Source organism: Corallococcus sp. AB011P, from assembly GCF_003611605.1.
GTDB classification, from domain to species: domain Bacteria; phylum Myxococcota; class Myxococcia; order Myxococcales; family Myxococcaceae; genus Corallococcus; species Corallococcus coralloides.
The window spans coordinates 170,087-221,749 of the sequence record NZ_RAVX01000014.1 but is presented as its reverse complement, the minus strand read 5'-3'; the positions used below and the strand labels follow the sequence as shown (position 1 = coordinate 221,749).

The 51,663-nt window shown below is 68.6% G+C and carries 40 protein-coding genes (1 of these 40 running past the window's edge); 19 read left to right on the top strand and 21 right to left on the bottom strand.

The annotated features are described in order from the left end of the window. Positions 1-357 precede the first annotated feature (357 nt). The gene (locus tag D7X30_RS29085; RefSeq protein WP_120566223.1) at positions 358-591 is read right to left on the bottom strand and encodes a hypothetical protein; all 234 of its coding nucleotides are present in this window, start codon (positions 589-591) and stop codon (positions 358-360) included. Between the two features lie 139 nt (positions 592-730). Here D7X30_RS29085 and D7X30_RS29080 point away from each other — a divergent pair, with 139 nt between their 5' ends. Together D7X30_RS29080 and D7X30_RS29075 are read left to right on the top strand one after the other, a co-directional pair. After that, complete coding sequence (locus tag D7X30_RS29080) at positions 731-1,282, top strand: GNAT family N-acetyltransferase (RefSeq protein WP_158619415.1); 552 nt, start codon at positions 731-733, stop codon at positions 1,280-1,282. Between the two features lie 3 nt (positions 1,283-1,285). Continuing rightward, positions 1,286-3,154, top strand: a complete 1,869-nt coding sequence (locus tag D7X30_RS29075; RefSeq protein WP_120566221.1) for a hypothetical protein — start codon at positions 1,286-1,288, stop codon at positions 3,152-3,154. A 96-nt stretch (positions 3,155-3,250) separates the two neighbouring features. Here D7X30_RS29075 and D7X30_RS29070 read toward each other — a convergent pair whose 3' ends face one another. Next, positions 3,251-4,267 carry an MBL fold metallo-hydrolase gene (locus D7X30_RS29070; protein ID WP_233591842.1) on the bottom strand — a complete coding sequence of 339 codons (1,017 nt, stop codon included), beginning with the start codon at positions 4,265-4,267 and terminating at the stop codon, positions 3,251-3,253. Between the two features lie 89 nt (positions 4,268-4,356). Between D7X30_RS29070 and D7X30_RS29065 the strand changes: the two genes are divergently transcribed. Then, entirely contained in the window at positions 4,357-5,286 is a 930-nt protein-coding gene (locus D7X30_RS29065) for a LysR family transcriptional regulator (RefSeq protein WP_120566219.1), read from the top strand. Here D7X30_RS29065 and D7X30_RS29060 read toward each other — a convergent pair. After that, entirely contained in the window at positions 5,283-5,621 is a 339-nt protein-coding gene (locus D7X30_RS29060) for a UBP-type zinc finger domain-containing protein (protein WP_120566218.1), read from the bottom strand. The genes D7X30_RS29065 and D7X30_RS29060 overlap by 4 nt on opposite strands. A 37-nt stretch (positions 5,622-5,658) precedes the next feature. After that, positions 5,659-7,404 carry an FAD-dependent oxidoreductase gene (locus D7X30_RS43685; protein WP_120566217.1) on the bottom strand — a complete coding sequence of 582 codons (1,746 nt, stop codon included), beginning with the start codon at positions 7,402-7,404 and terminating at the stop codon, positions 5,659-5,661. Between the two features lie 461 nt (positions 7,405-7,865). Between D7X30_RS43685 and D7X30_RS29050 the strand changes: the two genes are divergently transcribed. Both D7X30_RS29050 and D7X30_RS29045 read left to right on the top strand, forming a co-directional pair. Next, a complete protein-coding gene (locus D7X30_RS29050; RefSeq protein ID WP_120566216.1) occupies positions 7,866-8,870 on the top strand; it encodes a hypothetical protein in 1,005 nt (334 codons plus the stop codon). 228 nt (positions 8,871-9,098) lie between these two features. Further along, entirely contained in the window at positions 9,099-10,367 is a 1,269-nt protein-coding gene (locus tag D7X30_RS29045) for a DEAD/DEAH box helicase (RefSeq protein ID WP_120566215.1), read from the top strand. Positions 10,368-10,421: 54 nt separating this feature from the next. Here D7X30_RS29045 and D7X30_RS29040 read toward each other — a convergent pair whose 3' ends face one another. Beyond that, positions 10,422-11,699: an APC family permease gene (locus D7X30_RS29040; RefSeq protein WP_120566214.1), complete on the bottom strand. Its 1,278-nt coding sequence runs from the start codon at positions 11,697-11,699 to the stop codon at positions 10,422-10,424. A 309-nt stretch (positions 11,700-12,008) separates the two neighbouring features. Between D7X30_RS29040 and D7X30_RS29035 the strand changes: the two genes are divergently transcribed. The 3 genes from D7X30_RS29035 to D7X30_RS29025 are packed head-to-tail and all read left to right on the top strand — an operon-like array spanning position 12,009 to position 20,001. Beyond that, positions 12,009-13,124, top strand: coding sequence for a peptidylprolyl isomerase (locus D7X30_RS29035; RefSeq protein ID WP_120566213.1), 1,116 nt, complete (start codon positions 12,009-12,011; stop codon positions 13,122-13,124). A 2-nt stretch (positions 13,125-13,126) separates the two neighbouring features. Then, positions 13,127-18,706, top strand: coding sequence for a FlgD immunoglobulin-like domain containing protein (locus D7X30_RS29030; protein ID WP_147443349.1), 5,580 nt, complete (start codon positions 13,127-13,129; stop codon positions 18,704-18,706). Continuing rightward, on the top strand, positions 18,706-20,001 hold the full coding sequence (locus D7X30_RS29025) for a hypothetical protein (RefSeq protein ID WP_147443348.1): 1,296 nt from the start codon (positions 18,706-18,708) through the stop codon (positions 19,999-20,001). Before D7X30_RS29030 ends, D7X30_RS29025 begins: the two co-directional genes overlap by 1 nt. Positions 20,002-20,095: 94 nt before the next feature. Here the strand turns inward: D7X30_RS29025 and D7X30_RS29020 are convergent, their stop codons facing one another. Continuing rightward, positions 20,096-20,803: a glutathione S-transferase family protein gene (locus D7X30_RS29020; RefSeq protein ID WP_120566210.1), complete on the bottom strand. Its 708-nt coding sequence runs from the start codon at positions 20,801-20,803 to the stop codon at positions 20,096-20,098. A 128-nt stretch (positions 20,804-20,931) separates the two neighbouring features. Here D7X30_RS29020 and D7X30_RS29015 point away from each other — a divergent pair, with 128 nt between their 5' ends. After that, positions 20,932-21,819: a LysR substrate-binding domain-containing protein gene (locus tag D7X30_RS29015; protein WP_233591841.1), complete on the top strand. Its 888-nt coding sequence runs from the start codon at positions 20,932-20,934 to the stop codon at positions 21,817-21,819. Positions 21,820-21,912: 93 nt separating this feature from the next. On the opposite strand, the gene D7X30_RS41740 is transcribed toward D7X30_RS29015, so the two are convergent. The 3 genes from D7X30_RS41740 to D7X30_RS29005 all read right to left on the bottom strand — a co-directional run bounded on the left by D7X30_RS41740 (position 21,913) and on the right by D7X30_RS29005 (position 24,259). After that, positions 21,913-22,104: a hypothetical protein gene (locus D7X30_RS41740; RefSeq protein ID WP_147443347.1), complete on the bottom strand. Its 192-nt coding sequence runs from the start codon at positions 22,102-22,104 to the stop codon at positions 21,913-21,915. A gap of 279 nt (positions 22,105-22,383) precedes the next feature. Next, on the bottom strand, positions 22,384-23,601 hold the full coding sequence (locus tag D7X30_RS29010; RefSeq protein ID WP_199724571.1) for a HAMP domain-containing sensor histidine kinase: 1,218 nt from the start codon (positions 23,599-23,601) through the stop codon (positions 22,384-22,386). After that, the gene (locus tag D7X30_RS29005; protein ID WP_120566208.1) at positions 23,591-24,259 is read right to left on the bottom strand and encodes a response regulator transcription factor; all 669 of its coding nucleotides are present in this window, start codon (positions 24,257-24,259) and stop codon (positions 23,591-23,593) included. Before D7X30_RS29005 ends, D7X30_RS29010 begins: the two co-directional genes overlap by 11 nt. Before the next feature lie 117 nt (positions 24,260-24,376). On the opposite strand from D7X30_RS29005, the gene D7X30_RS29000 reads away from it, so the two are divergent. The 4 genes from D7X30_RS29000 (at position 24,377) to D7X30_RS28985 (ending at position 34,014) form a co-directional block, all read left to right on the top strand. Further along, positions 24,377-25,162, top strand: coding sequence for an alpha/beta hydrolase (locus tag D7X30_RS29000; protein WP_120566207.1), 786 nt, complete (start codon positions 24,377-24,379; stop codon positions 25,160-25,162). A 143-nt stretch (positions 25,163-25,305) separates the two neighbouring features. Further along, positions 25,306-26,826: a hypothetical protein gene (locus D7X30_RS28995; protein ID WP_120566206.1), complete on the top strand. Its 1,521-nt coding sequence runs from the start codon at positions 25,306-25,308 to the stop codon at positions 26,824-26,826. A gap of 69 nt (positions 26,827-26,895) precedes the next feature. Further along, entirely contained in the window at positions 26,896-27,441 is a 546-nt protein-coding gene (locus D7X30_RS28990) for an AAA family ATPase (RefSeq protein WP_120566205.1), read from the top strand. Positions 27,442-27,639: 198 nt separating this feature from the next. Next, a complete protein-coding gene (locus D7X30_RS28985) occupies positions 27,640-34,014 on the top strand; it encodes an FG-GAP-like repeat-containing protein (RefSeq protein ID WP_158619414.1) in 6,375 nt (2,124 codons plus the stop codon). 164 nt (positions 34,015-34,178) lie between these two features. Here the strand turns inward: D7X30_RS28985 and D7X30_RS28980 are convergent, their stop codons facing one another. The 4 genes from D7X30_RS28980 to D7X30_RS28965 all read right to left on the bottom strand — a co-directional run bounded on the left by D7X30_RS28980 (position 34,179) and on the right by D7X30_RS28965 (position 37,279). Beyond that, positions 34,179-34,637 (bottom strand): SMI1/KNR4 family protein, encoded by a 459-nt coding sequence (locus tag D7X30_RS28980; protein WP_120566203.1) that lies wholly within the window; start codon positions 34,635-34,637, stop codon positions 34,179-34,181. 10 nt (positions 34,638-34,647) lie between these two features. Continuing rightward, the gene (locus tag D7X30_RS43125; protein ID WP_233591838.1) at positions 34,648-35,046 is read right to left on the bottom strand and encodes a hypothetical protein; all 399 of its coding nucleotides are present in this window, start codon (positions 35,044-35,046) and stop codon (positions 34,648-34,650) included. A gap of 307 nt (positions 35,047-35,353) precedes the next feature. Then, the gene (locus tag D7X30_RS28970; RefSeq protein WP_147443346.1) at positions 35,354-35,761 is read right to left on the bottom strand and encodes a hypothetical protein; all 408 of its coding nucleotides are present in this window, start codon (positions 35,759-35,761) and stop codon (positions 35,354-35,356) included. Positions 35,762-36,019: 258 nt separating this feature from the next. Further along, complete coding sequence (locus D7X30_RS28965; RefSeq protein WP_120566201.1) at positions 36,020-37,279, bottom strand: hypothetical protein; 1,260 nt, start codon at positions 37,277-37,279, stop codon at positions 36,020-36,022. Positions 37,280-37,485: 206 nt separating this feature from the next. Here D7X30_RS28965 and D7X30_RS28960 point away from each other — a divergent pair, with 206 nt between their 5' ends. After that, a complete protein-coding gene (locus D7X30_RS28960) occupies positions 37,486-38,250 on the top strand; it encodes a hypothetical protein (RefSeq protein WP_120566200.1) in 765 nt (254 codons plus the stop codon). Continuing rightward, a complete protein-coding gene (locus D7X30_RS28955; protein WP_120566199.1) occupies positions 38,247-39,707 on the top strand; it encodes a putative metal-binding motif-containing protein in 1,461 nt (486 codons plus the stop codon). The genes D7X30_RS28960 and D7X30_RS28955 overlap by 4 nt, the downstream gene beginning before the upstream one ends. Before the next feature lie 38 nt (positions 39,708-39,745). On the opposite strand, the gene D7X30_RS28950 is transcribed toward D7X30_RS28955, so the two are convergent. Continuing rightward, positions 39,746-40,159 carry a nuclear transport factor 2 family protein gene (locus D7X30_RS28950; protein WP_120566234.1) on the bottom strand — a complete coding sequence of 138 codons (414 nt, stop codon included), beginning with the start codon at positions 40,157-40,159 and terminating at the stop codon, positions 39,746-39,748. 131 nt (positions 40,160-40,290) lie between these two features. Between D7X30_RS28950 and D7X30_RS28945 the strand changes: the two genes are divergently transcribed. Continuing rightward, on the top strand, positions 40,291-40,893 hold the full coding sequence (locus D7X30_RS28945; RefSeq protein ID WP_120566198.1) for a TetR/AcrR family transcriptional regulator: 603 nt from the start codon (positions 40,291-40,293) through the stop codon (positions 40,891-40,893). Positions 40,894-41,122: 229 nt separating this feature from the next. Here the strand turns inward: D7X30_RS28945 and D7X30_RS28940 are convergent, their stop codons facing one another. Both D7X30_RS28940 and D7X30_RS28935 read right to left on the bottom strand, forming a co-directional pair. Then, positions 41,123-41,824, bottom strand: coding sequence for a hypothetical protein (locus tag D7X30_RS28940; RefSeq protein WP_120566197.1), 702 nt, complete (start codon positions 41,822-41,824; stop codon positions 41,123-41,125). A 41-nt stretch (positions 41,825-41,865) separates the two neighbouring features. Beyond that, on the bottom strand, positions 41,866-42,294 hold the full coding sequence (locus tag D7X30_RS28935) for a DUF3592 domain-containing protein (RefSeq protein ID WP_147443345.1): 429 nt from the start codon (positions 42,292-42,294) through the stop codon (positions 41,866-41,868). A 119-nt stretch (positions 42,295-42,413) separates the two neighbouring features. On the opposite strand from D7X30_RS28935, the gene D7X30_RS28930 reads away from it, so the two are divergent. Next, on the top strand, positions 42,414-43,505 hold the full coding sequence (locus D7X30_RS28930; RefSeq protein WP_120566195.1) for a saccharopine dehydrogenase family protein: 1,092 nt from the start codon (positions 42,414-42,416) through the stop codon (positions 43,503-43,505). A gap of 68 nt (positions 43,506-43,573) precedes the next feature. Next, positions 43,574-44,179, top strand: coding sequence for a TetR/AcrR family transcriptional regulator (locus tag D7X30_RS28925; RefSeq protein ID WP_233591836.1), 606 nt, complete (start codon positions 43,574-43,576; stop codon positions 44,177-44,179). On the opposite strand, the gene D7X30_RS28920 is transcribed toward D7X30_RS28925, so the two are convergent. From D7X30_RS28920 to D7X30_RS28905, 4 genes are all read right to left on the bottom strand, one after another. Next, positions 44,159-44,935 (bottom strand): SDR family NAD(P)-dependent oxidoreductase, encoded by a 777-nt coding sequence (locus D7X30_RS28920; protein ID WP_120566193.1) that lies wholly within the window; start codon positions 44,933-44,935, stop codon positions 44,159-44,161. The genes D7X30_RS28925 and D7X30_RS28920 overlap by 21 nt on opposite strands. Beyond that, positions 44,935-45,606, bottom strand: coding sequence for an SDR family oxidoreductase (locus D7X30_RS28915; protein ID WP_120566192.1), 672 nt, complete (start codon positions 45,604-45,606; stop codon positions 44,935-44,937). Before D7X30_RS28915 ends, D7X30_RS28920 begins: the two co-directional genes overlap by 1 nt. Before the next feature lie 102 nt (positions 45,607-45,708). Then, complete coding sequence (locus D7X30_RS28910) at positions 45,709-46,959, bottom strand: cytochrome c (protein WP_120566191.1); 1,251 nt, start codon at positions 46,957-46,959, stop codon at positions 45,709-45,711. Positions 46,960-46,970: 11 nt separating this feature from the next. After that, entirely contained in the window at positions 46,971-47,543 is a 573-nt protein-coding gene (locus D7X30_RS28905) for a hypothetical protein (protein ID WP_120566190.1), read from the bottom strand. 171 nt (positions 47,544-47,714) lie between these two features. Here D7X30_RS28905 and D7X30_RS28900 point away from each other — a divergent pair, with 171 nt between their 5' ends. Next, on the top strand, positions 47,715-49,427 hold the full coding sequence (locus D7X30_RS28900; protein WP_120566189.1) for an alpha/beta-hydrolase family protein: 1,713 nt from the start codon (positions 47,715-47,717) through the stop codon (positions 49,425-49,427). Positions 49,428-49,448: 21 nt separating this feature from the next. Here D7X30_RS28900 and D7X30_RS28895 read toward each other — a convergent pair whose 3' ends face one another. Further along, positions 49,449-51,663, bottom strand: partial view of a hypothetical protein gene (locus tag D7X30_RS28895; RefSeq protein ID WP_120566188.1) — the 3' portion only. The gene runs 1,298 nt beyond the window's last position; only the last 2,215 of its 3,513 coding nucleotides appear in the window; its start codon lies off the right edge, out of view — the gene reads right to left on this strand; it ends in the stop codon at positions 49,449-49,451.

Genomic DNA, 51,663 nt, shown 5'->3' with positions numbered 1-51,663 from the left:
AACTGCTCTGGGTACGCACCTTCTCCACCGTGGAGGCACTCCGACAGGCGCTGCTGGAGTGGGCCCACCGGTACAACGAGCACTGGCTGCTGGAGCGCCACCATTTCCGCTCGCCGAGTCAGGCCCGGCGAGCGCTGATGCAGTCGAAGCAGGCGGCCTGATTACAACCAACCTGGTGTCTCAACAATCCGGTGCGGTACAGGATCCGCATCGCATCTGGACGAGGCTAGGCGAGGGAGGCTCGCTGGGAGAAGGACAGGTTCCTTCGATGAGCGCCCACGGGCGGCTCCCAGCGGCGCTTCCACGGGGTGATGCTGGTGCACTCCCGGAACTGGGCCGGGCCGGTGTCCTTCAACGTCAGTAGCCGGTGCCGCCGCAGTGATTGTTCATGCCGTCCTCGGTGCCGTACGGGATGCCGTCCTCGCAGATCTGGTGGCTGGGCGCGTAGATGTCCTGCCAGATCATGCCTCCGGGGGAGGGGACCAGGGTGAATGCGGAGCCGGCGAAGTTTGACGTCCAGAAGCCCATGACGTCGGGGCTGCCCTGCACGGTCTCGAGCAACTCGGAGATGTTCCTTCGCGTGTAACGCATGGCGGGGTTCCTTGAGAGGAGGGGAGGCGGCGAAGGTCGAAATCCTAGGAAGCGGCGGGGAAGGGAGCAATCCGGGGGCTGGAGCTGGCTTCGGATGGATGCGGCAGCGCCACCTCCGGTATTCTCCGAGCCCTCCGCAATGCCCGCCCATGCCCCCCTTGTGCGGCTCGTGCTGCTCACGCAGCGCCACGCCGAAGACCTTCAGCGACTGGTCAGCGATCCGGAGGTCGCGTTTCCCGCGGGCCTCCCGATGCCAGCGCCGGAGAACTTCGGCAGCCACTTCATCGAGGTCCGCTCGCGGGCCCACCGGGCCGGGACAGCCCATTCGTTCGCGGTCCACCCGGAGGACTCCGAACAACTGCTGGGCGTGTGCAGCCTGTTCCATGTCGAGGCGTCACGGCGCCACGCCGAGCTCGCCTTCTTCATCGACCGCGCCTGGTGGAGCCGGGGCTACGGACGGGCGGCGGCCGAGGAGGCCGTGCGCCGGGCCTTTGAGGGCCTGGAGCTGAGCAGGCTGTACGCTCGCTGCCAGCACGACAATGAGCGGGCGCTCCGACTCCTGAAGGGCCGCGGCTTCCGGCCCACCCTGGATTGCGACCTTCCTCTCGGGAACGGGCGAAGGGAAGCAGCGACGATGCTCTGCCTGGACCGCGACCACCGCGCGGCGGAGCCGACACTAGGAACGAGGTGAGACATGGAAGAGGCATGGGGCGAGGACGTCGTTTCGAAGCAGTCGTTCCGGGCGCAGCTTTTCAAAATCATCCGCCAGGCCGCCGAGGACGAGGACCTCTGCACCAACACCCTGCTGGGAACCCTGGTGGACCTCTGGCTGACGGACATCATGGATGGCAACAGCCTGGACCAGATGGAGTGGTGGGCCGAGCTGGAGTCCTGGGGCACCCGGAGGGATGCGCGCCGCCAGATCGCGAGCGACTTCGTGCGCGACCTGCTCCGCATCTTCGAGCTCAAGCTCGAGGAGCACGACACCGATTCGTTCCTGTCCCGGATGCTGGCGCAGTTCGAAGAGGACTCGGACCTGCGGTTCCGGGCGATCGAGGGCTACTACCGGTTCATCCAGGACGTCCAGCACACCATCTGGGCCCAACTGCCGGTGACGTGCGTCATTGGAGGACACGCCAGCGGCGACATGTTTGGCATCGGGGCCAGCGCGCTCCTCAAGCAGAACATGAACGTCGTCGTCCACTTCAAGGACGACAAGCCGGAGCAGGACCACAGCGCGGGGATGTACAGCTTCTTCAGCGAGCTGCTGGGCAGGGAGCGGGTCCGGCTCGCGGAGACCGCCAGGGGATGCTTCGACCGGACGGCCTTCAGCAACAGCGTCTATGAGCTCATGAGGAGCCAGCGGCTCTTCTGCTGGCTCGCGCCCTACAACATGGGCACCTACTTCCTGAGCGACCGGTTCCAGAAGGAAGGAGGAACGAACAGCTCCGAATTGGACAACCGCGACACCATCCGCCGGGGGTTTGCCGTCGAGAAGCTCCGCAAGCAGGGCGCCATCCTCGACTTCCTGCACCGCCGGGTGGGCTCGCTCGACTCCCTGAAGAAGCGCAGGGTGCTGATCCTCTGGAGCCGCTTCACCGGGAAGAAGGGGGAGTACCACCCCGAGCACGACACGAGCTTCAAGGGAATGGCGCAGATGGCGTGGCTGGCCGCGGAGCTGGGCTTTTGCGTCATCATCGCGGGCGACAAACCCATCCTGCATGAAGGCGTCAAGGACACGTTCAGCCGCAAGTATCAATACGGTGATATCTGCCGCAGCCTGGAGTCCTACTACGGGGAGCCGCGCTGCTTCGACCTGACCGAGTTCTGGACGGAGCCTGCCTGGAAGGAGCTCTCCGGCGGGAAGCGCGTGGCGCAATACCAGCTCTACGAGCTGCTTCATCGCGTGTGCGACGTCCGGCACCTGGGGATGCGGAGCGGAAACATGGAGGCGCTGGCGTTGCTCGGCTACTTCGTGCGGTACATGGAGGAGGACCGCAGCTACGGCGGCGAGCGCATGGTGGCCTGGCACGAGACCGGCATCGGCTATGAGCGCATCCTCCTCATCGAGCCGCCGACGCGCGTGGGGAAGTACATCCATTACGACCGGAAGCTGAAGGTGGGCGTCAGCCAGGCCTCCATGCCTCCCTACATCACGGCCCGCAACAACGGCTTCCCCAATACGGCCTCACGCAACAAACCCAGGTTCTCCGAACAGCTCCAGCAATTCCAGGCCCGGCAAACCGAAACCTTCAACAGCATGCACGCCATGGATTCGAGAAGGGCCACCTTCCAGTCGGATACGCAGCAAGAGCTCACGAGGCTCACGCAGGAGCTGAAGGAGAAAATGACCAAGCCGTCCGATGTCTCGAAATACGAGAGCGGCTTCACTCCCGAGGACCTGCTTCAAATCCGCGAGTTCCTTTGCCTGACGAACCCGCGCGCCGAGAACCCGCTGGAGGAGCCGCCCACGCCCAACCCGGTGGAAGGCCGGCTGGGCAAGCTGAACCTCCGGCAGTACAAGATCCTGAGCGCCATCAGGACCCTGCTCCAGCGCAAGTAGCGTCCCCCTCCTCACTCCGTGGCATGGATTCCACCGGACAAGCCCAGTCATCCCAGCGGGTGGCTGGGCTTGTCCTTGCCTCGTTACGGAACCCGCTCACTCCGCCTTGGCCTTCGCGCCCTCCCAGCGCTGGCCGGAGCTGTAGTTGAACGGGATCCACCGGTAGCCCTTGCCCTCCGCGCTCAGCCGGCCCAGACCGGGAAAGGGCACGTGCGCGAAGCCGATCAGGTCGCCGCGCTTCGCCGCTTCCGTGAACGCACGCGCCCGCTGCGCCGAGGCCGCGCGCTCATCGACGTCGTAGGCGACCGTCACCGAAGGCTCGCGCAGCTGCACCGAGCCGAAGTGCATCAGGTCGCCCCACAGGACCAACCGCGCTCCACGGCTCTCCACGACGTAGACGCTGTGCCCCGGCGTATGTCCCGGGGTCGGCATGGCCCGGATGCCTGGAACGATGGCGTCCCCATCTCCGAACGTCTTCAGCTTCCCCGCGTCCAGGTACGGCCCCACCATCGCCCGCGCCTCCTCGAAGTACTTCGGGTCCACCGCTCCCTTCGTCTGGCCATCGCGACCCAGCCAGAAGCCCGCTTCTCGCGCGTGCACCCGGAGGATGGCGTTGGGGAACGCCCGGCTCGTCTTGGACATGAGCCCACCCGAATGGTCGGAATGGATGTGCGTCAGCAACACCACGTCGATCTGCTCGGGGCGATAGCCCGCCGCCTTGAGGCTTTGCTGGAGCTGGCCTCCCACGCCAGGGCCGAAGAAGCTCCCCACGCCCGTATCCACGAGCACCAACGCGGTGCCGGTGTTGATGAGGAAGGCGTTGATGGACAGCTCGACCGGATCCTCCAGGTGGTCGCGCGAGAGCAGCTCCTTCACCCGCCATGGCGTCGTGCCCGTCGCCACCTCGCTCACGGTCTGGGGAACGGTGCCGTCGGACAGCGCGGTGACCTCGAAGTCGCCGAGCACCATCCGATGGAACCCGGGGGCCTGGGTCCGGACCTGGGGCGCGGCGGCGTGGACGGAGGACGAAAGCAGGGGAGCACCGCTCAGCATCAGCAGGGTGAGGGCACGAGAGACAGCGAGGAAGGCACCGCGAGCAGGGGTCGTTTGCATGCACGAGGAGATACGCCCCGCCTCCGCTGGGATAAACGGGAGCACTTCGCACACTGCGTTTCACCGCTGAAACAATCGGAAGGTGGAAGATGGACACGTTCACGGCGATGGAAGCCTTCGTCCGCGTGGTGGAGACCGGCACCTTCACCAAGGCAGCGGACGCGCTGGGCCGCCCGAAGGCGGCGGTGACCCGGCTGATCCAACAGCTGGAGGCGCATCTGCGCGTGAAGCTGCTGCACCGCACCACGCGCCGCGTGACGGTCACCCCGGAGGGCATGACCTACTACCAGCAGGCCCTGCGGCTGTTGGGCGAGGTGCGGGAGCTCGAAGCCACGCTGTCCCAGTCACGGCGCGGTCCCCGGGGGCGCCTGCGGGTGGAGTCGAGTGGGACGATCGCCCGGCTGCTGCTCGTCCCCGCGCTGCCGTCGTTCTACGCGCGCTACCCCCAGCTGCACATCGAGCTGGGCGTGAGCGACCGCGTCGTGGACCTCCTCGCGGACAACGTCGACTGCGCCATTCGCGGAGGAACGGTGACGGACGAGTCCCTGGTGGCACGACACCTGGGCGACCTCTGCTATTGGCTGTGCGCATCCCCCCGCTACCTGGAGCGCCACGGCGCGCCCCTCCACCCGCTGGAGCTGGCGGGTCCGGTGCACGCGGTGGTCAGCTACTTCTCGTCGCTGAGCGGCAAGGAGCTCCCCTTCGTCTTCGTTCGCGAGGGCGAGCGGTTGGAGGTCCAGGGTCGAAGCCTGCTCACGCTCAACGAAACCAATGCGTACCTGGCCGCGGGGCTCGCCGGCCTGGGTGTCATGTTCGCTCCGCGTTTCGTGTTGGAGCCCTACCTCGCGTCCGGGGAGCTGGTGCGGGTGCTGGACGGCTGGCGGCCCGAACCCCGGCCCCTCTTCCTGGTCTACCCACCCACACGTCAGCTGGGCGCCGGGGCGCGCGTCTTCATCGACTGGTTGACGGAGCTGTTCGCGAGCCGGCCCAACCTGTGGCGCGATGAGGGAGGTGCCTAGGGCGCGCTCATGGGGGCTGAGTAGTGCACCGGCGGTGACTCGCCTGGGAAGGTGGGGATCCGGTCCAGGAACTGCTCGTCCACGTAGCACCAGGCCCAGTTCTCTTCAGGCTCGAACGATTTGATGACCGGATGGGCGCTGGCGTGGAAGTGCTGGGTCGCGTGGCGTGACGGCGAGTCGTCGCAGCAGCCCACGTGCCCACAGGTCAGGCACATCCGGAGATGGACCCAGTCCCCTCCGTCCTTCAGACACTCCATGCATCCGTGGCCGCTGGGGTGGACGGGAGCCGTCCGGTGCTGCTGGGTGTCTTCCAGGTGGGGACATGCCTTCTTCATGGCTCGCGCTCCGTGTTGGGGCCTCCGACCGATGGCCTCATCGTGTCGAACATGGGGATGCGAGGGGGCCTGTCGCAACGCGTGTGGCGGCGGAGGCCAGGCAGGCATGCAGCTGCGCCACCACGGCCGCACCCTCTCCAATCGCCGCCCCCACACGCTTGACGGAGTCCGAGCGCGCATCGCCGATGGCGAACACTCCTGGCAGGCTCGTCTCGAACCCCAACGGCGCCCGCCCGGCGGCCTCCCAGGCTTCCGCCTGGAGCGGCTCCTCGCCGAGCACCAAGCCCGTGCGCACGAATCCCTTCGCGTCCAGTGTCACACCGCAGCCCGTGAGCCACTCCGTGGCCGGATCCGCCCCGATGAAGAGGAAGAGGTGACGCACGTCGTCCGCCTCTTCCCGCCCGCTGGGTCGGTGCCGCCAGCGCACGCGCCGCAGGCCGCGCTCGTCCGAGCCCGCCAGCTCCACCACCTCCGTCTCCATCACCAGCTCGATGCGAGGGGACGCGGCCAGGCGCTCGACGAGGTAGCTGGACATGCTCGCCGCGAGCTCCCGGCCACGCACGAGCACGCGGACCCGACGCGCGTGGCCCGCGAGGAACACGGCCGCCTGGCCCGCGGAATTGCCACCGCCGACGAGCATGACCTCCTCGTCGGCGCACATGCGCGCCTCGATGGGGCTGGCCCAGTAGAAGACCCCACGGCCTTCGAACTGGCCGAGGTTCGCGAGCGCGGGACGGCGGTAGCGCGCGCCACTGGCCACCACCACGGTCCGCGTGCGCACCTTGCGCCCGTCGGTCAGCGCGAGCGTGAGCGGCGCGCCAGGGGCGGCGCAGCGCAGGGAGGCGACCTCTGCCGGGATGGCCATCTCCACGCCAAACTTCTGCGCCTGCACGTAGGCGCGCGCGGTAAGCGCCTGGCCGGTGATGCCCGTGGGGAACCCCAGATAGTTCTCGATGCGCGCGCTCGCGCCCGCCTGCCCCCCGAAGGCCCGCTGATCCAGGACGAGCACCCGCAGCCCCTCGGAGGCCGCGTACACGGCGGTGGCGAGCCCCGCGGGCCCCGCGCCCACCACGGCGACGTCATAGTGCGTCTCGAAGGCCCCCTCCGGCAGCAGTCCGAGCGCTCGGGCAAGGGTGCTCTCGGAGGGGTTCTTCAGGACCGAGCCATCCGGGCACACCACGAGCGGGAGCTCCTCCGCGTGTGGCGAGTAGCGCTCGATCAGTGAAGCCGCCTCCGCGCCCCGCGCCGGGTCCATCGCGAGGTACGGGTGGCCATTGCGCGACAGGAAGCCCTCCAGGCGAACCCTGCCCGCGCCCTCGGGAGGGCCCACCAGGACGGGCCCACCGGCGCCTGTCTCGAGCAGGCCCACGCGGCGCAGGATGAGGGCGCGCATGATGCGCTCGCCGAGGTCCGCCTCCGCCACGAGCAGCGCACGCAGCCGGTGCGGGGGGATGACCAGCGCCTCCACTTCCCCTACCGCGTGAGCGTCGACGAGCGAGGGGCGTCCGGAGAGCTGGGCCACTTCACCGAGGAACTGGCCCGGGCCCTCCTCCACGATGGGAATCGAGTGCCCCAGGCCATCGCGCCGGGAGAGGGCCACTCGGCCCTGGGCGAGCACGAGCATCCCAGGGCTCGGTTGTCCGGCCGCGAAGAGGCACTCCCCATCACGAAAGTGCCGGACCTCACCGAAGCGCTGCATGCGCTCGATGTCCCGGGCGTCCAGGACGGGAAACATCTGGGGACGGCGCGACTCGAGGCTCGGAGGCAAGGGAGGGGGAGGCATGACCGTGCTCAATGCATGGGCATGGGACGCGCGGGCGACAGAGCACGGGCAGAGTGCTCCACCGGCCGCCCGCCTTCTCTCCACCCCTCACCCCTGCCGGAAATTCAAGAATGCTTCACTGGGGCAGGGGTCGGAGGTCTCGGCGCACCCATTCCCGTGCCACGTGCCTGCGGACAGACTGCGCGCTTTCGACGCTCGTTCACCCTTCGAGGACGCAGGCCATGTGTGCATTCTGTGATCTGGGAATCTGCCATGACCCGGCGCATCGAAGTGGAGCGCTGATCGGTGAGTGGGTTCGCGACACGTGTCGTTTCTGCTCGCTCGGCATCTGCGCGGAGCACGGTCCCCAGGGGCCGAGCGTGGGTGAGACTCCTGTTCGGCTGTTCGATATCCGGAGGTCCCGCCCGTCCGCGAGCCTCACGCCCGCGCCCTTGTTGGAGGTCCCTCGAGGCCTCTTCGCCATGCCCCGTGCTTCGACCGCCGGGCAGATGCACCTGCATCCCAGTCAGGCCCAGGAGGCGCTGCTCATCTCGGGGATCCTCGGCTCTCCGATGGGGACGACGCACGCCATCCCGAAGAACATCCATCGCTTCTGGACTGGCGGACCCATGAGTCCCGCGGTGGTCGACGAGCTGATCTCCGATGGGCTCCGGGCGAAGCGGGCGGGCTGGACGTGTCACCTCTGGTATTCCGACGAGGTCGAGCGGGTGCTGGACTCGCACCTCGAAGGGGCGATCGCGAAGACGAAGGGCGTCTTCATCTTCTCCAAGCGCCCTCAAGCGCCCGAGGACAAGCGGCCCCTGCGCGCCATCCAACGGCGCAGGCTGGAGCAGGCGGGCTTTCGGGTCCTCGCCATCGAGCGGCTCGACAGCGGTGGCTGGTTGACGAAGCTGGCGAGCCGGGCCGGCCACTCCGCGCTGGCTGGCATCTGGGATGACGTCAAATACTTCTCGGACCTGGCGCGACTGCTCTATCTCTATTTCGTCGGGGGCATCCACATGGATGTCGACATCTCGCTGGGCGACATGGACCTGACGCAGCAGTATTTCCACAACGACCCGGCGGGACAGGTCCCGCTCATGGGCAGCCTGCTGCGCGATCAGCGCGACGCGTTGATTCCGAAGCTCCGCTACCTCAAGCGGATCCGTCAGCAGAGCCTGCTCACGCAAGAGGAGTACGACGAGTACAGGGAGGCGCTGCGGGCGGCGGTGACCAAGGGCGTGAACGCCGCGGGCATGTTGAACGCGTTGATCGGCTCGCGCGGTGGCACCACCCACCTCAAGGATGCCATCGCCGAGTACCGACGGCGCACCGACGGCACCGGGGACTTCATCACGGGAATGGGGCTCGCCCCCATCCTGCTCCTCGGAAGCGCAAGGGCGGGCAACCTGGACCAGGCCCTGAAGTGGACCGTCCCGCCGTACCTCGTGCGCCTGGATCCGGACACCGAGGAAAGCAACCTCTGATAGAAGCCGCGGAGGGACTGGCCGCTTCTGATTGAATTCGTCCGCCAGCGTGCCCCGGAGTTCCTGTCGCGGCTGGAGGGTGTCCCGGAGGCCTCGAGCGGGTCACCCGGAGCCGCTTCCCCCGCTTCCATCTACCTGCCGGGACACCCCTGCCGCCAGTGAAGCCGCCGCCCCCCGCGCCAGGTAGGGTAGGGTTCTCCGCGTCGTGCCACCCAGGGCTCCCCTCCCATGACCTTCGCTTCACTTGGCCTGTCGGACGCGCTCGCCCGCGCCGTGGCCGAACTTGGATACGACGAACCCACGCCGGTGCAGCGCGCGGCCATCCCCGTGGTGCTGCGCGGCGGCGACGTCCAGGCTTCGGCGAAGACGGGCTCGGGGAAGACCGCGGCGTTCCTGCTGCCCCTCCTGGAGGCCTTGCGCGCCCGGCCGGGTGGGGCGGTCCGGCCGGTGCGGGCCTTCATCCTGGTCCCCACGCGGGAGCTCGCCGCCCAGATCGTCGACTCCCTCCAGCGGTATGGCCGTCACTTGAAGAGGCCGCTGAAGACCTGCCTCGCGGTCGGCGGCGTCTCCGCGAACCCGCAGATGCTGGCGCTCCGGGGCGGCGCGGACGTCGTCGTGGCCACACCGGGCCGCGCGCTGGACCTCGTGGACCAGAACGCGCTCCGGCTGGGGGAGGTGGAGACGCTGGTGCTCGACGAGGCCGACCAGCTGTTTTCCCTGGGCTTCGCTGACGAGCTCAACCGCCTGCTCACGCTCCTGCCCGCGCGCCGCCAGAACCTGCTGTTCTCCGCCACGTTCCCGCCCGCCGTGCGTACGTTCGCGGAGCGACTGCTGCACGAGCCCACGCGCATCGACGTCGATGACGGAGAGTTGCCCTCCGCGGACCTCATCCTCCAGCGGGCCATCCAGGTGGATGCGCCCCGGCGCACGATGCTCCTGCGGCAGTTGCTGGAAACCCACGCGTGGTCCCACGTCCTCACGTTCGTCGCCAGCCGCTACGCGGCGGACCATGTCGCGCTGAAGCTCAACCGAGCCGGCATCCCCGCGACGTCGCTGCACGGAGACCTCAGCCAGGGGGCCCGCACGCGGGCGCTCGCGGACTTCAAGGCGAAGCGCGTGCGCGTCCTCGTCGCCACCGACGTCGCCGCGCGCGGCCTGGACATCGCGGGCCTGCCCGCGGTCGTGAACTACGACCTGCCGCGTTCGACCGTGGACTACGTGCACCGCATTGGCCGCACGGGGCGTGCGGGCGACCAGGGCGTGGCGATCAGCTTCGTCAGCGCGGACACCGAAGCCCACTTCCGTCTCATCGAGAAGCGCAACCACCTGTCCGTCGCGCGAGAGCAGGTGGCGGGCTTTGAACCGACGCCGACGGCCGTGTCCGCCGCACCGCCGCTGGATGTGAACGGCGGAGTGAAGGGCCGGCGCAAGAGCAAGAAGGACAAGCTGCGCGAAGCCGCCGCCGCCGCCGTCCCGCCCCCGAAGCGCAAGCCGTAGCGCCCTTCATCGCCGCGAACGCGGCGAATGGGCCGTAGCGTGCGACCTCCCGCGCTATCCGAGCGCCGCCTTCCCGTCCGGCTTGCGCTGGAACCTGTAGAGCACGAAGCCCACCGCGAGCGCGATGGCCCCGGCGACGAGGTTCTCGCGCTCCGCGCTCAGCGCGAAGACGACGCACAGCGCGGCGGCGGCGAGGGGAATCACGGGCCCACCCGGGATGCGGAACGCGTTCGGGGGCGCCTGGAGCTTGCGGCGCAGCACGGGCACGGCCAGGGCCGTGCCGAAGTACGTGGCGAGCCGGGCCACCACGGAGAGCGTGGCGAGCACCTCGAACGAGCCGGAGAACGCCAGGGGCAGGGCGATGGCCGTCTGCGTGAGGATGGCGACCGTCGGCGTGCGGTAGCGCGGATGCAGCGTGGCGAGCGCGGCGGGGCCAAAGCCGTCCTGGGCCAGCGCGTACAGGTAGCGCGGCCCGGCGAGCACGGTGTTGCTGTTGGTCCCCAGGATGGACAGCACCCCGCCCACCGTCATGAGGAGCCCACCCCAACCCCCGAGGAACCGCGCGGCGGCGTTGGCGAGCGGCGTCTGCGCGTCCGCGACCCCGGGCAACGTGCCCAGCGCCACCCACTGCACCGCCGTGTAGATGAGGGTGACAACGCCTATCTGCACGATGAGCGCGAAGGGCACGTCGCGGCGAGGGTTCTTGAACTCACCCGCCGGAGCCGCCGTGTTCTCGAAGCCGGCATAGGCGAACAGCAGCAGCAGCACCGCGGACCCCAGGTTGCCTCCATCCCTGGGAGCCACCGACGTCGCCAGCGGCACGGACACGGAGAAGAGGCCCACGGCGATGAACACCAGCAGGGGCACCGTCTTGGTGACGGCGAGGAGCACCGCGGTGCGAGCGCCGCCCTTCACGCCCACGACGTTGATGGCGGTGAGCGCGAGCAGGGGCACGGCGATGGCCAAGCCCTGTCCCATGCCCGAGTTCGCCGCGGGCCACAGGAAGCCCAGCGCGCGGGAGAAGCCGACGGACAACGAGGCCACGGACGAGACTCGCGCCAGCCACGTCATCCAGCCGACCTGGAACCCCACCCGTTCTCCAAAGGCTTCACGCGTGTAGAGATAGGCGCTGCCGGGCTTGTCGAAGTAGCTGGCCGCCTCCGCGAAGCAGAGCACGAGCAGCAGCACCGCCAGCCCCGCGAGCACGACGGCGCCCGTGCTGGCCGAGCCCAGGTTCGCGGCGGCCGCCGCGGGCAGCAGGTAGACACCACTGCCGATGACGTCGTTGATGGAGAACCCGACAATTTCCCAGCGCGATACCGCGCGCCGCATGCCCGGCTCTTGAGGAGGCGAATGGGGTTCGGTGGTCATGGACGGACGGAAGGAGAGGGGATCCCACTGGAGCACGAATGCGGCGAATCCGCGAATTCGCGCGAAGCCGTGCTCCTTTCCCTGACGAGCGCCTGGCACTCCCGTTTGATTTGCCACCCCGGGTCCAGCATGCCCGGTGGTGGCGCAATTGACCTGGCGTTGGTCCTGACGGCTGCGCAGAACCCGTACGCTGAGTTGAATGGGTGGCCCGCAATGTAGTTGCCTCAGGCAAGTAGTTCCGCGCCAAAGATTGCCCTTCTAGACGTTGAAATGGACGCGCTGCTATCAGGCTGCGCTGTGCCAAAACTTGAATTCCTATCTCGTGCCATCCATGCCGTGGGCCGTCCCTGGCGATGGCGTTTCCTGACATTTTCAGCGGTCGCCTCGATTGGCCTTTGGGTGGGCCTTGGCCAGCCACAGGCCAGCCCTTCGAATCCCGAGGACCCGGAGTCGAACGCCATCGCCGTGGTGGACGGCGAGGAGGTTTCGCTCGAGCGCTTCAACCAGCTCTGGCGAAACGATGTCGCCCGGCTGCGCATGCGGGATGGGCACCTTCCCGGGAGTCTGGCCAAGGCCCAGAAGGCCGCGCTGGCCGAACGGCTCATCAATGAAGCGCTCATCGAGCACGCCGCCGAGCAGGAACAGCTCACGGTGGATGCGCGGGCGCTCGACAAGGCATTCGCTTCACGCCGTCACGCGTTGGGTACGGAGGCAACCCCCGCCTCGGACGAGGCGTCGGGTGAAGAGCTCCAGCGCCGCGTCCGCCTGGATTTGCTGGCGGAGCAGCTCGTCGAACGCCGGGTCGCCCGGAGCTTCCCGGAGGACGCCCTCCAGGCCTTCTTCGAGCGCAATCCGGAACAGTTCCAGATCTCGGCCCACCTGGACGTCGAGGACCTGCGGGTCGCCGTCCCGCCCGAGGCGACAGAGGCAGAGGTCTCCGCACGTGCCCAGGAGGCGAGCGCCCTTCGGGAACAGCAACTGGCGGCCGCTGGCGAGTCCCGCCCGGTGGGACGCAGCTGGCTCCCCGCCACGACGGCAGCGCCCCTTTCCGGCGGCGAATCCGTTCGCCTCACCGCCGCCCAGGTGCCCGCCGAGGTCTGGGAGCGACTGAACGCGCTCTCGTTGCAGGAAGTCTCCCCGGTGCTGCGCACGGAGCAGGGCTTCCATGTCTTCCGGCTGAAGGCCCGGGGGCCGTCTGTCGTCGCTCCCTTCTCCGCTGTCAAAACGCGTGTCCCGGCGGTGATGCGTGCCCAACTGCTGGAGCTCCGGCGGTCAGGGCTGATCGATGAGCTGCGTTCATCGGCCGTGATCCAGAACCACCTCGCGATGCGGCTGGCGCTGGATGCGCAGGCGCCGTCCGCTCCCTCTTCCGACTCCGGACACTGACCGTGACCTCCGCCGCCCTGCTCGCAGTGTATCTTCTTGCGACAACGCCCTCGCCCGCACCCGTGCAGGCGAATCAGCTGTCGCGCTACCTTGACCTGGAATCCATCCCGGCCGTCAGTTCCGACGCCGCTCCGGTCCAATCCCTGGCGTCCAATGAGCTGACGACCCTCGCGTACAACACGCTCGTCAAGCGGGTCTTGCATGATGGCATCTACACCCCGGGGCGCTTCCCCGCGCAGGCCGCCTGCTCGCCCTTCCGCTTCAGCCCCTCGGGCTCGGTCGCCATCTCACCGTACAGCAACGACCCGAACCGGGTGACTCCGTTCTCGGAGCTCCTGACGTTGCCCAACGGGTGCCCCTTCTTCGACGGGAACGGGGACGGCACGTACGACTTCAACTTCTATTTCAATCCGCGTTCGTTGAGGGATCTGGGGGAGCACGAGTTCTCCTGCTTCCTGGACACCGTGCCGCACTCCGGCTGGTGCGTGTCCGCGGTGCGGCCCCCCTGCAATTACATCTGCGAGGCCAGTGTCGCGGTCCGCCAGTTCATCAATCCCACCTACAACGTCGTCAACCTGGCGCCCACGGCCAGTCCGTCCTACGCCCTCGCCACGCCGCCGGTGTTGTGGGGCGGGACCGTCCAGCTCAAGGCGAACTCGAACGACCCGGACGGGGGAAGCGTCATCCACCGCTGGATCATCACCTCCAAGCCGCCCGCATCCACCCGGGGGCTGACCAACGCCAATACCGCCAACCCCACCCTCCAGGGCATCACGGAGAAGGACATCGGGACGTGGGTCTTCCGGCTCGAGGTGGATGACGACGAGGGGGAGATGAAGACGTTCCCGGTGCAGTTCACCATCGCGAACGCCGCGCCGCAGTTCGAAGCCACGGGCGCGTCGCAGGTCGTGGTCCAGAAGAACATCCAGGTGGGTGTCACCAATACCCATGACGAGGATGGCGGCGAGCTGACGTTCCGCTGGGACATCCTGTCGGCCCCCACGGGGTCGACGCCTGGCGTCCAGACCGGGTACTCCACGCAGTCCAGCCTCAGCATCCCCACCACGGGCAAGGAGGTCGGGACCTGGCGCTTCAAGGTGACGGGGACGGACAACGAGGGGGCCTCGCTGTCCCGTGAGATCACCGTCACGGTGGTGAACATCAAGCCGCGCATCCAGCTGTCCGGGGCCACCCATGTGGATGAGGGCAACCCCATCCAACTGGAGACCACCATCCTGGATGATGAAGACGGTGGCCAGCTCACGTTCAAGTGGGAGGTGGTCCAGGCCCCCTATGACGCGGGCGTGGCGGTGCCTTCCGTGCTCTCCTCGAGCGCGACGATGAACGTGGCCGCCTTCACGTCCTCCATCTCCGCGCTGGCCGGGGGCTCCGCGCAGGCGGTCCCGGGCACGTGGATCTTCCGGCTCACCGCCACGGACAACGAGGACGAGTCGGTGAACCAGGAGGTCACCGTCCTGCTCGACGGCATGCCCAAGTTCGCCTTCCGCGACCCGCCGTCGCGGCACGTCATCGGTTCGGGGCCGTTGGTGCTGGATGCCAGCATCTCCGAGGACCCGGACTCGCCGTGCCCGACCGAGCCGGGGCGCTGCCACCTGACGGATGGCCGCTTCGTCACCGTCTCCCCGGGCCTGACGGGCGTCTATGAATGGTACGCCAGCCAGGACCTGTCCCAGCATCCGCTCGCTCCCATCTCGACCCTGTTCCCCAGCTACAGCACCACCGGTCCCATCCTGACGCTGGGCGCGGAGACCGTCCCCGCCGGGGAGTGGACCTTCGAGGTGCGTGGGCTGGATGGCGAGGGCAATCCAGGCTCCAAGCAGATCTCGGTCAGCGTGCTGCCCCCGGACACCGCGCCGCAGGCGGTGGTCAACGGGCCGCTGATCCGCCCCACGGTGCTGCTGTCCGGCCTGAACCTCGCCCCCATCGTCGTGGACGGCTCCGCCAGCATGGACCTGGACAACACGTTCGACGGCACGGCGCCCGCGCCGGGGATGGGCATCACCCACTACCAGTGGAGCGCGACGCCTCCCACCGCCGCGTGCCCGGTTCCCACGCTGCCGTCGGGGCCTTCTGTCACGAACATCCTGCTGTTCCCCGCGGGCGCGAACGTGCCGCCCGCGTGCCAGGGCCGCTGGCAGATCACCCTCACCGTGACGGATGACGATCAAGCCGGGAAGCAGGGCTCGCTCACCGTTCCGGTCTCCATCGGCAACTGCGCGTCGCTGGCCTGCCTGGATTCCCCGCTGCCTGGCAACGCGCGCGTCCTCCATGAGAACGACACGAGCGGCGTGCTCGTCGCGGTGCACCTGGATTCGGCGTTCTATGACGAGGTGGCGTTCGCGACGGGAACGGCCATCATCATGGACGTCGTCTATTCCGGGACGACCCAGATCGCCTACAAGGGCGTGACGCCGCTCCTCAACCAGTCCAGCCGTGGCCTGCCGCTCTTCCTCCATTGGAATGGCACGAATGCCTCGGGCGCGCGGGTCTCCGGGACGTTCGACATCATCCTGTCGGTCCAGACGGGCGTGGGGCAGCAGCTCGCGGTGGCCGCCGGTCCCCAGGTGATCGTGGTGGAGAACGTGGAGACCCAGGTCTCCAGCTCCAGCGACCGCTACGTCCAGCGCGAGAAGCTGCTCGCCGCCTCGGCGACGGCGAACTTCCGGGTGTCGGCCACGGGCCTCGTGGACTCGGTCCCGGTGGATTCGTATGCGTGGCGCATCAAGAACACGGGGGGCACCACCGTGGCCTCCGGGACGCTGACCGGAGGAGGCGAGGGTGAAGTCCGGACGGCGAACTGGAACGGCAAGAACACCGCGGGCGTCGTGCCTCCCGCGGGGGACTACACCTTCGAGGCGGAGGCCATCCGGGGCGGTGTCCCGCTGGGCGTGAGCCCGCCGCGCACGTTCACGCTCTATGGGCTCGCGCTGGATCCGATGGTGGTGGCTCCCGCGACGCCGGGGGAGTCCCCGGAGTGGGTCCACCTGGAGCGTCCCCATGGCACCGCCATCGTCACGGCCGCCAACTTCACGCAGAAGCGTCCGCGGATGAGCCCGCTGTCGATCAAGGTCGATCCGCTCCTGCCGGGCTTCTCGCTGACGTTCGAACAGGAGAGCGGCCCGACGGGGCTCGTGGAGTTCTACGAGGAGGGGACCCTGTACCGGCCCCTGGGCGCGCTGCCCCTGCAGCTCTGGGATATCCCCGCGGGCGGATTGAAGCTGCTGGCCTATGGCCGGGAAATGGTCGGTGAGGCGGTCTTCAAGCTGACCTACCGCGTGAATGGCGACCTGCTGGCCGAGGAGCGCGTGCGCTACCGGCTGGCGCCCTCGCCCGCGGCCGTGGGCATCGAGGACGCGATGAACACTCCCCATTTCCGGGAGCTGCGCACCGCCAACAGAGGCAGCCCTCTCAAGGTCGCGTTGGATCGGACCCGTCAGCGTGAGCGCACGGGACGCCGGGCGAACGTCTACCTGGTGGCCCACCGGGACGCGGTGTTGTGGGCCGCGAACGCCAACCTCGTCCAGGTTCCCGCCGCTGGCGCCGTGAAGCAGCTGGATGTCGGGGCCGCCAATGTGGACCCCGAAATCCTCACCCTCTGGGCCGCGGCGGCCGAAGGGTCCTATGACGTCGTCTATGATTTCGGAAACTTCGCGGACGCGCCCGCGGACTTCGTGGGGGATGGCCGGTTGGATCCGGGAGACCTGCTGGTGAGCCCCGAAGGACTGCCCGCGGTCGACGTGGAGGGCTCCTATGTGACACCGGGAGCGTTGGGCATCCAGAGCTTCGAATTTGGCGACACCTTTTCGAAGCCCAAGTTCACGACGCGTCTGCCGGGCGGATGGGATGAAGTCACCCCCGCCGGAGCCCTCCTGCCCCTGAGGGGACTGGCGGTCTTCCCGACCGACCTGTCCGTCAAGCGCCCGCTGGTGATGATCGCGCACGGCAATCACACCCCCCGCACCCTGTTCATCGAGCCCGCCCCCGGGGCCAAGCGGGTCGCGGTGACGGTGGATCCCGACATGACGTCGAGCGAGAACTACCAGGGCTACCGGTACCTCCAGGAGCACCTGGCCTCGCAAGGCTTCATCACCGTCAGCATCGACCTCGATGGACTGAGCGGCAATGTCTACGGTGGCTATCCCGCCATCCCGCCGAACCGGTGGCGGCCGACCCCGGGCATCCAGGCTCGAGCCTGGGTCCTGTTGAAGAACCTTGAATTGCTCCTGACCAACTCCACGGCGGTCCCCGCCATCGCGGGCAAGATCGACGCGTCCCGGATCTATCTCATGGGGCATTCGCGCGGCGGTGAGGCGGCGGTCGTGGCCCAGCACCAGCTCATCCAGTACGCCTCGGGTGCTCCGGCCTTCGGATCCGTGCCTCCAGGCGGGACGCTCACGGGGCTGAGTCCGAGCAACATCAAGGGCATCATCAGCCTGGCGCCGGTGAGCTTCGCGGTGGAGAAGCTTCCCATCACTCCGTCCAACGTGCCGTATCTGTTGATGTATGGCTCCGCGGATGGCGACGTGAACGGAGCGATGTCCACCGTGCGGCCCTTCATCCACTACGACCGTGCCCAGGGGGACCGCTTCGCGCTCCGCATCGAAGGGGCCAACCACAACCACTTCAATACGAGCTGGCCGGCCAGCGATGCGAACGTGCAGTTGCTCTGGAAGGGAAGAGACCCGATAACCTATCAGGATCAGTTCGACCGGCAGATCCTGGACACTCCGGTGGGAGCCGCCGGCACGCTGATCGACGGCGCACCGCAGCGGCTGGTCGCGACCGCCTACATCACGGCGTTCCTGAGGTTCGTGGACGAAGGGTCTCGCGCGGCGGGCGACTACTTCCTGCAGCAGCCGGCGACCCTGGTTCCCCTGGGAACTCCTGCCGGGCTCTCGATGTATTCCCAGGCGCGGCTTGCCACCCGGACCCGACTGGTTTTGGATGATTATGAATCCAACTCCCAACTGACGCTCTCCAGCGCGGGGGCGCCGGTCACCTCCACCCTGGCCGAGTTGTCCGAAGGACCGCTGCTGGACACCGACCTGCTGCTGGAGGCGGAGCCCGCCAACCGCTTCTTCCAGGCCACCAAGGGGGCGCGCTTCGCCTGGAATGGCAACCAGGCGTATGAACAGACGGTTCCCGTCGGAAAGCAGGACCTGCGGCTGGCCCGCAGCCTCAACTTCCGGGTCGCCCAGGTTCCGGGCCATGCCTACACGGCCGCTGGGACTGCGCTGAGCTTCCGGGTGGAGCTGGAGGACGGGGCGGGCCACGTCGAGGCGATGTCGTTGAATGGGTTCGGCCAGGTCCCTTCCATCTACGGGGCGGGAATCTGGTGGCCGGAGGACCGCTACCGGGATGACGGCTCGATCAATCCCATCAGCGCTTTGATGAACACGACGTCGGCCGCCTTCAAGACGTTCCGCTTGCCGCTCGCGGGCTTCGCGGGCACGGCGACGGACGTCGACCTTGGAAACATCACGAAGGTCCGCATCCGGTTGGCGGATGGCGAGACCGCTCAGGGAAGCGTTGCCCTGGATGACCTGGAGATCGAATTCTGATGAACCGCCTATTGCTGACACTTCTGTTGGGCCTGTCACTCGCGTGTAGCGACAAGGCCCCCGCCGCCCGCGCGCCCGCGCCTGCGCCTGCGCCTGCCCCCGCGATCCGGTCCCAGAATTCGGGCCTGGGGACGGTGGTCTCCGTGGAGCCCGTCCACATTCAAGAGGGCTTCACCGTCTGGCGTGATGGGGCGGAGGTCACGCTCCAGGACGGCCTGCTCATCCGCGTGGACGGCTTGAGCCGAAGCCAGTTCATGCCGCGGGCCATCACCGCGCCGCTGTTCGTCCTGGGAAACACCGTCGGGCAGACGCTGCTCACGCCCTTCGACCAGGGCCAGGCCGTCCTCCTGACGGATTCGCCGCCGCCGGATACGGAAGTGGCCCTCTGGATGACGAATCCCGGGGAGACTCCGGATGTGCTGGTGGGGGCGGGGCTGAGGGCGCGCCAGTCGAAGGCGCTGGGCGCCACCGCGCATTCGGGCATCAACATCCGGACGCCCCCCGCGAGTGCGCCGAGGACGAACTACGCCGCACACGTGGACCTCATGGACCAGCTCGTGACGCCGCGGGTGTCTCCGGACATCTGCTCACGGGTGGGCAAGCAGTGTGGCGTCATCCCGGAGACGACGCATGGCCGGCTCGACTGCGGAAGCTGCCCGACCGGTCAGCTCTGCAAGACGGACAACATGTGCTGCACGCCGAGCACCTGCGCGACGCAGGGACGCGCCTGTGGTCCCGCGGTGGATGGCTGTGGCAACGCGCTCGACTGCGGCAGTTGCTCCACGGGCAATGTCTGCACCGCCGCGGGCAACTGCTGTGCCCCCAAGACGTGCTCGGAGCTGGGCCGTACCTGCGGCTCCGTGTCCGACGGCTGCGGCGGCACGCTGAACTGCGGCACCTGCGATCAGGGACAGGTCTGCCTCGGGAGCGGAAGCTGCTGCATGCCCAAGACGTGCGAGCAGCTGGGCAAGAACTGCGGCAGCGTGTCTGACGGCTGCGGGGGGATGCTCAACTGTGGTTCGTGCACGGCCCCTGAGTCTTGCGGCGGTACGGGAACCCCGAACGTCTGTGGCACCTGCACGCCCCGGACCCAGGAACAGGCCTGCTACGGCAGACAGTGCGGCACGTTCTCGGATGAATGCTTCTCCTCCTACTCGTGCGGTAGCTGCCCGTCGAACCAGGCTTGCGCGATGGAGGTCGGTGCATGCGGTACCCCGGATGGCTGCGGGCCCGGCACGGTCATGATCTGCAACGGCATTGGTTGCCGTTGCTACGGCGGCGGCGCCGAGATGTAGCTGACGCTGATCGAGGAAGGGTGCGCTGTCTGGGCGCACCCCTCCTCGGCATCTTCCAGCGTGCCGCCATGGGAGCACGCTGGGGCCTCCCGGCTCACGCGGGCAGCCGTTGCAGGGCCTCCGCGAGGCGGATGTGCCCCTGGAAGGCGCCGCTGCCCAGCGGCGTTTCGCCCTTTTCAATGGCATGGGCGAAGCGCACGCCGGCGTCCGCCTCCAGCCGCTCGAAGAGGCCCTGGATCTTCGGGGAGTCGCGGCGGTCCAGCACCTCGTGGTACCGGGTCCACCGGGCGATGCCGATGAAGTAGGCATCCGCCAGCGTGCGGTGGTCGCCCAGAAGCCACGGCGTGTCGCCCATCAGTGCCTCCAGGTTCGCGTGCGCGGAGACCACCTTGCGGGCTCCGAGGTTGCGCAGCGCCTGCTTTTCGGACTCCGGCAGCTCGGCGTGCTCGAGCGCGTACCAGAGCGGCGAGAAGGCGCTGAAGAAGGTGGTGTTCAGGTACGCGAGCATCTGATTCAACCGGTCGAAGTCCTCGGTGCCCTGGGCGAACGACAGCCCGGTGCCCACGCCGCGTGCACCCAGGTGGTTGAGGATGGCCATGCTTTCGCTGATGCGCGCGCCCGTCTCCGTCATCAAGGTGGGCGTCTCCGCGACGGGGTTGATCCGGCGGTAGTCCGCGGTGGTGACGTCCTCTGGCATGGTGATGCGGCACAGCTGGTAGGGCCGGCCCAGCCACTCCAGCGCGACGATGGAGCCAAACGAGCAGCCAGAGGGGACACCGTAGAAGAGGGTAGGCAGTGCCAAGGTGAAGCTCCTGTCCGGAGGGGAAGGCGTGATGCCTTCGATGGGGACAAGATGGCCGTGGCGACGCGCGCCGTGTAGACACGGGAACGCGAACGCAAGGTCCACACCCGTGGACGATGAGGCGGCCCTTGAATCTCAACGACCTCCATCTCTTCGTCCAGGCCGTGGAGAGCGGTGGCTTCGCCGCGGCGGCGCGGCGGCTGGGCATTCCCAAATCCACGGTGAGCAAGCGCGTGGCCGAATTGGAGGACGCGCTGGGCGCCCGGCTGATCCAGCGCACGTCGCGGAGCTTCACGCTGACGGACGTGGGGCGGGACTTCCTCGACCATGCCCGCGCCGCCGTGATGGAGGCGGAGGCCGCGGAGAACGTGGTGCGCCGCCGGCAGGCGGAGCCCCGTGGCGTGGTGCGAATCACCACGTCGGTCCCCACGGCGCAGTTCCGGCTCGCGGAGCGTCTGCCGCTGCTGGCGCTGGCGCATCCCAAGGTGCGCGTCGAGCTGCACGCGACGGACCGCTTCGTGGACCTGGTGCAGGAGGGATTCGACATCGCCGTGCGCAGTCACTTCTCGCCCTTGCCCGCCTCGGGCCTGGTGCAGCGCCGGCTCGCGGTGGAGTCCACCATTCTGGTGGCGTCGCCCGGCTACCTGTCCGGCCGCGGCAGGATCCGCAGGCCCGAGGACTTGAGCGAACACGACGGCCTCCTGACCCACGCCACGGCCACCCAATGGCGGCTGAGTGGGCGGGCGGGGGAGACGGTCACCGTGATGCCGCGGGCACGCATGACCGCCGATGAGTCGCTGGTGCTCTTGAAGGCAGCCACGGCCGGGCTGGGCGTCGTCTGTCTGCCGGAGACGTTCACCCGCGTGGACGTGGAGGCCGGGCGGCTGGTGCAGGTGCTTCCCGCCTGGACCGGGGGCACGGTGACGACGACGATTCTGACGCCACACCGCAGGGGCCAGTTGCCCGCCGTGCGCGCCGTCATCGACTTCCTGATGGAGGGCGCCAGCGAGGCGTGAGCGTCCTTGGCATGGGCGCCTGCGCCGCCACCCGTTTCATGGTGGACGCCCACCATCGCGAGTGCTCTGCCGAAGTGCGGCGGCCGTGAGACTTCACTGCTTTGGTGAATTCGCCAGCGGGATCTCTTCGAGCCTGAAGTCCGAACCATTGAGTTCGACGCGAAAACGCTCTTTCAGGCGCTCGACATCCGCCCTCGCTGCCGCCTTGATCAGATCGATGGGGAGGAACGCTGAGTAGCGATGCCGAACGTGCCGTGGAGAAGGAGGGTCCACTGCGGAGTTCATCTCAAGCAGTTCATAGCGGATGCCGTCAGCGGCCGTGACTTGTCTGAGGACAAAGACGGCTCGCCGCCAACGTTTAGTGATGGAGAAGTTCAGTCGATATTCAATCAGTCCACCCGTGAGTACGAAGGGGCGCTGAGGCGTCTCGCGCGGTCTCCGAGAGGGTGATGGTGTGGAACGAGATGTAACGTGAGGGCCTTCCGGCGCGGCAAGAGAAGGCGACAACGGCTGTCATGGCAATCGATGACAGCACGGCCAGGGCTGCCAGGCCAAACGTTCACGTCACCTCATGACTGGCATGTCGTCCTCTCCGCGCCAGCTCAGCCGCACGCGCGTGCCTCGGGGCTCCAGTGCGTGGATGGACAGCGTCCATCCGAAGCGCTGGGCAAGTCGTTCCACCAGCGACAGGCCGATGCAGTGGCTCTCGCTCCCGGGCTCGGCGCGGCCAAAGCCAACCCCCGTGTCGGTCAGGGTCCACGCCTGGGGCTCGATGGTGATCACGACGCGCCCTTCGTCCGTGTAGGCGAGCGCGTTCTTGAGGAGGTTGCCCATCATCACCCGGGCGACGGATGCAGGGATGGGCGCGTGGACTTCGCCCCCGGACTCGATGGTGAGCTCGATGCTGTCACTGCGCCGCAGATGCCCGTACAACGCGAGCAGCTCTCGCGAGACGCGGTGCAGGTCGCAGCGCTCCTCGGCGCGGCGCTCGCGGGCCAGCCAGAGGATGCCCTCCGTCAGCAGGCCCATCTGGCTTACGGCACGGCGCAGCCGGTCGAACGTCTCCGCGTCTCTTGGCGGATCGAGTTCGAGTATTTCCACCGCGCCCTGGGCCACGGCCAGGGGAGTGCGCAGCTCGTGACTGGCGTCGCGGTTGAACCGCCGCTCACGCTCCAACTGCTCCTGGATGCGCGCGTCGCGTGCGAGCAGCGCGTCCCGCAGCGCCCGGACCTCGGCCACTCCGCCGTCATCCTCGGGCGGCGGTGCCCCTTCGGCCCGGATCCACTCCACCATCCGCTCCAGCGGCCGACCGAGCCGGCGGGCCGCGAGGCGGGCGAGGAGCGCGGCGGCCAGCAACGCCAGCAGTGCACTGGTGAGGAGCAGCCCTGCGGTCCGCTTCAGGTGGTCCGTCGTGCTCGTCAGGCGCGTCACGTCGAAGGCGAAGTACCGGCGTTCTCCACCAGTGCCGGGGCGCACCGCGACGTGGAAGTGTCCGTGGCTCCCAGCGGGCACCTCGTATTCTCTCGGCGGCGCGTCTGGACGCAGGCGCTCCGCGAGCCATGGCGGCAGCGCGGAGTGGCCGTCATACCGCGTGATTCCGGGGACGTGACCTGGCTCGCTCCGGTCCGCTTCCGCGGCCACGATGCGGCTGAAGATGACGTCCTCGAGGTCGTAGCTGAAGAGCGTGAAGATCCCTCCCATCAGCACCAGCGCGAACGCGGCGGACAGCCCCATGGCGCGCTGGAGTACGGCGCGCACCGACCTGCTGGACCTAGCGCGCATCCAGGCGGTACCCCTCGTTGCGCAGGGTGGTGATGGCATCGTCGAGCCCCAGCCCGGCGAGCGCCTTGCGCAGGGCATAGACGTGCGTGCGCAGCGCGCTGGACTCGGGGGCTTCGTCCCCCCAGAGCCGCTCCGCCAGCGTGGCCGCGGGGATGGCTTCGGGCGCGGCCTCCATCAGCCACCGCAGGAGGAGTGCCTCGGTGCGGTTGAGCCGCACGGAGCGCCCACCCCATTGCGTGTGCCCGCTCTCCGGCTCCAGCGTGAGCCCGCCCCGTGTCAGCTTCCGCCCGCTCGGCGGAACGGGCCGGCGCGCCAGGGCTTCCAGCCGCCAGCGCAGCTCCCGGAGCGAGAACGGCTTGACGAGGTAGTCGTCCGCGCCCGCCTGGAAGCCCGCTTCCTTGTCATCGAGCGTGTCCCTGGCGGTCAGCATCAGGATGGGGACGAGCCGGGGCGCGACCTGCCGGTATCGCTCGCAGACCTCCAGGCCGCTCATGCCGGGCAGCATCACGTCCAGCACGATGACGTCGTACGGGTGGCCCAGCGCGAGCGCGAGCCCCTCGGGCCCGGTGCTCGCGAAGTCCAACTGGAAGTCCGGCTCCAGGAACCGCGCGATGTTGGCCTGGAGGTCGCGGTTGTCCTCGATGACGAGCACGCGCATGGGAGTGACCCGGATGCTACCCGTGTCTACGTCAAACGAATGTCAGCGCGTGAGTGACGCCTGGCTGACCGCCGCTCCCGCACCCTTCACGGCCTCTCTCCAACGAGGAGTCCCGTGATGATGCGTTCGCTGTTCCTGGCTCTGATGTTCCTGGTCACCTCCGTGGCCCACGCCGCGAGCCCCGCGGTCCCCCTGGAGGTCCGCGCGGAGGATGGAGAGCGGATTCCCGCGTGGGTGCTGGAGCCGGAAGGGAAGGGGACGAACCCGCCCGTGGCCGTCCTGCTGCACGGCCTCACCCGGAGCAAGGACGACTGGCTGTCGGATGCGGAGCCGACCTTCGGGGGCGCACTGACGGAGCATCTGCGGAGTGCCGGCTATCGCGTCTACCTCATGGACGCGAGACGGCACGGCGCGCGAGCGACCCCCGACGCGCGGCCCGGAGCCCTCGCGAAGCGAGCACACGCGGGAGAGCCCGGTCCCTATCAAGCGATGATTGTCGACACCGTGCGTGATGCGCAGGCGCTCCTCGCGAAGGTGCTCGCCAGCGGCAAGAAGCCGCCGAAGGTGCTCGTCGCCGGCTACAGCATGGGCGCCCAGGTGGGCCTCCTGCTGGCCTCGCGCGAGCCTCGGATCACCCATCTGGTGACGATGGTGCCACCCCATGTCGACCCCGTGCTGGGCGACGCCGCACCGGTGAACCGGATGGGCCAGGTTCATCAGGCCTGGCTGCTGTTGACCGCGAACCGCGATGTCTTCTCCACCGAGGAGGACACCCAGAAGCTGTTCGACGCCGCGCCCTCCAAGCGCAAGACGCGCCGGTCCTTCGACAGCGGGCACGCACTGCCGCGCGAGTACCTGGACGAAGTCCGTCGCTGGTTGGGCGAGGCACCGCGAAAGCCGTAGGTTCGTGTGGGTGGATGTCCGGCCGGGGCTCCCATTCCGCGGGCGCCGCAACTGGGGCGCCATGCAGGCGATAATCGCGGAAAACGAGGCGGATCTTGCCTCGCCAACCAGCCGCCCCGAGCCGGGGACGAGGGGGAACCCCCATGACGACGCCCATCCAGCGCAACGCACCCCGACCCATCGAGACGAAGCCCGCGGAGCCCACTGCGCCACAGGCCCCGGCGCGGCCAGTCGCGCAGAACAACGCGGTGCGTCCCGGAACGGGGACGGACGGGTTCCAGCCGGCGGCGGGGACGCAGGTGGCGGCGAACCGCCTGGGCGCGGCGCCCGCGGGGGCGGAGGAGGTGCGGACGACGAGCGCGACCCCGGTGGCGCCCGCGGCGCTGTCGCCCACGGAGCTGCGTTCGGCGCAGCAGGCCATCGCGAACTCCAGCGACGGCCGGGACGCCACCGCAGTGTCCGAGTGGCTGAGGAACAACCCGGACCCGGCCAAGCAGGCGGCGTTCATGGACATGATGTTCCACTTCGGCCCCGTGGCCGGCGGCATCCTGGACAGCGTGCAGCGGCTGCCGGAAGCGGACCGCACGCGGCTGTCGCAGGCGCTGGACAATGCCTATCGCTCCGGCGCGGTGTCTCCCCAGGAGCTGTCGGCGGCGGTGGCCACGTCCGGCCGCGGTGCGCTGCCCGGGGCGACGCATGAGGGGCTGGCGGGCATCATCGCCGGCACGGGCAACCCGGACCTCATCGAGACGTATGCGAAGGCGGAGATGGACATCGTCCGCGCGAGCGGTGGGGATGATCCGCAGCGCAGCGCGGCGGTGGCCACGGCGCTGGCGGGCATGCCGCCGGACAGGCTCCAGTCGTTCCTGGCGGCGAACGGGGAGGGCATGGCGGATGTCATCAAGAACATCAACGCCTCCGGCCCTGACGCCACCTCCTCCCCCGCGCTGGGGCGCCTGCTGGACGCCGCCGGCCGCATCAACCCGCCCACGGCGGAGTCGGTGCAGCTGTTCACGAACTCCATCGACAAGCTGGGGGAGAACCGCGAGTCGCGCGCCGCCGCGGCCCGCTTCTTCACCCAGCATGGTGACGCGGTGCTGTCGTCGCTGCAGGACAGCTCGGGCTCGCTGGGGCTGGATGGCCAGAAGAAGATGTCCGAGTTCTTCGCCCGGACGCTCTTCTCTCCGCCGCAGGACTTCGCGGGCAGCGACGCGTTCCGCCAGAACGTCATGCAGCGCCTGGAGACGATGAACGCCGGGCTCGCGCGGCACGCCAACGAGAACCCGCCGTCGCAGGACGCGAAGCGCGGCGCGCGCCTCATGGGCAGCATGGTGGGCGCGCTGGAGGGCGGCTTCCAGGTGTCCCTGGACGAATTGGGCAAGCGCAACGAGGCCGTGAAGGGCATGGTGGATCTGCTCTTCTCCGCCAAGTCGCTGCTGCCCAACCTGCCCATCCCCGGCGCGGGCAAGCTCAAGGACCTGACCATTGATCAGATCCAGCGCTGGGTGACGTCCAGCCTCCAGGAGCGGGCCCAGCAGCCCTCGCAGGCCATTCCGTTCCACCGCACCTTCGGTGAGCAGATCGCCAACCCGGACCTGCGCACCGACTATGATGCCGCCCGCGGCGACGCCTTCCTCAACCGCCAGCGCGGTCTGAGCCGGTAGGCAGGGCCGTGACGGGGAGGGGGCCGAGCGCCTCCTCCCCATCACCGGAGGGCAAGGAGTCCGGCACGCATGCGCATCGCAATGAGTGGCACGCACCGCGTGGGCAAATCGACGCTCATTGAAGACCTGGGGGAAGAGCTCACGGAGTATCGGGTCGTCGACGAGCCGTACCACCTGCTCGAAGAGGAGGGTTACGAGTTCGCGTCTCCACCGTGCCTGGAGGACTTCCTCGAACAGCTCCGGCGCTCCCTGGAGCTGCTCGAAGAAGAGGACACGCGAAACATCCTGTTTGATCGCTGCCCCCTCGACTTTCTCGGGTACCTCCTGACGCACGAGGACTCCGATGCGTTCGACGTCGAGGAGTGGCTGACCCGGATCCGTTCCGCCCTGAAGACCCTGGACCTCGTCGTCTTCGTCCCCATCGAGGAGCGCGATCGCATCCGCCTCCCCGCGCACGAAGACTCCCAGCTGCGCAGGGAAGTGGACGAGAAGCTCGCCTGGATCCTGCTCGACGACCCTTATGAGTTGGGAGTGGAGGTCCTCTCCGTCCACGGCTCCGGGACCGCGAGGGTCTCCCAGGTCCTCGAGCGACTCTCGCGTGCGGGAGGGCGTTGAAGGGCCGTCACGCTCCGGTCACGCCACCGGGGCTATCCAGGGGGTCTGCCAGGCCGGAGGCAGGAATCATCGCTCCTCTCCACTCCCGGAACGTCCATGCCCCTGAGACGACGGTTTCCTGTCGCGCATCGCGCGCGCATTCCCTTTCTTCCTTCCCCCGGAGCCTCACATGGACGCAGACGGCGGATTTCTGTCCTGGTGGGCGCGCTCGCGTCCCTTCCGCTGCTCCACTGTGCTCCCGCCCCCGCGAGCCCGCCCCAGGTCGCGTCCCAGGCGGCCCCGCTGGGCCTTCCGTCCGATACGGTCCTGGCCACGGAGACCGTGAACGGGTTGGCCGTGGGGACACTCTCGGGACAGGGGCTGGTCCGCCATGGCGGCACTGCGGCCTACTCCATTCCCTTGTGGGTGCCGGATGGCCGCGCGGGCATGCAGCCTGGCCTGGCGCTCCAGTACGACAGCGGCATGGGCAACGGGGAGCTGGGCGTGGGCTGGTCGCTGTCGGGCCTGTCGCGCATCACCCGCTGCCGCCGGACCACCCTCCACGAGGGCGCGGACCGGGAGATCCGGTTCGACAACGGCGACGCGGGCGACCGCTTCTGCCTGGATGGTCAGCGGCTGGTCCTGACGGGCGGGCCCACGGGGACCTCCAGCACCTACGGCGGGCACCGGTCCGAGTACCGCACCGAGCAGGATGCCCACATCAAGGTCGTGTCCCTCAGCCCCGACACGCGGGGGCCCACGTCCTTCAAGGTCTTCCTGAAGGACGGCCGCATCCTGACGATGGGCGGGGGCGTCAACGCCTCGCTGGAGGGCCCGCGCGCGAGCGTGACGCTGAGCTACCAGAGCCCCTCCGTGCCGCGCTTCTACACGACGGACTACAGCCAGCAGGTCCGCTGGGCGTGGGGCGTCTCCCGGATGGAGGACCGCTCGGGGAACTCCCTCCGGGTGGACTACCGCCTCCAATCCCACCCGAGCGACCCCTCCGCCATCGAGCAGCTCCCGGACCGCATCGCCTACACCGCCTCCACGGCGGATCCACAGGGCACGACGACGCGGTCGGTCCGGTTCCAGTACGAGGCGCGGCCCGACCCGAGCGACTCCTTCGTCGGCGGGTTCAAGCAGAAGCACACGCAGCGGCTGAGGCGCATCGAGATGTGGGGCCCCAACCCGGCGACGCCGGGCCTTCTGCGCTCCTACACCCTGACCTATGGCCTGGCCACGCTCAGCCAGCGAAGCCGGCTGGACGCGGTGCAGGAGTGTGACGGCGCGGGCGTGTGTCTGCCTCGCACGCGCTTCACCTGGACCCCGGGGGACGCGACCTTCACGGAGATCGACACGAACATCGCCCACGGCGAGGGCCACCTGCTCACGGGCGACATCAACGGGGACGGGCGCGACGACCTCATCCAGGGCGCGGCGTTCTTCTACCTGAGCACGGGGACCGGCATCGACGCCACGCCCCGCACCGTGAAGTACTACGACAGCCATTGCCCCGACGGAGAGGAGCGGTACCTGGACATCGACGGGGATGATCGGCTGGAGCTGGTCATCACCGGGAAGAAGGTGTCCTCGCTCGGCGGCTACCAGTACCGGAACTGCCTCTACCGGCCCACGGCCTCCGGTTCCCCCACGGCGTTCGAGTTCGTCGACGACGCGCAGGAGCCCTGGGTGCACCAGGCCCGCGGCCTGTACGTGCTCGACCTGAACGGCGACGGCTTCGCGGAGTGGGTTCGGGGCGTGGGGGCCTACGCGCAGGGCGGCACGCCGGGGCAGACGCTGGGCTACCGGCTGAACAACGCGGGCACGCTCGCCAGCTATGTGACGACGACGCCGCGGCACGAGAACAACGTCCGTGGTTATGCCGTGGACGTGAATGGCAGCGGGAAGTCGAGCCTGCTGCTCCGCTCCACGGGCGTGGGCTTCCAGGCGTACGGGCTGGAGGGCACGACGAACACCGTGGTGACGCAGCCGCTGTCGCTCGCCCAGGACGACGGCAAGCAGTACTACTTCGCGGACGTCACGGGCGACGGCCTGATGGACGCCGTGGCCGCGCAGGTGGGCCAGGGGCAGTTGCGTGTCGCGGTGAACACGGGACATGGCTTCGCCGAGCCGGTGGCCTGGACCGTGGGCGCCCAGAACCACACGGTGGGGACGCTCAACCTGGATGACTCGGGCGTCCGGGTCGTGGACTACAACGGCGATGGCCGGCACGACCTGCTGCTGATGGGCGGGAGCTCGGATCCGCTGGCGCCCATGCTGCCGCGAAAGGTCACCGTGCTGGTGTCGACGGGCACGGGCTTCACGCAGGTCCGGCTTCCGTTCACGGTGGGCAGCCAGTTCCCCGGCACCGCCACCGAGCCCGCGGGTTGGGACTGGTCCAACGTCCTGGACGTGAACGGCGACGGCCAGCTGGACTTCGTCCAGGTCGTCAACGGCACCCTCCACGTCTACGTGCGCCAGGGGACTCCCGGCGACCTGCTCACGCGCGTGGATGATGGTCTGGGCGCGTTCGAGCGCTTCGAGTACGCGCCGCTGTCGGACGCCCTCGTCTACACCCCGGCGCAGAGCTGCGCGTACCCCACGCGGTGTGCACGCACGGGGCTCTGGCTGGTGCGGCTCCACGAACAGGACTCGGGGCTCGCCCAGCCTCGCGCCACGAAGTTCACCTACCAGGATGGCCGTTTCGACCGGAGGGGACGCGGCTGGCTGGGGTTCGCCCGGCGCGTCGAGCAGGACCTGCTCCGCCTGTCGACCCGCACCGCGACGTTCGACAACGTCACGCGCGAGGGCACGTTCTACACGAAGGCCGGGCTCCCGCTGGAGCTGCGGACCGCGATCCCCCTGGAGGACGGCGGCACCTACGAGGTGGTGACCTCCAGCACCTACAAAGCGGACTCCCGTCACGGCGGCAAGGTGCTGGACGTGTACCCGGAGACGCTGGCCTGGCAGGAGAAGGAGGGCGGCCATCTGCTGTTCCAGGGCCAGAAGACGCGTGCCCAGGATGCCTACGGCAACGTGACGAGCCTGGAGGAGCTCACGGACGAGGTCGTCAGCGGTGCCGCCAGTGGGAACCGCTACCGGATGCTCACGACCGCGCAGTTCGACACCTCCGAATCGGACTGGCTCATCAGCCAGCAGCGGCGGCTCAGCCAGACCCACACCATCCTGGATGGAGGGACGCGGACGCGGGTCGTCGAGCACGACTACTACCCGGTGACGGGGCTGCTCCAGCGGACGCGGGTGGAGCCGACGGCGCCCTCGGGTGTCGTCGACGGTGGATCGGAGCTGCTGCTCACGACGACCTACGAGCGGGACGCGGGCTTCGGGCTCGTCTCCGCCGTGGTGTCGGAGGGCTCGGGACAGGTCCGCACCGAACGCATCGCCTACGACGACCTCGACCAGACGTACCCGAAGGCGTTCACCAACGCGCTGGGGCACACGCAGGAGCTCGCCCGTCATCCGGGGCTCGGGGTGGTGGGGGCCGTGCAGGATCCGAACGGGGTCCAGGTGAAGTACCGGTATGACGGGCTGGGCCGGCTGCGCTTCGAGGACTCGCCCGACTCCGCGGACGTGACGTACAGCCACCTGGCGGACGCAACGGGGCGGCCGAAGGTCTCCGCGTCGGTGAAGACGGGGCCCGCCACGTCGCGGAGCGCGGAGATCACCTACGACCGGTTGAGGCGGGAGGTGCTCCGCCGCTGGCAGGGGTTTGACGGGGCATATGTCGTCATGGAGCAGGTCTACGACGCGAAGGGGCGCCCGGTGTCCCGGGCGTTGCCGCACCTGGACTCCGTGCCCGCGGTGTCGTTCACCAGCACGTACGACAACCTGGATCGTCCGCTGCGGGAGCAGCACCCGGACGGGACGTTCAAGGAGCGCCGGTTCTCTGGCCGCTACGTCACCAGCTTCGATGAGAAGCGGAACACCACGGTCCTCCAGTTCGACGACCTGAAGCGCGTGAGCGGCAGCGCCGACTTCGAGTTGGAGGGCGGCGGGCCCGGTGTCTACACGTATTACACCTACGGCCCCTTCGGAGTGATGACGGGCGTCCGGCAGCCTGGCGGCGTGAACACCACGTCCTTCGAATACGACGTGCGCGGGCGCCGGGTCCGCATGGTCGATCCGGACGCGGGCGATCGCCGGTTCAACTTCAACGCGTTCGGGGAGTCGAAGGACACGCGTGACGCGATGGGCGCGCTGACCACGTACACGCGAGACGCCCTGGGGCGGATCACCCAGGTGGACAAGTCAGACGGCCGCTCCAACTTCACCTGGGACACCGCGCTCCATGGCATCGGCAAGGTGGCGGTGAGCACCAACGCCAGCCACTACGCGGTGGTCCGGATGGAGACGACCTTCGACGCGCTGTCGCGGCCGAAGCAGACCGCGTGGATCGCCAACAACCTGCTCTTCCTCGCGGACATCGACCGGACCTACGACGCCTATGGCCGGCTCCAGACCCTGACCTATCCCGCCGTGACGGGCAGGACGCGGCTCCAGGTGGAGCGCCTGTACAACGACCGGGGCTACCTCCGCGCGGTGCGGGACCCCGCCACCCAGCACCTCTACTGGGAGGCGCAGGCCTACAACGCCTATGGCCAGCTCACGACCGAGCGGATGGGCAACGCGGCGGAGACGGTGCGGCAGTACGACCTGGACGGGAAGGTCCGCTCCATCCGGACCACGCTGGGCCTGACGACGCTCCAGGATCTGGCCTACACGTACGAGCCCAACGGCAACCTGTCGCAACGCCAGGACCTGTTGGCCCAGACGGTGGAGAACTTCACCTACGACCGGCTGGATCGCCTGACGACCTGGAAGGTGGCGCAGGGCGGGAGCCTGTCCGAGCTGCGCTACCACCATGCACCGAACGGCAACCTCCTGGACCGGACGGTGGTGTCCGGTCCGGGCTCCACGGTGACGTATGGGTATGGCTCGGGGGCCGGCCCGCACGCCGTGACGAGCATGACCCAGGGAGGCGTGACGTCGAGTTACACCTACGACGCCAACGGCCGGCAGCTCACGGGGGCGGGGCGGCAGGTGTCCTATACGTCGTTCGACCTTCCTGCCTCCCTCACCGTGGGAGGCCAGTCGACGCTGTATTTCTATGACGCGAACCGGCAGCGGGTGGGCAGGTCCACGCAGGGCAGCACGACGGATCAGACGCTGTACGCGGGCGAGGTCTACGAGCAGCGGCGGAAAAGCTCCACCGTCGAGCACGTCTTCAAGATCCACGGCGCGGACCGGCAGGTGGCGCAGGTGGTCTGGACGCAGAGTGGCGGCACCTTCCAGCCGGACCAGGAGCTGTTCCTGCACGTGGACCCCCTGGGCTCCACGGAAACGGTCACCAACGCGCAGGGGGCCGTGGAGGAGCGGATGAAGTTCGATCCGTTCGGAAGCCGCCGCTCACCGGCGTCGCTCACCACGCCCATCTCGCCGCCCTTCGGCGCCGTGCACCTGGGGTTCACCGGTCACGAGCCGGACGCGGAGTCGGGGCTCATCAACATGAAGGGACGCATGTATGACCCTGTGCTGGGTCGGTTCCTCAGCGCGGATCCGCACGTCACGTATCCGCACTTCGGGCAGTCGTACAACCGGTATAGCTATGTCTTGAACAACCCGCTCGCGTTCGTGGATCCGACGGGGTTTGACTCGACCGGGTCAGGCGACGGCCCATCGGGTGGCGGGGGAGATGGCACGTCCGGCCCCGGTTCGTCCTCGGGCGGTGGGAGCTACTCGGGCGACGGCCCGACCTACGGGCCGCAAGGCGACGGCTCCCATGGGTGGGGAGAGACCGGAAACGTCACGGGGCCCAGCACCGGCTGCGCGGGGTGCGGGCGTGGGAGGGGCGCCGAGGCCGACTCGGACCCGACCGGCAAGGAGAGCTCCAGCGACGACAGCGGTGTGAACATGTCCGTGGAGCTCACGCCCGAGGAGGCCTGGTTGTTGTATGGGAGCCGGGGGCCGACCAGCTCGATGAGCGCGAATCCTCGGGGGCCCACCCGGCCAGCGACCCGGCCGGACGTGTCCATGACGCAGTCCGAGCGGGCGGAGAGCTGGGCCTGGGCGTTTGAGATTGCCTTCTCCTGGGCAACGGGCACGGGGGCCCGGGAGCTCCATTTCAACGCGGACTCCGTCCCGGTGAAGGCCATGCGCTCCAGCATGTCCTATATCAATGCCCGCAATGAGTGGATGGAGGCCGTGGACATGGCAGGGGGCAAGTTCCACTCCCTGCGGGTCCAGGGGCGCAATGAAACCCAGGGGGTATTCGCGTTTGTCATTGGCCACTACCGCGCGACCTTCAGCCCGAACCCGGACGGAAAGACGATGACGGTCACGATCTGGAACAGGTCTTCGTGGACGTCCTATCTGCACAAGGCCTTCGATGGGGCCTTCGAACCGCCGAATGAGGCGCCGAACTGGGACCGCAGTGAAAGCGAAGGCAACAACTGGAGCATCGAGGGGTATGAGGTCTGGGGGATGCCCTTCGCGAATGTCTACCAGGTGTTCTCCTGGCAGGAGCCACTGCCCCGGATGAATGAGCTCCCGCAGTGGAGCCATCCGCCAGACTGAGCCTCCGCCGGGGCATGTCCGCCGGCCGCTTCCGTGGACACCCCGGCATGCTCATTCGGCTGGTGATGCGCATCCCCCCTCTCTGGCCATCCAGGGAGAGGGGATGCGTGATGGCATCCGGATCAAATCACGTCGAGCAGAGACGCGTCGCGCGCGGGTGGTGCTCAGCCGTCCAGCCAGTACGAGAAACCGTCGCTCGCCATGGCACGCTCCAGGAACTCCGCGAACGAGGATGCGATGCGCTTCGCCACTGGATACGTCTCATGCCACGCATCGAAGAGCGGATACGAGCCACCTGCCTGCTGGGCCACGTCCAGGATGACGTAGTTGGTGTCCTGCATGTCCACCACCGTGTACTGCGAGGGAGCCCCGTACGGGTCATCATCCCGACCCATGATGGCGACGCGGGCCCGGCGAATCTCCGCGAGCGGGAGGATGCGGTAGCTCGCGTCGGGCTCCTCCTCGAAGAGCGTGCCTCCATCGGAATGCAGGTAGAAGGCGCGCAGGTCCGCATCCAGCTTCCATCCGACGCGAGCCTCGAAGGCGGTGATCTGCTCCGGCGTCGCAGGCGGACGGGGGAAGTGGAGGCGGGAGAACTCCGCCAGCTGGATCTTCATGGACATGGTGGCGCTCTCAGTCCACGTAGGGCCGCTCAGGGCCGGGTGTCAGCCAGTTGCCACCGGGTGCATAGCAGGCGGGGTAGGCGCTGTTGAATTCAAGGTGTACGTCGGGCGGGACAGGAAGGATGTTGCCCGGAGCGAGCGGTGGGCCTCCATGCAGCAAGTCGTAGATGTGGTGGCCGGGCCAACTGGTGCTACCTGTTTTCGGCCAGTTGCCGTACTCGGCGCTCCAGTCGCGCCGGAATGCCGTGCGGCCGCGCTCCCAGATTTTCCGTTGTGACTCGCTGTCGGGCAGGGTTGGGTAGTCGCAACAACAGTGGGTAATGGCGAGGCGGCCCCCGGCCTCCGCGGGCATGAAGAAGTATCGTCCCTTCCAGTCACCCTTGATGTCGGCCAGCCACATGCAGCCCATGAGCGGGTAGCCCTTCGCCTAGCACTTCGACTCGCAGCGGGACAGGAACGCGGCGCTGCACTGCCAGGGACCATAGTAGATGGTCGTCCGGAGTTGACCGCCGTCCGGCGTCATGACCGACCCGACCCACTTCGCGCGCGCCGGACTTCCTCCACCGCCGACAGTGGCGGACCCGCACCCGATGAGGGCGAAGACGACAGCAACACTCGCGGCTCGGCGGAAGGCGACTACGGCTGTCATGGCAACCCATGACAGCACGGGTAAGGCTGACGGGCCATAGGAGGGTTGCTCCAATGAGAAACCCGGCTCAGAGGTCGCGGCCCGGCAGCTGGCCCACCGAGGGCAGGAAGCCCAGGTCCCGGACGTGGATGAACCCGGCCGGGGCCTGGGTGGATGTGGCGAAGACGCCCGCCAGCTGCGAGTGCTTCCACAGCTTCAGTGGCCGCCGCTGACCTGGGCTGTCGCTGTCCACTGCGCTGTACAGGAAGCCCTCGATGCCCTGGTCCCCGTTCACCATTTTGAGGGAGGCGCCGTCGCAGGTGGACGTGTCGGTCAGCAGGTAGCGCCCATGGCTGTTGGCGCAGCGGTATAGCGGCTTGATGCGCGTCCCCATGCGCTTGCGGATGTTCGCGGGCAGCTTCGGGGTGAGCAGGGGCCCTCCATGCGCAGCGCGCCGAACGACGACGCATCCCACGCCAGCGGGAGGCGCTGGCACCTCCACGGTCGCCAGCGGGATGTTGATGGACTCGAAGCACCCCGTGCCGTGCAGTTGCGTGCCCTGCGCGCTGTTGCTGGGCGGCGGCTCCGCGCTCGCGCCCCCAGGTCTTCACCAGGTGTCCGTCGCTCCCCGCGTTCATGCGGCTTCACGGCGACGCCCCAACGCGGCCCCGCAGTCACATGAACGCCGGGCCTGATGGAAATTCGCTTGGGCACCGCGGCTTCGCGGACGTGTGCAAACCTTCCCGGTTCGGGACTACCGGGCGAGGAACTGGTCCTCGGTGAGGCAGGGCTCAATCTTCTCAGGCGTGACGAGGAAGGGCTCTGCCCGGTCCAGCGTGCGTGCGGTGCCCAGCGCGCTGTCGCCAATGGAGCCGCCTCCGTCGAACACCATGACCGCCCAGTCGTTCTGCGCCGCGGGGAACACCGTGGCGCTGCTGCCGTCGCGGTTGAGGTCCCGAGCGTATGAGGCCGCCTGGATGCTGCCGTTGGCGTTCATGTCCAGGTTGGCGCTCGCGTTGCCGGCGACCTGGACGTTGACGAAGCGCAGCCCGCCAATCTTCGCCAGGTCCGCCTCCGTGGTGGGGGCCACGGGCGTGAAGGCCGCGACCTCGTTGATGGCCGCTTCGCTGAAGGACGCGACGCGTACGCGCGAATAGTCGAACACATTCGCCGCGCCGCTGACGGTGAAGCCATACACCTGATACTCGTAGTTCATGATGCTCAGGTAGTTGGGCTTGTAGTTGGCATTGTCGGTTCCACCGTGGCGCAGGCCGATGTTGTGCCCCAGTTCGTGCATGAGCGTCCCTGCCTGCTGCGCCTCCGTGCCGCCTGGGGTGGACCAGCCGCCCAGCGTCACGATGAAGTCATGGGCAGGGATGCCTCGCGAGATGCCGCTGGAGGTGCCCCCGCTGTAGGTGTTGGCGAAGAGCATGTAGTGGAAGAACGGCGCGCGGGCGGCGGCGAAGTACTTCGCCTTGATCGTGTCGAAGTCCGTCCACACCGGGTTCAGGTCCGGATCCGCGTCCGCCGTGGCGATCTGCTGGTCCAGCAGGATGTGCAGGTTGATGCCCGTGCTGCCGTCCGGGTTGGACACCGGCGCGTTGGCGAACGCGGTGATGATCCGGTTGAGCGCGCCCTGCGTGGGCTTACGGTTGGCGTAGTAGTCCGCCTCGATGAAGATGTCCTTGCGGCGCGCGTTGGCGCCCAATGTCGGCAGGTTCACGCCGCCGGAACCGAACAGCTCCGCGTAGTCGCTCAGGCGGTCGCCGTCCGTGTCGGTGCTTTGCGGGTTGGTGCCGAACTGCGCCTCCACCTTGTCGCAGACGCCGTCGCCGTCGGTGTCCACGTCAGAAACCAGACACCCGGGCGCCGCCTGCGCGACGACACCCTGGGCCAGGGCCACCTCCTCCGGCAGGGCGCCCGCCGGCCCCTCCACGCCTTCATCGCCACCACACCCGTTCAATCCCAACAGGGCCACGGACGCCGTCAGCAAGGTCTTCTGGAGCTTGGACATACCCTTCCTTTGGAGTTCAAGGGCCAGCATCAAGCCGGCCTGAACCACTCTATCGCATTTGCTGTGTAGTCGGATTTAGCTATGAATTCTTGTTTCCGCCTGGTGCCCGGTGGCATTGATTCCAGTGCCAATGACAAACATGCTGTGGTGTCAAAATAGCGCCGCGAGGCACTCCGGCCGGGAGGCGGGTGGTATCTTCCGCGCCCATGGACCTGCGAATCGTGCTCGGCGTCGCGCTGATGCTGGTGTCGCCTGCCTGGAGTCAGCCGGTGGCCGCGTCGGGCCCTGACTTCCAGGCCCGGATGTCCGCCGCGTCCCGGGCCTACGAGGACCTCGACTACGAGCACTCGCTCGAACAACTCGACGCGGCGAAGGCCGTGGCGCGTGACGGCGGAGAGCGGGGCAGGGTGGCCATCCTCCGGGGCATCGTGCTCGCGGACCTGGGGCGCCGTCAGGAGTCCCTGGCCTCCTTCAAGGAGGGGCTGTCGCTGGTGCCCGACGCGAGCCTTCCGGTGAAGGTGTCGCCCAAGGTGTCACGCGACTTCGAGGAGGTGCGCAGGAACGTACAGCGGGAGCTGGCGCGCAGTCCCCGGCCACCTCCGGACGCGCCGGTCGCGATAGCGGATGCGCAGCCTGCGCCCGCGCCGTCGCCCGGTCTCGTTCCGGCACCGGCGCAGGAGGCGGTGCACCGCACGCGCTCCATGCCCGTGCTTCCGCTCGCCTTGCTGGGCGGAGGCGTGGTGCTCGGGGGCATTGGTAGCTACGTGGGCCTCCAGTCGCGGAGCAACGTGAACGCCGCGCGCGAGGAGGCTTTCTACAGCGACCGGACCGCGCACCTGGACAGCGCGCGGGGACAGGCGCTCGCGGCCAACATCCTGTTGGGCGCAGCCGTCACCGCCGCCGCCGGAGCCGCGGTCACCTGGCTTCTCACGGGCGACTCGCCATCGCCGCGGACGGAGGTCTCTCCATGAAGCGCGCCGTGGCAGTGGGACTCGGGTTGCTCTGCATCACCTGCACGGTGCCGGACATCGACGAGCTCGAAGCGGAGCGCCCCAGCGGATGCGACGCGAGCCATCCCTGCCATGTCCAGGTCCGGCTGACCTACGACGGCTTCCGTCCTGGCTGCGTCACGCTGCGAGTGGTGGACGCGGAGGATGCCTCCAGGACCTTCGAGCTGCCGGTGCCCGAGGGAGCGGGGGAGGTGGGCTTCGTTCGTCGCACCGGGTGGAGCGACACCGTGAAGGTGACGGCCTCCGCCCGCGAGCGCTCGTGCGCGGGTCAGGAGGTGGCTACCGCGTCCTCGCAGGTGGCGGTTCCCGAGGAGGACACCACCCGCGTCGAGCTGACGTTGAGCGCGCGCGACGAAGATGGGGATGGCTACGTGAGCACCGCCACCCGGGGGACGGACTGTGACGACCACTCCGTCTCCATCTCTCCGGGCGTGGAGGAGCGCTGCGACTTCCTGGACAACAACTGTGACGGCCGCCAGGACCCGGTGCCCGTCTGTGATGGCGTCAAATGGAGGACGACCGAGCCCCTGCCGGGAGCGAGCTTCCGCGACGTGGCGCCGCATGCGCGCGGTCAGGCCTGGCTCGTGAGCGACAGCAACGACGTGCTCGCCCACGTTCGTCGGGTGAGCGATGGTGGCTTCGACGTACAGCCGTTCACCGACTGCCACGGCGCCTGGTCCACCGCGTGGGCGCGGCCGAGTGACGGGCGTGTGTTCATGGGCTCCTGGACGGGGCAGCTCGCCACGCGGTCGCTGGCCGCCGCGGAGCCCTGCACGCTGACGTCCTTTGACGGGGGCGGGGCGGCCATCCAGGACCTCGTGGGCTTCGAGGCGGACGGAGGCACGACGCTCTACGCGGTGAGCGAGACCGGGGACATCCTCCGCTGGGACTACCCGGCGGAGCCCCAGCGGGTGGCGCACGTGGACGCGGACTTGCGCTCCATTCATGGCTTCGACCCGCGAACGCTCATCACCGTGGGCACCACGGGCAACGGTCCCGTCGCATTCCACGTCAACGCGGACGGAGGCCCGTGGCTGCGGGAGACGCTGCCGCAGCCGTCCCAGGGGCAGGTCGCCCTGCAAGCCGTGCACGTGGTGGCACCGGGCCTTGCTTATGCCGGCGGAGATCAGGGGCTGTTCCTGGAGCGTGCGGCGGGCACCTGGAGCACGAAGCCTCCGTATCCCATCTACGTGGATGGCGGCGTCGCGCCCGACCTGCTGGACGTGGTGTCTTTCGGACAAGGCGTTGTCTTCGCGCACCTGGACACGGACGACCTCGTCCGCTTCGACGGAGTGGCGTGGCCGGACTTCCTCAACGGCACCCAGGGCTTCACGACCCTCGAAGGGTTGTCGTCGGACGAGCTGTGGAGCGCCACCGAGGATGGGACCGGGTTCTATTGGGGACCCTGGGCGCCGTAGGACGCGGCGACCGAATCTGGGGCAGGCACAGCCGAGCGCTACAGGGAGGGCGTGCCGGCTCCGCCAAGGTCCTCGGGCGTGAGTTTCAGCGCCTCGCTGATCGCCAGGACGTCTTGGTACTCGCGCCAGTGCTGGATCAGGCCGTCGCGGACCCGCAGCACGCCGATGAGGGTCGCCGAGGCGCGCAGGCCGGTGGTGGTGACCGTCCCAGCCAGCTCGTATTCGACGACGATGACCTCGGGGTCGCCGGTCTGATGAGTCGCCAGTTCGCGGAACTGCTCGAAACGGATCGGCAGGACCGCGCTTCTGGCTCGGTAGAACGCCAGCCACGCCTCGCGGCCCTCATGACGTCGCATGCCTGGAGGGGAGAACGGGGTCTCGACCACGACATCTTCGGCCAACAGCTCCGCTGGGAGGAGCGTCGCGCCTTCCCCGAGGAGTGCTTCCTGCATGCACCGGTAGATGGTGAGAGGACTTGCGGCCCCCTTCGCCGACTGTGACATGGTCGTGCCTCCCGGGATAAGATGAGTGCGACTCAGGATTGATAGTGAGTCTGACTCACTTTTGCAAGGAGGGACGGCTGATGGAGCGAGAGGGTGGGCCGCCCGCGGGCGGCGGTGCGGGTGAACGACCCGTTCGTGCTGATGCCCGCCGCAATCGCGCGCGCATCCTGGATGCGGCCGAGGCCGTGTTCGCCGAGCAGGGTGCATCGGCCTCGACCGAGGCCGTGGCCGCGCACGCCGGCGTCGCGATTGGCACCGTGTTCCGGCACTTCCCAACCAAACCCGAGCTGCTCCAAGCCGTGGTGATGCACCTGATGGATCGACTCATCACGGAAGTCGACGCGATGGTCGACAATCAGGACGCGGTCACCGCCCTGTTCGAGTTCTGCGCCCGCGTCATGGCGATCAGCGCCCGAAACAGGGAGGTGTTCGCCCGACTCGCTGAAACCGGGGTCCGGGTCCGCGTCGGCGACGCGTTGGCCCGCCTCCGGCCCGGCATCGATTTGCTGCTCGAACGCGCCCAGAAGGCGGGCACCGTCCGCGAAGACCTGCTCCCCGCCGAGCTGATCGCCCTGCTCGCGGCCATCTGCCAGGAAGCGCTCACTGATGAGTGGAGCGAATCATTCCGCCAGCGCGCGCTCACCCTTCTCTTTGACGGCATGCGGCCGACCGCGAAACGTTGACCGCAATCCTAGATATCGATGAACTCGCAGTCCTGTACGAGGACATTCATCATCAGCCCCTGCACCCGTTGTCAGCGTACTCCGCAAGAAGGGTGCGAATCGCGACCGCCTTCGGTTCAAGTCGCGCTGCCGTCGCGGGCGCTCCACCTGAACAGGATTGGACGATTGAATGTCCAACACAATCCCTCGCAAGGAGTAGGTGGGGTTGTCTCGATGTGGCGAGGGCCCCCTAAATGGAGCCTGCCCGTAGCACCGTGCTCACGTAAGAGAGTGACAGGCCCTGCTGGCCACCCACGCGCCTCCCGAGGAGATGGACCTTCGTCGCGGAGGTGTTCCACTTGCTGAGCAGGGTGTACTCCTGGGTATCCCAATACGCGTCCTCGGAATCCATCCATGCCCGCTCGTTCATCTGCTCCAGGGATGAGGCGTCCACGGGCCGCAGCTCCTGGACCGCCTGGATGGTTTCGGCGGCGAAGGCGAGACCGGCGAGCGCACTCAACACGGCCCGCTGACGGGCGGCATCCTCCGCCGAGTCCCGGGCTTCATCCGGCTCGCCGTACTTCGTTTGGAGCATGCTCGCGACGCCCCGGTGGGCCTCTCGAAGGTCCCCAGGGGCGCCGAGGTAGAGGGTCACCGTCGCGAGCTTCTCCTGCGCGAAGGAGAAGCGGATCGTCGCGGGCATGTCCCAGCGCTCTGACTGAAGTTCGAGCCCGCCGCCATCCACGACGACCGCCTCGGGGTAGCGTGCCCGAACCTCGTCGGGGCTCATGCTCCAGCGGGTGTCCTCGAAGCCGGTCGCGGCGCCTCGGAGACTCCGCAGATGGGCCTCACGGATGGCTTCGCGCCGCTCCAGCCGTTGCGCGTGCTGTGAATTCTCACAGCCGGACGCCAACAGACACAGCGGGAGGAGGGCGGCGAGCTTCCTGCGCATGGGGGCCTTTCGGTGGAATGACCCCCTGACGTGGAATGGAACTATTTATTCAATTGGGTGAAGTAGGCGTGCAGCACGCTCAGGACGCCGGTGATGGCGAACCCCACCAGGGGGACCATCACCAGGAGGTAGAGCCCCCGCGTGAAGCCCATGCCCACGGCCATGTGTTGTTCCGGCGCTTCCGCCAGGTAGAGGATGTCGACGGGAGAGCCCGGGAGCCGCTGGGAGGCCACCGAGGTCGCCTCGTCGAACTTGCCGCTGAGCTCCGGGCCCTCCGGCGGACGGAAGGCGTAGTAGACGGTGCTCGGTTTGCCCCGGCCCTCGTTGACCCTGACCACCTTGCCCTGGGCGCGCAGCCCGTGCTGCTCCAGCCGCACGGTCAGGCGGCGGTAGTGGGAGAGGACGCTCAGGAAGAGGGCGGGGCCTCCCGTGAAGACCGCCAGCAGGCAGATCAGCATCGTCAAGCTCATGGTGTCCCCCAACATGACGGGTGCGCGGAGGTCGAATCAACCATCCGCGCGAAGTCGAATGTCGTGAAAAAATAGGTCATTCGACCTATATCCGTGGCGGGTCATGAAAGGGAGTCGCCATGGAGTCCGAGGGTCGTGTCGTGCTGGTGGGGGGCTATGGGGTGGTGGGGGCGCAGCTCGCCTTGTTGCTGAGGGAGCGTCACCCGGACCTGCCGCTGCTCATCGCAGGGCGCCGGGAAGCGCCCGCCAGGGAACTGGCCGTGCGTCTGGGGCGGGCGGAGGGCGTCGCGCTGGATGTCCGCTCGCCCCAGGCGTTGGCGGCGCTGGGTGGGAAGCCCCGGGCCGTGCTGTCCCTGGTCAATGACCCGGAGGACACGCTGTTGCTGGCGGCGTCGCGCGCCGGGGTGCCCGTGCTGGACATCACCCGGTGGACGTCCCGGTTGAAGGCCACGGTGCTGCGGCTCTCCGGTGCGACGCCGGGCGCGCCGGTGTTGCTCGGATCCGCGTGGATGGCGGGGCTGGTTCCTCGCCTCGTGGCGATGGCGGCGCGGACGGTGGGGCCACTGGAGCGTGTGGAGGTGGCCATCCGCTTCGCGCTCGCGGATCAGGCCGGGCCGGACTCGTTGGAGTACATGGACCGGCTGGGCCTGTCCTTCGAGGTGACGGAGGACGGGCAGGAGCGGCAGGTGCTGCCGCTGACGGACGGCCGGCGGGTGAGGTTCTCCGATGGACGCCACACCCGGGTCTTCCGGCTCGACACGCCCGAACAGGCGACGCTGCCCCGCGTGCTGGGCGCGCGGACGGTGACGACGCGGCTGGGCTTCGACTCCGGCTTCGCGACCTGGACGCTTGTCGCGCTCCAGCGGCTGGGCATCCTTCGGCTGCTCCAGCATCCCCGTTGGACGCCACTGCGCCGGACGCTGCTCACCGGCAGCAACACGGGGGGCGAAGCCGCGTGGGTGGCGGACGTGGAGGGCGAGCGGGGGCAGGTCCGCATCGAGGTCGTGGATCCCCTGGGACAGGCCCACCTCACCGCCGTCGGAGCGTTGCTGGGCGCTGAGCGGCTCCTGGGATTGGATGGCGCGCCGCCGCCACTCCCGGGCGTGTGGTTCCCGGAGCATGAGTCCCGGCCCGAGGAGACGCTGGCCACCCTGCGTGCCTGCGGCGTCGAGGTCCGCATCGACGAGCGTCTTGCGCGCGAGGCGGCGTGATGACCCGCCGCACGAGCAGGAAGACCCCTGGGACACTTCCCTCGGCGAGCCCCCGGAAGGGGACCGCGGTGCATGCCAAGGGCACCGAGCGCGTGGAGCGCATCCTCGACGCGACCATGGAGGTCCTGGCCGGTGACGGCTACGCGGGCCTCAGCCTGCGCGTCGTGGCCCAGCGTGCGGGGGTGAGCCTGGGCAATCTCCAGTACTACTTCCCCACCAAGCAGGACGTGGTTCGGGCACTGTTGGCGCGCTACCTGGAGCAGGCCCTCCAGCGGGTTCGCGAGCGGATGGCGGGTGGCGGAAGCGAACCGGCGCAGCGGCTCCGGCTCGCCGTGGACGCCATCCTGGAGGACCAGGACTCACCCCACGCCTGCCAGTTCTTCGCGGAGCTGTGGGCGATGGCCGCGAGGGACGCCATGGTCGCCGACGCGCTCGCGGTCTTCTACGCCGGCTATCGCGCGGGCGTCGTGGAGCTGCTGCGGGAGCTGTCCCCCGAAATCACCCCGGCACGCAGGGAGCGGAGAGCGGCACTGCTGGTCGCCCTCTTCGAAGGCCTTTCCCTCTTCCGGGGCGGCGGGAATCTGCGCGGCGCATCGGTGCCAGGACTGGAGCAGGAGCTGCGCGTGCTGCTGGAGCAGGTGCTGCTTCCAGACTCAGAACGACGGCAGGTCTGACGCCAGATGGGACGACAGCCCACCGTCCATCACCAGGGCGCTCCCGTTGACGTAGCCGCCAGCGGGCCCCACGAGGAAGGCCACCAGACCCGCCACCTCTTCTGGCGTTCCGAAGCGCTTCGCTGGGATTCGCTCCTGCAAGCGCTGGCGTGAGGCGGACGGTGCCTTCGCCAGCATGTCTGTCTCGATGTAGCCAGGACAGACCGCGTTGCAGGTGATGCCGTAGGCTCCCCACTCCGCGGCGATGGCCTTCGAGTAGCCCACGAGCGCGTGCTTGGTGGCCGCGTAGGTGGACGACTGGGCGCCACCGAAGAGGCCCATGATGGACGCGACGTTCACGATGCGCCCATGGCCTTCCGTCTTCATTCGCGGCAGCGCCCACTGACACAGGTTGCGCACGCCCTCCACGTTCACGCCGAACAGCAGATCCCACTCGGCGACGCTCACCTCGTCCGCGCGATGAAACGGCCCACCCAGGCCCGCGTTGTTCACGAGCACCTGGGGCACGCCCACCTTCGCTTCGAGCCTTCCGAGCGCTGACTCCACCTCGTCCCTGTTCGCGACGTCACAGGCCAGCGGCCACGCGTGGCCCCCGTCCGCGCTCAACTGCTTCTGGAGTTGCTCCAGCGCGGCGACATCGCGGGACACCAGGACCACCTCGAACCCGTTCCGGGACAGCAGGGTGGCGATGGCCGCTCCAATCCCGCGGCTGGCCCCGGTGACGACGGCGACAGGTGCCTTCGGCTGCGTCTTCATCAGAGGACCCCCCGCGGCGGGACGAGGCGCATCTCGTCGACCCGCACGTTCGGGGGCTTGATCGCGATCTCCCAGATGCACTGGGCCACGTCCTCCACGGCGAGCATGTCGGCCGGACTGAACTCCGGCCGCGACCTCCAGAAGGTGGTGTAGACGGCGCCGAGCGACAGCAGGGTGGCGCGGATGCCGAACGCCTTGCCCTCCTCGTTCAGGACGCCGGTCAGCCCACGAACGCCATGCTTCGTCGCGGCGTAGGCCCCGTTCATGGGCAGCGTGAGGTGGTCGCTCACGGACCCGATGTGGATGATCCGCCCGCCGCCTCGGGACTTCAGCCGCCGGAAGGCCTCGCGCGCGCACAGGAACGTGCCCGTGAGGTTCACGTCCATCATCCGGTTCCAGTCCTCGAGGGACGTCTCGTGGAGCGGCGTGAAGACTCCGACGCCCGCGCAGTTGACCAGGACCTCGATGGGGCCCGTCTCCGCCTCCGCCCGCTTGAACAGCGCCACCACTGAGTCCTCGCGCGTGACATCCACGTGCAGGCAGTCCGAGGTCTCCGTCGTCACGTCACTCGCGGCGCACACCACGCGCAGGCCCTCCGCGCGCAGCTTGTGGACGACGGCGCGTCCGATGTCGCCCGTGCCTCCGATGACAATGACATTCCGAATGCTCAAGCGCCGTGCCTCTCCCCCGGGTTCATCCCCATGGACAGGGTAGTCCATGGAAAGCGAGCCAAGGAGGAATACGCAGAGGCGAGGTGCGAATCCGCTCTCGGGCTATTCGGGCGCGCCCTGTTCGATCCACGTGGAGATGAGATCGATCTCCTCTTCGGGAATGGGCGGCAGGCCCAGGGGCATGCCCAGCACTCCCGGCTGGAAGTGCCCGTCCAGCTCTCCCTGCCGTGCGAGCAGCGCGGCCACCAGTCGGGGCGTCCCATCCTCCAGCCGATCCGGGAGCCCGCGGAACTGGCCGTCGCGCTTGATGCCCCGGACGATGCCGGCCCGCGTGGCCAGGTCGAGCGAGGCCCCGTCGTAGCCGAAGCCGCCTGTGTTCCCGGGCCCCTGATCTCCGGGCCGCCGCAGGTCGGAGTGACAGTGGAAGCAGAGGTGCCGTGAGAGCTTTTGCGCCACCTCCGGGTAGTGGACCTCGCGCTCCAGCCTCCGGGGTTGGTACCGGGGGCGTGGCGTGGCCGCCAGCTGGGGCAGGGGCTCGCGCAGGAAGGTCGCCAGATCCTCGACCTGCTTCGGGGTGAACGGGAAGGTGGGCATCTCCGTGTCAGGGAGGATGCGGTGCGGATCCGTCAGCCAGTTCCGCAGCTGCGCCAGGGACATGCGGTCGCGCACGTGGCGCAGATCCGGGGCCCGCCTCCTGGCCGAGGGGCTGTGGAACTCCGGCGCGCCATAGCGCAGGGACGCGAGCGGGAAGTCCCCCCGGTAGTGACAGCTCGCGCATGCGTGCTCTGCGTAGAGCGCCCGGCCCGCCTCCACATCACCTCGCGCGGGTTCCGCCGACTCCTCCTCGGTCACCGCGAAGAAGTCCGCGAGCAGCTCCGCGTCCTTCGGGCCCACCTTCATCCGGGGCATGGTCGCGCCGTAGAGCGGCCTCACCACGTGCGGTGCCTGGAGCCAGGAGACCAGCCACTCGCGCTTGACCCGCTGTCCCAGCGAGCCGAGGTCCGGGGTCCTCACCAGGTGCGTGAGGTGTCCCTTCCACCGCTCGACCTCCGCCTGCTTGTACCAGAGGTCCAGCCGCCCCGCGGTGATGGCCTGGTGGCACGTGACGCAGTTCTCGCTCAAGCGCGCGGACACTGGTTCGAGCCCGGGGACCACGTGACAGCGATTGCACTGGAAATGCTCCACGGCCTCCCGTGGCGTCGCCGGTGAGGGCTTCGTGGGAGCGAGCACCCGCGTCGGCAGGCGCAGCGCCAGCACGTCCGCGTCACGGACGAGCACGTAGCCACCACCGGCCACGGCCACCACGAGGGCAAGGCCCGCGAGCGAGGCAAACGGAAACGAGCGCACGGCCACGAGGGGGTGGATCAGTAACCGCTGTTGTCCACGAGTCCGAGCGTCCTGTTGTCGCAGAGATTCGGGAGGATGATGTGCTCCTGGGCCATTCCCAATCCCAGCACCAGCACCACGGACGTGAGCACCAGGGCCACGAGCGGCCGGGTTCCCGTGTCGCCGAACCTCCGTTTGCCTGGCCCGTGGAAGAACGCCGCCTGCATGAGGAAGAGCACCACGGGGCTGGCCACCAGCAACACCAGGTTGGGAGTTCTCATCGCGCACGCGGAGAAGTCGCTCGCGCTGAAGTTGAGCAGCGGCCCTCCCACCGAGACCGCTTCCAGCAGCAGGATGAGCGCGACGCCGACGAGCAGGAAGAAGCCCCGGCGCGCTGCCTCCGGCTGTCCCTTCACGGCCGGGCCCCAGACGTTGCGCAGGATGACGCGGTTCATGAACACCGCGCCCACGCTCCAGACGAACAGGTCCACCCAGTAGGACTGACTGAAGTCCTTGGGGGCGTCATCCATCGAATTGATGCAGGCGAGCGCACGCAGCGGCCAGAGGACCGGAGCACCGAACAGGATGGGAGCGAGGGCTCGGGGAAGCATCCGGTAAGGCTATCAGGCACTTCGCTGTGAGTGCGAGCGGGCCCACCCGGCGGCCGGACCCATTGGCAGTCATGGAGCCGGGCACGGCGTGCGCACGCTGCCGGGGAGCGGTCTTGGGGCCTACCCTCGGGAGTGCGCCCTGGAGAGCTGGCGCACCCGCGGGGAGTTCGCATGGAGCACTTCCTCACCCACGCCGAGCAACCCGTCGCGGTGCGCCATACCCGACGTGCCAGCCGGACCTGGCCGCGCTGGCTCCGCTACACGTTGCCGGGGGCCTGGGTGGCGCTCCTCTTCGCCTGTCTGGCTTTCACTCCGTCCCTGCTGCCGCGCAGCGGGCCGTTCCAGGGGTTCGTCAGCGGCCTCAGCGCGGCCATCGGTTATGGGCTCGGGTGCCTGGGCGCCTGGCTCTGGCGGGAGTTCGCGGACCGCCCTGCCAGGGAGCCCCATCGTCGCGCATGGCAGGGCTTTTTCATTGTTGCCGCCGTGGCGCTGGCGGGCGCGCTGGTGCTCGGCTGGCATTGGCAACAGCGCCTGCGGGAGCTCATGGGCATGCCCTCGCCGGGCCGCGCGGGATATCTGCTCGCTCCCTTCGTCGCGGCGGTCTTCTTCTTCGTGATCATCGCCGTGGGTCGTGGCCTGCGTGGCGTGTCCCGTGCGTTGGCCACGCGACTTGCTCGGCACATCGGGCCTCGCGCGGCCCGGGCGACGAGCGGACTGGCCGTCGTGGTGCTCACCGCGCTGGTGGCCAGCGGCTTGCTGTGGGACGGGCTCATCGCCGCGGCGGACCGCACCCTGGAGGTGCAGGACACGATGACCGACGAGGGCGTGGTGCCACCGAGCACCGCATTGCGCTCCGGAGGCGCGGGCTCACGCATCCCGTGGCATTCCCTGGGAAGGGAAGGGCGCAACTTCATCGGACGCGGGCCTTCGGTCGAAGAGCTCTCCCGCTTCCATGGCACGGCGGTGAAGGAGCCGATCCGCGCGTACGCGGGCTATGCATCCGCGCCGGACGCGGAGGCCCGCGCGGCGCTCGCGGTCGACGACCTGGAGCGGGCCGGCGGCTTCGATCGCGCGTACCTGCTGGTGGTGACGACCACGGGCAGTGGCTGGGTGGTGCCGGAGGCCGTGGATGCCTTCGAGTACATGACCGGCGGCGACTCCGCGATCGTCGCCATGCAGTACTCGCATCTGTGGTCGTGGCTCTCCGTCCTGGTGGATCAGGCGCGGGCCCGGGAATCAGGCCGGGCGCTCTTCGACGAAGTCCATGAGCGCTGGTCGCGGCTTCCTCCCGGCCAGCGCCCGAAGCTGCTGGTCTTCGGAGAGAGCCTGGGCTCCTACGGCGGAGAGACCGCGTTCAGCGGCGAGCGGGACCTGGCCAACCGCACCGACGGAGTGCTCTTCGTGGGGCCGCCGAACTTCAACACCCTGTATCGCGCGTTCACCGACCACCGCGACCCGGGCAGCCCCGAGGTGGAGCCCATCTACCGGCAGGGCCGCATCGTCCGCTTCAGCCGCCGGCCGGGGACCGACATCCCGCCCGCGTCCGCGCCGTGGGGAGACTCGCGTGTGCTGTACCTGCTGCATCCCTCCGACCCCATCATCTGGTGGAGTCCCCGGCTCCTGGTGAAGCGGCCGGACTGGCTGCGAGAGCCGCGAGGTGATGACGTGCTGGGCCAGATGGTGTGGATCCCCTTCGTCACGTTCTGGCAGGTGACGGCGGACCTTCCCCTGGGCATGGAGGTGCCCGCGGGCCACGGCCACGTCTACACCGCCGAGCACGTGGACGGCTGGGCCGCGCTCCTGCGGCCCGAAGGCTGGAGCGCGGACCAGACGGCGCGGCTGCGGGACCTCCTCCTCGCGCGGGAGGCCTCGAAGAACGACTGAGCGGAGGAGGCTCTACCGCGCTTACGGCGCGTTGAGCCAGTCGAAGTGGTGATCCAACGTGAAGGTGCTGTCCGGTTGGTCCATGCGCACGAGCAGCCAGGGCGGTACGGCCCCGCCCAGGACCGCTGGAACGTTCATCGGCTGGCGGCGTGGATCCTGGTAGCGGTTGACGCCGCCAGCGGTGAGGGCACCCATCCGCAGGCCCGGCAGCGGCGCGCTGGACGTGTGGCACGACTGACAGAAGGCGTTGCTGCTGGAGTCCGGGCGAGGCAGGTCGGCCTCCAGATGGGGCATGACCATCATCGACGGACGCAGACAGCGCTCGCGCCACTGCTGCACGGAGTGGGGGTTCTTGTGCACACGGTCGATGCACAGGTGCTCGCCAGACTGGGCCGGGTAGTCCAGCGGCTCCACGTAGGACTGCAGCCGCAGTTGCTCACACAGGGACCGGCCCGACGTGAGCGGGTATTGGTACGAACGTGAGCGCAGCGTCTCCAGCACCGGCGAGTACACCTCCGAAGCGCGGTAGGTCAGGTCCACGGTCGTTCCCAGCGCCTGGTTGCACAGCAGCTCCTCCACCCAGGGCCGCACCGAATCCCCGGGGGACAGCGCGTAGATGCGCAGCTCATCCACCCAACCATGGAAGGGCAGCCGCGTCTGGCCCGGGACGAAGCTGGGCCCCGGGTCGCCGACCGTCATCCACGTCCAGCCGTTCATGGAGTTGTACATCGGGTCGAAGCCCACGTCGTAGGGCGCCACGGTCAGCGACGTGTGCGCCGTGCCGTTGATGTAGAACGTGAGCTTCCGCTGCCCGGCGAGGGTGTAGACCTTCATGCCGAAGTGAAAGTATTTGCCGGGCTGCACCAGCGAACCCAGGTTGACGCTGAACGTGGAGCCCGTCTGGCCGTTGTAGCCGGTGAGCTCGTGCCACGTGTTGGAGTAGCCGTCGACCGCCTGCACCAGGCCCACCCACGAGTTGTCGGAGAAGTAGAACAGCGTGCGAGGCACCGTGCGTACGACGGCGCCGGGCCGGGGGACGAACGGCGCATCCATCCGGGAGTCCAGCCAGATGCCGAACAGCCAGTCGCGGCGCGAGCCGTCCACCGGGTAGCCCATGTCCATGAAGTCATTGCGGCCATCCAGCCAGACACCCTTGCCGCTGACGCCGCCCAGGGCCACCGGTTCGATGCGCGCGCCGCCCCGCAGCCGGACGGAGCCCGGGGGCTGCGGCCCATCCGTGCCGAACACCGGGCTGCCCGTGGCCGCGTTCTGCGCCAGCGGGTTGCGCATGAAGCGGAAGTCCGCGATGTCGCCTCCGCGCACGTAGGCCCACGCGTTGCGGGTGGGCATGAAGCCATCCTGCGGGAAGGTCTCCGCGCGCTGCGGGCCTTCCGGAGACACGTCCATGCGCATGGCCGCGTTCATGTGCGCCACCACGAAGGCGCGCTTGTTGAGGTAGTCGTCGAAGGCCACCTCGGAGTTGCGCTGGGTGTTGGATTGGAAGTTCCACACCACGTCGAACGGGAGCGTGGGCCGCAAGGCATTGAAGGTGTTGAGCTGGTTCTCGAAGGAGAACAGCTGCGAGCTGCCCTTGGGCGACAGGGACAGGTCCGCGCCCGCGTAGAGGCGCAGGGAATAGGTGCGCTGGTAGCGGTCCTCGCTGTTGCCCCCCAGGTCGGTGATGCTCATGCCGTTGTCCAGGATGACGGCCTTGCCGTGCGTCCAGGCCCCCAGCACGCTGATGGCCTGCGCCGGCGCGCGGTCCGGATTGAAGCGGGCCCGGTCCGCGTCGGAGGCGGGAGCGCTCCACAGCTGATCGAGGAAGGAGTAGGGCGTTGAGCGATCCTCCCTCAACACCTGCCGCGCGTAGTAGCCGTCATGGGGGTTGTTCTTCGCCGCGAAGAACAGGTTCTTGCCCTCGCGGTCCAGCCACGCGTACGCGCCCTGGTTGCGCACGCCGAAGGGGATGGGGTTGCCCAGCGTGTCGCGGAAGTTGCGCGGCTGGCCGTTGATGACCTGCGAGCGGGCCAGCTCGTAGCGGGTGTTCACCGTCGGGTCCATGGGCATCATGCTGATGGGCTTGAAGTGGCTCCAGCTCGCGGCCTGGCAGACGGCGTCCGAGGACGCGTAATAGAGGCCGCCCATGTTCAGGATGAGCATCCGGCCATCGCCGCTGGTCGCGGGCTCGAACATCGCCAGGTGCTTCTCACCGGGCCCGCTTCCGATGATGCCGTTC

Coding starts and splice junctions, on each gene's coding strand:
- D7X30_RS28950 (WP_120566234.1), bottom strand. CDS start 40,159: ATGCAGGAAGCACTCCTCGGGGAAGGCGCGACGCTCCTCCCAGCGGAG.
- D7X30_RS29035 (WP_120566213.1), top strand. CDS start 12,009: ATGGACGCGCTGCTATCAGGCTGCGCTGTGCCAAAACTTGAATTCCTA.
- D7X30_RS29065 (WP_120566219.1), top strand. CDS start 4,357: ATGGACACGTTCACGGCGATGGAAGCCTTCGTCCGCGTGGTGGAGACC.
- D7X30_RS29040 (WP_120566214.1), bottom strand. CDS start 11,699: ATGCGGCGCGCGGTATCGCGCTGGGAAATTGTCGGGTTCTCCATCAAC.
- D7X30_RS28980 (WP_120566203.1), bottom strand. CDS start 34,637: ATGTCCATGAAGATCCAGCTGGCGGAGTTCTCCCGCCTCCACTTCCCC.
- D7X30_RS43685 (WP_120566217.1), bottom strand. CDS start 7,404: ATGCCTCCCCCTCCCTTGCCTCCGAGCCTCGAGTCGCGCCGTCCCCAG.
- D7X30_RS29005 (WP_120566208.1), bottom strand. CDS start 24,259: ATGCGCGTGCTCGTCATCGAGGACAACCGCGACCTCCAGGCCAACATC.
- D7X30_RS28945 (WP_120566198.1), top strand. CDS start 40,291: ATGGAGCGAGAGGGTGGGCCGCCCGCGGGCGGCGGTGCGGGTGAACGA.
- D7X30_RS28960 (WP_120566200.1), top strand. CDS start 37,486: ATGGACCTGCGAATCGTGCTCGGCGTCGCGCTGATGCTGGTGTCGCCT.
- D7X30_RS41740 (WP_147443347.1), bottom strand. CDS start 22,104: ATGAACTCCGCAGTGGACCCTCCTTCTCCACGGCACGTTCGGCATCGC.
- D7X30_RS43125 (WP_233591838.1), bottom strand. CDS start 35,046: ATGGGCTGCATGTGGCTGGCCGACATCAAGGGTGACTGGAAGGGACGA.
- D7X30_RS28995 (WP_120566206.1), top strand. CDS start 25,306: ATGACGACGCCCATCCAGCGCAACGCACCCCGACCCATCGAGACGAAG.
- D7X30_RS28990 (WP_120566205.1), top strand. CDS start 26,896: ATGCGCATCGCAATGAGTGGCACGCACCGCGTGGGCAAATCGACGCTC.
- D7X30_RS28940 (WP_120566197.1), bottom strand. CDS start 41,824: ATGCGCAGGAAGCTCGCCGCCCTCCTCCCGCTGTGTCTGTTGGCGTCC.
- D7X30_RS29085 (WP_120566223.1), bottom strand. CDS start 591: ATGCGTTACACGCGAAGGAACATCTCCGAGTTGCTCGAGACCGTGCAG.
- D7X30_RS29050 (WP_120566216.1), top strand. CDS start 7,866: ATGCCCCGTGCTTCGACCGCCGGGCAGATGCACCTGCATCCCAGTCAG.
- D7X30_RS28905 (WP_120566190.1), bottom strand. CDS start 47,543: ATGCTTCCCCGAGCCCTCGCTCCCATCCTGTTCGGTGCTCCGGTCCTC.
- D7X30_RS28920 (WP_120566193.1), bottom strand. CDS start 44,935: ATGAAGACGCAGCCGAAGGCACCTGTCGCCGTCGTCACCGGGGCCAGC.
- D7X30_RS29045 (WP_120566215.1), top strand. CDS start 9,099: ATGACCTTCGCTTCACTTGGCCTGTCGGACGCGCTCGCCCGCGCCGTG.
- D7X30_RS29080 (WP_158619415.1), top strand. CDS start 731: ATGCCCGCCCATGCCCCCCTTGTGCGGCTCGTGCTGCTCACGCAGCGC.
- D7X30_RS28965 (WP_120566201.1), bottom strand. CDS start 37,279: ATGTCCAAGCTCCAGAAGACCTTGCTGACGGCGTCCGTGGCCCTGTTG.
- D7X30_RS29010 (WP_199724571.1), bottom strand. CDS start 23,601: ATGCGCGCTAGGTCCAGCAGGTCGGTGCGCGCCGTACTCCAGCGCGCC.
- D7X30_RS29075 (WP_120566221.1), top strand. CDS start 1,286: ATGGAAGAGGCATGGGGCGAGGACGTCGTTTCGAAGCAGTCGTTCCGG.
- D7X30_RS28900 (WP_120566189.1), top strand. CDS start 47,715: ATGGAGCACTTCCTCACCCACGCCGAGCAACCCGTCGCGGTGCGCCAT.
- D7X30_RS29025 (WP_147443348.1), top strand. CDS start 18,706: ATGAACCGCCTATTGCTGACACTTCTGTTGGGCCTGTCACTCGCGTGT.
- D7X30_RS29070 (WP_233591842.1), bottom strand. CDS start 4,267: ATGCAAACGACCCCTGCTCGCGGTGCCTTCCTCGCTGTCTCTCGTGCC.
- D7X30_RS29060 (WP_120566218.1), bottom strand. CDS start 5,621: ATGAAGAAGGCATGTCCCCACCTGGAAGACACCCAGCAGCACCGGACG.
- D7X30_RS28930 (WP_120566195.1), top strand. CDS start 42,414: ATGGAGTCCGAGGGTCGTGTCGTGCTGGTGGGGGGCTATGGGGTGGTG.
- D7X30_RS28935 (WP_147443345.1), bottom strand. CDS start 42,294: ATGAGCTTGACGATGCTGATCTGCCTGCTGGCGGTCTTCACGGGAGGC.
- D7X30_RS29000 (WP_120566207.1), top strand. CDS start 24,377: ATGATGCGTTCGCTGTTCCTGGCTCTGATGTTCCTGGTCACCTCCGTG.
- D7X30_RS28955 (WP_120566199.1), top strand. CDS start 38,247: ATGAAGCGCGCCGTGGCAGTGGGACTCGGGTTGCTCTGCATCACCTGC.